A 57,671-nucleotide genomic window follows, 5' to 3' on the forward strand; every position below is an offset into this window, starting at 1 on the left:
GGCCATTAGCCGTCTACCGGTGGCTATTGCCCTGGTGATCCAGTTCAGCACCCCGGCCTGGCTGGTGCTCGGTGAGGCGCTCTGGCGACGTCGCTGGCCGGCCCTGCCAGTATTGGGAGCCTTGCTGCTGGCGGGAAGCGGTCTTGTGCTGGTGACGGGAGCCTGGCAGCAACAATTCTTGCGTTTGGATGGCCTGGGGTTGCTCTACGCGTTATTCTCGATCCTCTCCTTTGCTGCCTACCTGCTGCTGGGGCGACGTGTTGGGCGCGAGCTGTCGGCTCTGAGCGCGACGACCTGGGGGGCAATTGTCGCTGCCCTTTTCTGGCTGCTCGTGCAGCCGCCGTGGCGTATACCGCTCGCTAGCCTGCAGCCGGGTCTGTGGCCGGCATTGGCAGCAGTAGGGGTGCTGGGTATGGCGCTGCCGTTCCTGTGCGAGCTGGCGGCCTTGCGCTATCTGGATGCGGGCCGGGTGGGTATCGCAGCCATGTTAGAGCTTGTAGCTGGCAGTGCCATCGCCTACGTCTGGCTTGGCGAAGCATTGACTCCTGACCAGCTTCTCGGAGGGGTGCTCGTCATACTCGGCGTGGGGCTCCTTCATTACGAAGAGCTGCGTCATCAGGCCAACGGTACCCTTCCGCCAGTGGAGCTGACGCCAACCGGAGTGGAGGAAGGTTCCGGGGGCCAGCCAGGTCGGGGGAAATGCCTGCGCGACCTGGCTGTAGGCCAGGGACAAGAGGGCCAGGAGGAGCCGGGATCAGCGAGATGAGGATGAGGGCCAGAAGAGGCTGGGTGAGCAATCGCCGCCGTGAGGGAGGACTCAGCGAATCGACTTCTCGCGATTCGGGTCCTCGCGCTCCTGACGATAGGTCTCGTAGGCTTCCCGTACCAGGCGGCAAATCTCCTGGGGATCATCCGAGACGCGCAGCAGCTCGGCATCGCCTGGAGAAATCTTGCCTTCGGCCAGCATCGTCTGGTGCAGCCAGTGCAGTAAACCGCCCCAGTAGCGAGAATCGTAGAGGATCACCGGGAAATGGCTGACCTTGCGCGTCTGAATCAGGGTCAGGGCCTCGAACAACTCATCCATAGTGCCGAAGCCGCCCGGAAAGATCACGAAGGCGTTGGAGTATTTCACGAACATGGTCTTGCGAACCATGAAGTAGCGAAAGTCAATTGAGATATCCAGGTAGGGGTTCGAGGCCTGCTCGAAAGGCAGTTCGATGTTGCAGCCGATGGAGAGATTGCCTCCCTCCTGAGCTCCCTTATTGGCGGCCTCCATAATCCCTGGTCCGCCCCCGGTGATGATAGCGAAGCCTGCCTGGGCCAGCAGGCGCGCGGTCTCCACAGCAGCGGCATAGGCGGGATCATTGGGCCGGGTGCGAGCCGAGCCGAAGATGGCCACTGCTGGAGGGATATGGGCCAGCGCGTCGAAGCCATTGACGAACTCGCTCATGATGCGAAAGACGCGCCAGGGGTCGGTGATGGTAAAGTCAAAGTGGAGCGCGCGCTCCAGGGCATGCTCATCGGCCTGGATCTGCTCGCTCGGAGGTGGCTCCGATGGACTCACCAGCGGGCGCGTTGGGCGCGTCAGCAGGCGTTCATCCTCGGTCAGAGGCCGGCGCTTGCTCTGGAACGAGCGGAAGCGCTCTGCCCCCTTGCGACTCCGATGGTTAAACTGGTTGCCTTTCGACGACTGATGCGGCGACGGTGTATGATTATGATTGCGACTCATCGTCCTTCTTCCTCACGAATAGTGCAGTCCCTCTGCTTATTGTTCTGATTATTCGCCAGACTGGCTGCCGGCGGCCAGTGTGGAGGGCGAGCCGAAGGGGCGCCACTTTAAGACAATGGTGGAGAGCGGTGGCAACGTCAACACGATTGACTGCGGGCAGGACTGCCAGGCGATCGGCGCGCTGGGAAGCGGCTGAGGATTGCCGAGGCCGCTGCCACCGTAGCGCAAATCATCGCTATTGAGCACCTCGTAGTACTCGCCGGCCAAGGGAGCCCCGACGCGATAGCCGAAGCGTGGCACCGGCGTGAAGTTACAGATGAAGATGAGCGTTTCTTCTGGGCGCCGACTGCGACGTTGAAAAGAGATCACGCTGTTCTCGCTATCGTGGCAGTCGATCCAGGCGAACCCCTCCGGCTCACAATCCAGCATGCTCAAGGCTGGCTCCTGCAGGAGGAGACGATTCAGGTCGCGAACGAAGTCGCGCAGCTGGGCGTGGTGAGGATCGCTGGGCGGCTCCAGCAGATGCCAGTCGAGGCTCTCACGATAGTTCCACTCGCGCCACTGGCCGAACTCGCCGCCCATAAAGAGCAGTTTCTTGCCCGGATGCCCCCACATGTAGCCTAAGAAGGCACGCAGGTTGGCAAAACGCTGCCAGAGGTCGCCCGGCATCTTGGTCAAGAGCGACCCCTTCATATGGACCACCTCATCGTGAGAGAGCGGCAGCACGAAGTTTTCGGAGAAAGCGTATGTCAGAGAGAACGTGATATTATTGTGATGATAGCGGCGATAGATAGGGTCAAGACGCATATATTCGAGCATATCATGCATCCAGCCCATATTCCACTTCATGCTGAAGCCCAGTCCTCCGACATAGGTGGGGCGCGAAACCAGCGGCCAGGCAGTAGACTCCTCGGCGATAGTCAGAGCACCCAGCTCCTCGGCATAGACCGCCTCATTGAGTTGGCGCAAGAAATCGATGGCCTCCAGGTGCTCACGTCCGCCGTAGCGATTCGGGACCCACTCACCGGGACCGCGCATATAGTCCAGGTAGAGCATTGAGGCCACGGCGTCGACGCGCAACCCATCGATATGGTATTCGCGCAACCAGAAGAGAGCGTTGGCGATCAAGAAATTGCGCACCTCGCTGCGACCGTAGTCGAAGACCAGCGTGCCCCACTCGCGGTGCTCTCCCTTGCGGGGGTCGGCGTACTCATAGAGGTGGGTGCCATCGAAGAGGCTCAGGCCGTGGGCATCCGTGGGGAAGTGAGACGGCACCCAATCGAGAATGACGCCGATGCCCTGCTGATGGAGATAGTCGACAAAGTACTGGAAATCCTCCGGGCTGCCGTAGCGACTGGTGGGAGCGTAGTAGCCAGTCACCTGATAACCCCAGGAGCCATCATATGGATGCTCCGCAATAGGGAGCAGCTCGACATGGGTGAAGCCCAGATCCTTGACGTAGGCGGCCAGGGCGTGAGCCAGCTCACGGTAGGTCAAAAAGCGATCTTCCTCGATGGCCCCGAGGCGATGGCGCTCGGGGACATGGCGCCAGGAGCCTAGATGCACCTCGTAGATCGACAGAGGAGCGGAGAGCTGCTGGCGGGCCGCTCGCTGGAGCAGCCACTCCTCATCGTGCCAGCGGTAGCGACGCAGGTCGGTGACGATGCTGGCAGTAGCAGGGCGCAGCTCAGCGGCAAAGGCGTAAGGATCGGCCTTCTCCAGCACCTGGTGATTCACCCGCGAAACGATCGCGTATTTGTAGAGTGCGCCCACTTGTACGCCGGGAATAAAGCACTCCCAGACGCCCAGCTCACGATGACGGAGCTGCATCGGGTGAGCGGAGCGATTCCAGCCGTTGAAGTCTCCGATGACAGAGACAGACTCGGCGTTGGGGGCCCAGGTAGCGAAGTGTACCCCGCTGATCCCATTGACCACACGTGGGTGGGCGCCCATCTTGTCGTAGAGACGATACTCCCGCCCCTGCCCGAAGAGGTAGAGATCAAATTCACTGAAGAGCGAGGGGACGGACTGACTGTTGGTCGGCTGCTGGGCATGTGCTCCATCCTCAGAGACTGTTGACATGGCCTTCTATTCCATCCAGGCGCGAGATTGGTTCTGCTCCGTTCTGCTTGCTGACTTATCCAGAGCACAGAGAACAATTCTAGCATAACACAGAAGGCAAGAGAGAAACTCCCCCTCCTTCGCTCAGCTTATCACGGAGCAGGCTTGGAAACCCGGACTGCCGAATGCGACGAGCAAGGTCCAGAAGCCAGGGAGACCGACTTGCCTTCCGTGAGATTTGGTGTACAATTTGAGGACATGTGAGTAATGTGGAGTGATGTAGAGTGATGTGAGGTGATGTGAGGGCTGCTGGCATGCGCTAGGGAAGCTTGGCCAGCCAGCTCGTCGCTAGAGTGTGGCCAGTCAGGCTGTAGCCGGGCGAGACCACTGGCAGAAGGAAGGAGCGCGCTCAGAAGCAGCAACCTCTGTGCGGACCGGCGCTTGTGCCACTGCTGCTGCCAGTGCGCGCGAGGCGCGAAACGCGGCGGAGGTGTCCCTCCCAGCCCAGCCGTTCCGGACGGGGAGGGTGCCGTTGGGCGGAGAGGGTAGCGAGTGGCTATCGATGGAGAAGCTTGCCAGTCTCTCCTGGCCAACCGGCTACTCGTCAATCGGGTGAAGCAAGCGGAGGTCGGCGCCGCTCGGCTGTAGAGAAAAGGGTGGACGAGTAAAGGCGTGGCGTGGGCCTGTCTGGGGTGGTCTGGGCGGGAGTAGGCGGAAGCAGAAGAGCGAGTGGTGGTCTGTACCGCCTGGTTGGCGAGCTTGTGACGTGAAGAGGTCGGTGGCTGGTTTTCAGGAGCATGGCATGATCACGAAGGAGGCCAAGTCATGAGCATCGACCTGGCAAAGATGAAGGCATTGCTGGAGGCAAAACGTGACGAGCTGCGGGCGGACATCGCGCAGTTGACTGCTCCTCCGGCCTCAGTGGAGCCGTTGCCCCAGGATAATGAGGACTCGGCAACCGAGATTCAAACCTATCAGCAGGAGCAGTCGATTCTCGAAAATGAGCAGGCCCTGCTAGCGGAGGTCGAGGCGGCGCTGGCCCGCATTGAGGAAGGGACCTACGGGCTGTGTGTAAGTTGCGGACGCCCCATTCCTGAGAAACGTCTGGAGGCCATTCCGTGGGCAGCGCGGGATGTACAGTGCGAATCTCAGCGCCAGGCTGGCCGCGAGAGCTTTGCCGGCTAAGCCCGGCGCGGATTAGCAGCGCAGCAACGCTCCATCCTCTCAGACCGGCAGTCCGGCGGGGATGGCTGGGCAGCCGGGGGATGTCATGACCGGAGGGAGCGGCCCAGGCAGGATGGCTGTAGCCTGCTCGCGGGCCGCTCCTTTTCAAGGGAAAGAAAATCGGTTACAATACAATAGCCCTCGTGAACGCGCATACAAAGAAAAGAAAGGTCGGCGAGAGAGGCGCCGGTCCGATCAGCAGAGGCGGAGGAGGGCAGGGTCTCCTGAACGTCGGAAGACCGACGAACCAGTTGGAACGAGCGAGAGAGAAAGGAAGAACGAGGAGCAGTGAGCGCGCGTCGCGCACGTCTGTATGATCTGCTAGCCCTGCTAGTAATGGTCCTCGTTGTCGCTCTTGACCAGTGGACCAAGGCGCTAGTGGTTCGCTATCTGAGTCCTCCCGACAGTGGGCGCGTGGTCCCGCTGCTGGGTGAATATCTGTCCCTCTATTATACCCGCAATAGTGGAGCGGCCTTCGGCCTCTTTGCCAACAGTGTAGTGCTGGCGGGACTGATTGCCGTGGCAGTAGCGGTTGTCATCACGCTCTATCTACGCGGCTTGAATTCAGGACCACTGAGCTACAAGCTGGTCTTCGGCCTGATCATTGGCGGGGCAGTCGGCAACCTCATCGATCGTGTGCGGCATGGCGGCTACGTGGTTGACTTTATCCTCTTCCGCATTCCCCAGATTGGTTTTCGGTTCGCCGTCTTTAATCTGGCTGATTCGGCCATCACGGTGGGGGTGATCCTGCTTCTCCTGCTGATGGTCACAGGCGCTCTACCGCGGACCTCTGGCTCAGCTGAACAGTCCCCCAGGCGGGGGACGACGGCGGAGATCGAGCGGGCGCCAACGGAGCAGACGGCGACCTCGCCAACGCTACGCCCGGGACAGCCCCCGGCTAATTCTCATCGCTAGAACCATGTCCCTAGACGCTTAACGGGGAGGGAGCATAAGGAAGGAGCATGTCAGCCCCCGAATCCACATTTTATTGCCCTCAGTCAGGACAAGAAGCCGTGTCAGCAGAATCTCGCAATGAAGTGCGCAGATACGAGGTTGGCCCTGCAGAGGCTGGCCAGCGCCTGGATCGTTTTGTACAGCAGCTGCTAGCGCCGCTCTCACGAGCAGCGGTGCAGCGTCTGATCGAAGAGGGAGCAGTGCTCGTCAATGGAGAGCGCGAGAAGGCGGGCTATGCGCTGCGGGCCGGTGATGTGGTCGAGGTCCTCTGGCAGCTGCCCCAGCGCGTGACGGAGGTGGCGCCGCGTGCCCTGCCCCTGGAGATTGTCTACGAAGACGATGATCTGCTGGTGGTCAACAAGGCTGCCGGGATGGTGGTGCATCCTGCCCCTGGCCACGAGGAGGATACGTTGGTCAATGCCTTGCTGGCCTATCGTCCCCAGCTGCGCGAGGTCGGCAGTGGGGAACGCCCTGGCCTGGTACATCGCCTGGATAAGGATACTTCGGGGTTACTTCTGGTGGCCAAGCATCAGCAGGCCCTGACGGCCCTGGCCGATATGATGCAACGACGCCAGATCCACAAGCGCTATCTCGCTCTGGTAGTGGGCCAGGTGCCGCTTGACCAGGGGACGATCGAGGCCCCCATTGGGCGCGACCCACGCAACCGCCAGCTGATGACCGTGACCGCCCACCATAGCCGTGAGGCGCGGACTCATTTCCGGGTCGTGCGTCGTTTCGCCCGGCATACGCTCCTGTCGGTCGAGCCGGAGACGGGCCGTACTCATCAGATTCGCGTGCACCTGAAGGCCATCGGCTACCCCGTGGCAGGCGACCCGGTCTACGGGCCCAGTAATCACCGCCTGCCTGGCCTGACACGCCAGTTTCTGCACGCCGCCCAGCTTGTCCTGCCCCATCCAGTCACGGGGACAACGCTCAAGCTAGAGGCCCCACTTCCCGCTGATCTGCAGGCCGTTCTGGAGCGAGAGGAGTTGCTCTAATCGCAGTTCATTCCGCTTGCCAAGCGGCCTCACCCTCTTCATTTCACCTCCGGGAAAGTTGCTTATAGGCCCCTGGCAAAAACCAGGGGGGGATGCTACACTATCCTCAGCAAAGGGAGCCTGCCCCCCTCGCAGGTGAGGGAAGCAACGGCAGGCCAGGTCAGGCCAGTGAAGTGAGTCCAGCGCTGCTCGTAGAGCGAGCGGCTATCTCATTCTTCACTTTGCCTATGCGTAACGTGTTCGCTTCCAACGGCAGCACCTCGGCGGCAGCTCCTCGTCTGGAGCCGCGAGCCGCGAGCACATGCCTTGCTCTGCACACCAGCTCGATGAGACGCACACAGCGCTAGCTCGTATTCTTGTTCCTCCGGTTCATCGCTTGTAGGAAGCTCTTCTCCTCCCTCTTGACTAGAACATATGTTCTATGTTACCCTGGCAGGAGAAGGAGAGAGGAGACGACAGGCGGAAGCCAACACGAGTGCTCCGACCGCTGTCGCTATTTCTGAAGCACTGCAAAGGACAGTGCGAGCTTGGCTGAGAGACTGACGCTTGACGAGACGAAAGGAGAACCAGGCCATGCCTGTACTTGAAGCGACCGACAGGCTCACTCCGAAGAGTGCCCTGCGTCATCGTCCTCTGCAATCGGAGAGCGGGTCGGAGCGAGCAGCGGGATCGGTGGAGTCAGTAGAGCCGGTGGCGCAGCGGGCCTCGCGTCCACGCCCGACGCTGGCCGACGTGGCTTCCGAAGAGATCGCGGAGTGGAGACGGGTCGAGATAAAGGGAGAAGGCCAGACTGGGCTGAAGCGCCCGCTGAGGGGGGCGGGCCGGACCACAAGCAGATCACGTGCCACCCTGACAGCGGATCGCCCCACGACGGGCACTCCTGGAGGGCAGCGGGGCCAGACCGCAGGCGCTGCGCCAGCGCGAGAGGGAAAGACGGCAGGTGGGCGACCGCCACAGACGCGCCGCTGGTTCCAGGCTCATCCGTTGCTGTATCTTGGGTTGGGCATGCTCTGCATGCTCCTCCTCTGGTGCCTGTTGCTGCCGCTGATCTCGTGGGGACAGACGACCCTGGATGATCTACGCTACGGGCGCCCGCGAACCTTTCAGATCGATGCCTTTGTGGGCCACAATGAAGCGGCGGGTATCCCAAGCCACTTCATTGCGCTCAATTTGAACGGCCACATCGAGATCATTGAGCTGCCAGGAGGCGATCCGGCCCATGCCCGCATCTATAGCGGTCCCCAGCTCTATGACCCAGACGCCAGTCTGGTGCCGGTGACCCTGAGCTTCGCCGATGTCAACGGAGATCACAAGCCGGATATGCTGGTGCACTTTCAGGGGACGCGTCTGGTCTTCATCAACGATGGCAGCGCCTTCCGTCCGCTGCGCCCTGATGAGCGACCCGCTGTGCTCCAATACCTGGAACGCCATCCGAATCTCTAGCCAGGGACGAGCGCCGGCGAACGAAAGAGCGGCTCCCTCCTGGAGTTTGGAGGAGCCGCGTAAGGAATGAGAAGGAAGGGACTACTGTCGCGAGCTGCTGGTGGTGGAGAGCAAGGAGCAGCTCGCGGCAGCCAGTCCCTTCGTCCCTGGGTACGGGCCTGGACGCTGCCTTCGACTTGGCTCTACTCAGCCAGAGGTGCCGCGCTGGCGCAGTGCCAGGCCGGCGCATCATCCTGTCAGCTCAGTTGCAGGCCCTCCCTTTCGGTATGTGCGCTGGTACACTGACCCTGACTAACCGTGGGGCACAGGCTCGTCGGCCCAGGGTCAGTCAATCCAGTCGGCTGCAGCGGAACCGGACTCGCCGACTCGTGAATACACTCCTGACAGCCTCGCGTAGGGGTGGATTAGCTGTCTGGCCAATCAGGCTGATAGCGAGACCCAGAGAGCCAGCGTTTCTCCTGGCGATATTGCAGGGGAGACAAGCTCAGGAGAACCGCGGGAGGGGAGGGAGAGCGCACTAGTGGTGCCGCCGCTCTCCCTGCCGCTCGCTCTCCCCATGCGCTCGTCCTTGCTGCCCCCTGGCCGCCTGGGCCAGGACAGCCCCCACGGAGAAGCCGACTCGTTTGCGCGCGGGAATAGTAATCTGCTGCCCCCCACGGATGGATTTGACTTTGCGCGGAGCAACGGTGCGCAGGCTCCAGGTGCCGAAGCCCATCAGACGGACCTCGTGCCCACGAGCCAGTTCCTCGCGCACGACTTCGGTGAAGGCATCGATCACTTTGCCCGTCTCCTTGAGGCTGAGGCCGGCCCTGGCCGCCGTCTGGTGAATCAGCTCGTCCTTGCCAATGACACTATGGTGCTTTTCAGACGAGACAGTGGTCATATCGGTTATTCCCTCCTTGTGCTAACGAAATGGCGCTGCTGAAGGCCATTGCGCCGCTGGGCGCCCCTTCACAACGCTTCTTGACGCAACACACGTTCCCGGTTTCGGTGAGCGTCTTGGGTCTCTCAGCGACTCACCATGCTGCCGCATTATGTATGGGAATGGTGTTACCATCCATTTCCACTATACAGAGCCTCACCAAATACCGCAGGAGAAAGCTCCTAGCATTCCCCTTGACATGCTAGACAGGGATGGTTAAACTTGTCTACAAGATGTCTAGACAGAATAGAGCCTATTTGCAAATCTGTGCTGCCCTTGAGGAAGAGATCCGCAGCGGACGCCTGCCAACGGGCCAGCGGCTACCGGGTGAGTACGAGCTAGCGCGGCGCTTTGGCGTCAGTCGCATGACCGTGCGGCAAGCGCTGGCGGAGTTAGCGCGCAAACAGCTTATTCAGACGCGGGCTGGCTCAGGCAGCTATATCACCTTTGATCATCGGCCTCTGGACTGGAGTCAGGGCTGGTCGCGAGCACTGATGCGTCAGGGGGCGCAGGTGACGACGCGCGTGCTCTACTTTGGGGCGGTGGTCGAACCCGAGCTGCGGGAGCGCCTGCAGGTAGAGGCGGAGCGTTTCATTGCCCTGGACCGCCTGCGCCTGCTAGAAGGGTGTGAGCCCATCTCGCTAGAGCGCAGCCGTATTCCGCTGACGGCGCAGACGAGTGCCCTCTTGGATATCGATTTCGCCCATGAGTCGCTGATGGAGGCGCTGACGGGGCGTCTAGGGCTAGTACCTGCGACTGGAGAAGAGTGGGTAGAGGTAACGCGCCTGCGCACGGAGGAGGCCCATCTTCTAGGGAAGGCGATTGGGGAGGCGTTCTTGCTGAGCCGGCGAGTAACACGTGATCACGAGGGGCTGGTGATCGAGCATGTTATCAGTTTGCTGGACCCGTCGCATTTCCGCCTCTATATGACCTTTGATCTGAACCAGAACGAGCGACCGCGGAGGTAGCAGCCATGCATGAAGCGCGCCAAGCAGCGCTACGCGACCAGCAAGAGATGATGCGCCGGGCGCAAGGGACCTTGCTGGGGCTGGCAATTGGTGATGCCCTGGGTATGCCAACGCAGATGCTGCCACGCCCGATGGTGGCCCAGCTTTTTCCGGTCCTGGAGGGGTTTGAGGCTGGCCCGCTGCAGAATGCCATCAGCGCTGGACAGCCGGCTGGTCGAGTGACCGATGATACGCAGCAAGCTCTGCTGGTGGCACGCCTGTTGGTGGAGGGCCAGGGCCATGTAGAGGGCGCGCGGTTCGTAGAGGAACTGCTCCGCTGGGCCGAGCAGGCGGAGGCCGATGGAAGTGAACAGCTTGGGCCATCGTCGCGGCGGGCCTTGGAGGCGGTACAGCGAGGAGCAGCTCCCGAGGAGGCCGGGCGGCGGGGCGATACCAATGGGGCGGCCATGCGCATTGCCCCTGTAGGGATCGCGGTGCCGCTAGAACCGGTTGAGCGCTTTCTGAAACGAGTTGAGGAGGCCTGTCGCCCAACTCACTTTACGGGTCTGGCGATCGCCGGGGCGGCGGCGGTGGCGGCGGTCATCAGCGCTGGTCTGGAGGGAGCAAGCTTTGTGGAGGCGGTCAACGAGGCGCGGCGTCTGGCACGTCTGGGGCAGGAACGGGGGGCCTATGTGGCGGGGGCCTCGGTGGCGGAGCGACTGGTCTGGGCTGTGGACCTGGTGAGCCAGTTGGATGAGGAGAGCGCGCAGGATGCGATTGTGGATCTGATCGGAACGGGAGTTGCGACGCAGGAGGCGGTGCCGGCGGCCTTTGCCATTGCCCAGCGCTGGCAGGCTGATCCCTGGCGAGCCTGCCTGATAGCGGCCCGCCTCGGCGGGGACAGCGATACGATCGCGGCTCTGGTGGGGGCTATGCTCGGCGCCTGCTCTGGTCTAGAGGTTTTCCCTGTCGAGGCACGCACCACGGTGGTGCAGGTCAATGCTTTGGACATCGACGGGTTGCTCAGCGAGCTATTGGCTTTGCGGACCCGCTTGCAACAAGAGGAGGTACGCCTGTGAGCGTGCAACAACAGCTACAGCCGGAAGCTGATCGTCCCTGGGCTATCGAGCTGCATGGCATCGAGCCAATTGGGGATGGTGAGCGTCACGGTGCGCCCACTGAACTGTTTTGGGTCTGGTTTGCCGCCAACATTGGGATCTTAGGCATTGTTTACGGCGGTATTTTGACTGCTGCTGGTTTGAATCTCTGGCAGAGTCTGCTGGTCGCCGTGGTTGGCTCTGCCGGATCGTTCGTGCTCGTCGGTGTACTGAGTGTGGCTGGCAAGTGGGGGGGCGCGCCAATGTTGACGCTATCACGTGCCCCCTTCGGGACGCGCGGCAATTTGGGTCCGACGCTCATCAGCTGGGTCAGTCTGGTTGGATGGGAGACGATTACGGTGATTACGGCTGCCTATGCCCTGCTCGGATTGCTGGGTTTGCTGGGACTGCCGGCGACCCCTGTCTGGACACTGGTCAGCCTGGTGGGGGTAGCACTGCTGGTGGTGCTTTTTGGCCTGCTCGGTCATGCGACGCTGGTCTGGATTCAACAGGCGGCAACCTGGATCTTTGGTCTGCTGACACTGGTGGTAGTGCTGTTCTTGCTGACAAAAACGGACTGGGCAAAGGTGCTGGCGGCTCCGCCAGGCCCCTGGGATAGCGGAGTGCTGGCGACGTTGAGCATTGTGATTGCAGGGACAGGGATTGGCTGGGCCAATGCCGGAGCTGACTATACTCGCTATCTGCCGCGTGCGAGCAGCGGTCGGGCTATTGTCGGTTGGACGGTGCTGGGGGCCACGCTCCCGCTGGTGGTGCTGATCATGACAGGGGTTTTTCTGTCGAGCCGCTTGCCCAACCTGACAAGCGCGACCAACCCGATTACGGCAATTGGCCAGGAGCTGCCGCCCTGGATGGCTGCCCCTTATCTGCTGACGGCGGTAGGTGGCTTGATTGCTTCCGCTGATCTGTCGATCTATTCCTCGGGGCTGAATCTGCTGGCGCTCGGCGTGCGGCTGGAGCGCTACAAGACGGTGCTTATTGATGGAGTGCTGATGGTGGCCGGGGCTGCCTATGTAATGCTGGTGGCACAGGATTTCTTCGGACCGTTTGAGAGCTTTTTGCAACTGCTCTCGGATGGCCTGACTGCCTGGGCGGCGGTCTTTGTCGTGGATATGCTCCTGCGTCGCGGCTATGATGCGCGCGGTCTGATAGAGACGGGGCCGGGAAGCCGCTATTATTATCGAGCTGGAGTGAACTGGCGGGCGCTCATAGCCTGGCTGCTTGGCATTGTTATGGGCCTGCTCTTTACGGTCTCACCCTGGTTCACAGGTCCCCTGGCGCGAGGCATCTTCGCCTCTAGCAGCCTTGGTTATCTGTTGGGGTTCGTGGTGAGCGCGCTCGTGTACTGGCTGCTGATCTTGGCTGGTGGAAGGAGGGAAGTGCTGGAAGCCGCCGGCGGGCTGGCCTCGGGGGTGCCGGGGGGAGAGGGATCGGCATGAGCCAGCTGCGATTGCGTCCCCGACGTCTGGTGCTGGTGGGGAGTGTGCTGGTGGATCTGCTGCTCTATGTGGAGCGCCTGCCCGAGCGCGGTGGTGATCTACTGGCAGAGCGTGCGCTGCAGGCGGTAGGAGGAGGCTTTAATGTCCTGATGGGAGCGCTGCGGCTGGGATTGCCAGCGGCCTATGCAGGGCGTATCGGGGATGGGCCGATGGGGTATCGGGTGCGCGCTGAGTTAGCGGCGGCGGGCATTCCGGTGCTGCTACCGCCGGTCGTAGGGAGGGACACGGGCTTTGATATCGGCCTGGTTGAGCCAGATGGCGAACGGACCTTTGTCACTGCCCCGGGTGTGGAGGCGGAGCTGAGCCTCCCTGAGCTGGAGGGGCTGGCCTTGCAAGAGGGAGATGCGGTCTACGTCTCGGGTTACGATCTCTGTTATCCTCTCTCGGGTGCGGCTCTGGAGGCCTGGCTGCCGGGTTTAGCTCCAGGCTGCCTGCTCGTGCTGGACCCGGGGCCGCTGGTGGCAACCATTCCGACGCAGCGACTGGAGCAGGTCTTGCGCCGCGTGGACGTGTTGAGCTTGAACGCGCGCGAGCTGCAGCTGCTGAGTGGCGAGGAGGAGCCGGCCCGTGGAGCTGCACGCCTGTGTTCGCAACTCGCTCCCCAGGGGGTTGTTGTTGCGAGGGTGGGGGCTGAGGGTTGCTGGCTGGTGAGCGCTGGGGGAGTACCGTTGCGAGTTGCGCCCAGGCCGGCGCGAGTGGTGGTAGATACGACAGGGGCGGGCGACGCTCATGTGGCGGCCTTTCTGGCGGCGCTGGCGGGGGGACGGAACCTTGAGGAGGCAGCCTATGAGGCCAATGTGGCTGCCTCGCTGGCGGTGGAGCGCGCCGGGCCGGCCACAACTCCAACGCGGGCCGAGCTGGAGATGGCCCTGGCGGAGGGCAGAAAGGGAGGGGGAGAGTGGGAATAAATTCCCTCTTGCGTGGGTTATCTCTGGGTGGAAACGGGAGAAAGGTAGCCGGTGAGGTGGGCGGCGCTCCCGTGGGAGAGGAAGCGCGCTGGTTCAGGCCGCGCGCTGAGGGGAGCGGCCTCGCCGGCGCTCAGGACAGTTGGTTACACGCCGTTCAGACTGTGATCATTTCTGCAGAAGGGGGTGAGCGCCATGATGGTCATGACGCGCTTCGATCCGCTGCGCGAGATGATCAGCCTGCGCGAAGCGATGAACCGGCTGTTTGAGCAGAGCTTTGTCCGTCCGCTGTGGCGTCTGGATGGTGAGGCACGTCCGCAGCTGCCGCTGGATGTTTACGAGGAGGAGCAGGGATATATCGTCCGGGCGCTGGTTCCTGGGGTCAAGCCCGAGGATATCGGGCTGGAGGTGCAGGACCAGAGCCTGGTGATCCGCGTCAACTATCCGACGGCGGTGGAGGAAGGCCGACAGGTCAATTGGCTGCTGCATGAGATTGGCAGCGGCGCCTGCGAACGGGTGGTGACCTTCGAGCGTCCGATCGACGCTGAGAAGGTCGAGGCACACTACGAGCACGGTGTGCTGACCATCACGGTGCCCGTGGCTGAGGGAAGCCGGCCCAGGCGGATTAGCATCACCGCTGCCGAGGCTGAGCGGCAGCCGGTGACGGCCTGAGATCGGCCTCCTGCTCCTTCGCCCGGAGGCCCCAGTGCTGATCGCAGCCCGCTCTGGGTGAGCCGGCTGCGGTCTTCCTCGCTGTGCCTCCGGCAGGCACCCTGAAGTGCTCCAGGGTCCGCCACCCTCTTCCTCCCTCTTCGGACGCCCTCGCTTCCTGTGTCGCTGCCGGTACAGCTCGGTACTAGCTCACTCCAGGCGCTGCAGAATGAGCGAGAGCAGCCTCGTCGGGTTCCCTTCAAAAAGGACCGGCGAGGCTGTTTTTTTGCGCAATCGGGGGTACCAGGCGGGCAGCTCATCGGCCAGACCGCCGCTGCCGACAAGGACGCCGATAGGTTTGCCTTCGTAAATCAGGTTGGTGAATTCATTGAGGGTGCCCCAGCCGCCGCTGATGATGATGCCGGCGTCGCTGTTGACCGTCGAGATGACGTTACGGTATTTCAGACGAGCGCCCCAGTCCTGTTCTGCTGTAGCCGGGGTCAGGCCGAAAAGATCGTGGTAGCCGGGGGGTACATAGATCAAGCGGCGGTAGATGCCGATGTCGTCCTGGGGGTAGGCGCGGCGATGCTCATCAAGGTTGAGGGCCGGGGTGAAGCCCCAGACCTCGGCCCCGTGCTCGAAAGCGGTTTTGGCCACGGCGTAGGGCATACCGCTGCAGGCACCGGTGATGACGATGCAGCCATGTGCAGCCAGGGCCTGGCCCAGCTCGCGGGCCAGGCTGAGGGCGCGCTCGCTCTCGACGATGTTGGAGCCATAGACACCGATCTTGAAGGCCATGCTTTTCTCCTCCTCTGCTTTGCTGCGAATTGGGCCGCGCTCCCGACCGGGATAGGTGGGGGCAGTGCTTTGCCTGGTCGTTGCTATTGTAGCCTTCTTGCTCTTGCTCTGGTCAAGTCAAGGAAGAAGGCCCTCGTTGGCAATCTCGGAGGCCACGTAGTAGCGCAGTACCATTGCTGGCGAGTTCCAGCCGCCGGCTTGCTGGAGCTGGGCCAGGTTGCGCTGGTGGCTGGCGTGGTAGGTCGCCCAGTAATGGCGACAATCGTGGGGGGAGAGGTGATCGATGCCGAGCTGATCGCCGAGGTCTTTGAGCAGGTACTCAACGAGGCGCGTGCTGATGTGTCGGCCTTTGTAGCCTGGGAAGAGGTAGCGCTCGCCGGCGACGTCGGGTAAGTAGGCGCGTAGGGCCTGCAGACAGTCGGCAGACAGTCGATGCGTCTGCTCCCGGTCGACCTTTTCACGGTAGAAGCGCAGGAGACCGCGGCTGAGCTGGACGTCCTTGACCTGGAGCGCGACCAGCTCGCCGACGCGCAGTCCGAGATCGAGCAACAGGCAGAGGATGACGCGGGCACGCCGTCCCTGGGGTGTGTTGGGATCATGGCAGCGCTTGAGCCAGGCAACCTGCTCCTCGGTCAGGGGGTTCGGTTCGGCTTTTTTGGCGCCGCGCCGCGTGATGGGACGCTGGCGGTCAATGTGGCGCCCTTCCTTATGGCGATAGCCCTGGACACGGCTGATGCGATAGAGTTCTTCCTGACTGAGCACGCCGGCATCAGCAGCCAAACGGCAGTAGCGCTTGAGGGTGGAGAGACGCACGTTCATGGTGTCGATGGCGTAGCCCTGGCGCTCCATCCAGCTGAGAAAAAGCTGGATCAGGCCGGCAGTAACAAAGCGCCAGGTCGAGGCCTCCAGAAAGAGGGCCTGGGTGAGAGTGGCGATGTCTGCTTGCAGGGCGACCCCCGTGGTACGGACACCAGCTTCGAGACAGAAGGTGGCAAAGGCTTTGAGATCCCAGAGCTGGCGAATGCGTGTGTTATGGGCCTGCCGCCGATGGTAGCGAGCAAAGATCTCGTGCTGAGCGTACAGGTCAGCGATGTCCGCGATGCTCCGCAGGAGGTCCAGGTCCTCGCCCGCCATGGTGTCCAGGCCCTTCCTCTCGTCTTCAGGAACACCGGGCTGTTCCTCTCGCTCGCGTACGATCCCTGTCAGCCTGGGCTGCGCCGGGGGGAGCAGGGCCGTACGCTGCTGCCTCGGAAGGCGGGAGGGTGGTTTCTTTTCGCTCATATTGTTTCTCTATTCCACTAAAATATATATTTGCTTTTATATGAAGTATAAAGGTGGAAGAGAAGGTTGTCAAGGGGGGAGAGAGGAGCCAGCGGTCTGTCGAATCTGTCGTATCTTATAGTCTTGGTTCCTCACGCTGGCTGCCCCCTGGCCAGGTTTCTCCCTCCTCTCCCTCGCCAGCACCACCGGCAGCCGCCGCGACTCCGGTGGGGGGCCAGGCCCGGCGCTGGGCCAGATCCAGGGTGGTGAGCCAAGCAGCCCGGTTCGCGTACTCGTGCCCAGGAACAGCTGATCTGCTGAGGAGCACGGCCAGGCTCACCACGATCAGGCCACGATCACACAGGGAAACCCTGCTTCCGTTCCGTGTTAGAGCAACTAGCGTCAGGGATTGTGCGCTCTGGGGCCGGGACAAATTTCGTATTTGCCCGACTAATACGAAATTATAGGAGGCCGCAAAAGAGCTGCCACTTCCGATTGCGGTCCTCCTGTGCCCTTTGTTCTGCCACCCCACACCCCAGCAAGCCCCGGCAGCCCGCTAGACCGCACTATCCGCGCGCAGCCTCCTGTTACAGAATCGGCCAAAGATCACCCAGGATCTGCCTACATCCTCTGCTTGTGGAAACGCTATACTCTCTTGCAGAAAGCCACGGTTCCTGCCCTGACTCACACAGTACAGCAGACCTGGCGCTGCTCTTCTCAGTGAGGAAAACACAATATAGAGATTAGAGGTGAATCGTGCAATATGTCAGATTAGGCAAAACCGGTCTGGAAGTCTCCCGTATCTGTCTTGGCTGCATGAGCTTTGGTGACCCCAGTCGCTGGATGCATCCCTGGGTTCTGGACGAAGAGCAGAGTCGGCAGATCATCAGGAAGGCCCTGGATCTGGGCATCAACTTCTTTGACACCGCCAATGTCTACTCACTGGGAGCCAGCGAAGAGATCCTCGGGCGCGCTCTGAAAGACTTCGTCAAGCGCGATGAGGTTGTCATCGCCACCAAGGTCTTCTTCCGCATGCGCGAAGGACCGAACGGGGCTGGTCTCTCGCGCAAAGCCATTCTCAGCGAGGTTGATCACAGCCTCCGGCGCCTTGGGACCGACTACATCGACCTCTATCAGATCCATCGCTGGGACTACCAGACGCCGATTGAGGAAACAATGGAGGCTCTCAACGATCTGGTCCGGGCCGGCAAAGTTCGCTACCTTGGCGCCTCTGCCATGTACGCCTGGCAGTTCCAGAAAGCGCTCTTCGTTGCTGAGCGGCATGGCTGGACACGCTTTGTCTCCATGCAGAATCACCTCAACCTCATCTATCGCGAAGAAGAGCGCGAGATGCTCCCGCTCTGTCGCGCCGAGGGCATTGGTGTCATTCCCTACAGCCCGCTGGCATCCGGCAGATTGGCGCGTGAGGCCTCGCAGCCGCCGACCAGGCGCGCCGAAACCGACCAGGTGGCCCGGCGCAAATACGACGCCACTGCTGCCGCCGATCAGGGAATCATCGATCGCGTCGGCGAGCTCGCTGGCAAATACGGCGTGTCCCGGGCGCAGATCGCCCTGGCCTGGCTGCTGCAGAAGGAGCCAGTGACTGCCCCCATTGTCGGCGTCACCCGGATCAGCCAGCTGGAAGAAGCCATTGGGGCCCTTGACGTCCATCTGAGCGCTGAAGACATTGCCTATCTCGAAGAGCCATACGTCCCTCACCCAGTCGTCGGCCCCGAGTAAGCCACCAACACAGCTGTGGCCTGTCCGGCCCCCAAGACGATGAGACCGTATGAGAGCCATAGCCAGGGCACCGGAGGAGGCTGCCGCACCGTTTGCCTAACCGGTGGCGGCCTCCTCCCACAGCTCCGCCAGCCAGCGCCGCGCACGCCGCAGCCAACCCGGCCAGGCGCTGGCCCAGGCCAGGCACTCCAACAGCTCCTCGACCTGCTCCTGGCTTTCACTTGTGTTCAGCGCTGCCTCCTCGGCAAAGAAGAGATCCTCCAGCGGGCCGTTGATCGTCAGAATGGGCACCGTCAGCGTCAGGGCCTCCGCCAGGCAGGCCGCTTCCTGCCCCTGGGGAGGCGCGATCGCTCCATAGCCCCGCAAGAATGCCCGTGCTCGCTCCGGCTCCAGTCCTCGCGCCACCAGCGGGGGTGTCTGACCCGTCTCTGGCTGCCAGTCCAACGCACTGAAAGCAAAGAGCGCTGCCGCCACCTCCAGAACGCGCTTCTCCCAGCGCGACGCATAAAAGCCCGAGACTGCACATACTCCCTCAGCATTGAAGCGCAGATGCAGCGCCTGATAATCTCCATGAACGTGCAGCTCGGGCAATCCACGGGCCGCCCCCAGAGTCATCATAGCTGCTGGCAGCGCTGCCTCCCACTGCTCGACCCAGGTTTGTAGGGCACTGGCAATCGCTCCCACCTCGCAGCGCTCGGCACGCTCACGGGCTAGATTGAGCCAGCCCTGGACCAGCCCGCCCGCCTGCAGCTCCGAGGGCCAGCGGTGCTGCGGACCAGGGAAACGAAAAGACGCCTCATGCAGCTGGCCCAGCATTCTCCCTGCGGCCTCAACCCAACGCAGCCCGCGAGTCCCGGCGCTCGCGAAGTCCTCACCACCCAGCCACTGCTGCAGCTCGAAGCACTCCTCCCCCAGTGGCAGACAATAGGACCCCGCCGGCGTCTGGCGTAGCGCCGGCACCGGCAAACCGGCCAGGCGCAAGAAACGCTGAAAACGATAGCAATGTTCATGATCCTCGCCGGCTGGTCCCTCCGGACGCGGGCGCAGCAGATAGCGCTCGCCCTCAACCTCCAGCAGCAGGCCCAATGGCTCAGGGCTGTAGGGGGACATCAACAGCTCCAGGGGCCGCCAGGACGAAGAAAGGCCGAAGCCCTCCATGATTCTTTGGAGATCAGGCCCGCTGATCCCCGGCCATCCCCCGCCCTTACCCCCCACAGAGTCAGAGGAGAAAAACCCCTCCATCAGCACGCCTCACAGTCCAGCAAGCAGAGACAGAGCCCCATTACACTTCTGCAGGCAGATCGGGGCGCACGCCCCATTCATTCCAAGAACCATCATAATTTGTCAGATGAGGATAGCCCAGCAGAGCCAGGCTGAAGAGGACGACCGTCGCCGCCACTCCACCATTACAGTAGGCGATCACTCGCTCCTCCGGGCGCAGCCCGGCGCGTGCAAAGACCGCTGCCAGCTCCTCATTGCTGCGAAACTGGCCCGTCTGTGGATCAACCAGCTCCTCACGCGGGATATTGATGGCCCCCGGAATATGGCCAGGACGGCCAGGACGGCGCACTACCCGCCCGCTATACTGTCCGACATCGCGCGCATCGATCACCTGAATACCCGCCTGTCCCAGTGCAGCCAGTACCTCCTCTGCCGTGGCCCGCAGTTCTGGCTGCACATGCGGAGTAAAGACCGCTGGTGGATACTGTGGCACTTCCGTCGTCACCGGTCGTCTTTCACGCAACCAGCGCGAGAAGCCTCCGTTCAAGACGCGTACCTCTTGATGACCATAGTAGGTCAGCGCCCACCACAGGCGTGTCGCAAACTGCGAGGCCGGGTGCGCGTCATAGGCCACCACCACATGCTCATCGCCAATGCCTAATCGTCCCAGGACCTCGGCAAAGCGTTCCGGCGGAGCTATCTGCGCCTTTACCTCGCTGTCGGGATCAACAATATCGCTCGTCCAGTCAAGGTAGACCGCGCCAGGAATGTGGCTCTGCTCATACTCAGCACGCGCACCTTCATACAGCGCCTCCTGCTCACCTGCTCCACGCTCCACCGTCCGCACATACCCACGCATATCCACAATGCGCAGCTGTGGATCATGCAGGTGCTCCTCCAGCCAGGCCGGCTCGACCAGCAAGCGGTCACGCTGCCCACTCGTCATTGCCGCAAAGCCTCCTTTCTCCCATTACCAGGAGAACAACCGCTCCGCCTCCGGGTTCTCCGTGCTCACAAAGTGCGCCGGTGTCCCCAGCACCTCGAAGCGCCGCACCCCGGTGATACGCATTGATGGCGAAGGCGTCTGTGTCGTCAGGTAGCGCTGAACCGTCAACCCGAGAGGCCGCGCCAGTACCAGGGCCGCCGTGGTCGCCAGCACCACATTATTGAAGGTATTGAAGGGGCGCCGCATGCGTGCCACCGTCATCGCCGACAGGCCGCTCAGCAAGCCTGCCACGGCCAAATTCGTGCCACAGCGCTCGTGGATCGCCAGCTCCGGCTGCGTCGTACGCAGCAAGTGCAGCGCCTCTTCAGCCGCCGGCAGCACCTCCTCGGTTGGTACATTGCCAAAAACCACAAAGCCCAGCGCCGAAGAAACCCCCGAGAAACGCACCTCCGGGAACTTGCGGCTCAGCAGCACAATTGTTGCATGCTCCAGTGCATGATTTTGGCGTACAGCGCTGCCCAGCAGCAGCTGCTGCAGTGCCGCATTGAGCGGATTCAACGAAACCATCGCTCGTTACCCTTTCCGGGCAAGGAACAGACTAGCCTGAACAGTGACGTAATCAGCTAGCCAGACAGTTCTGTCAGCCTTGCCTGCTAGGAACAACAGCTACTCTTGTCCTACTATTTATAAACTATATGAAAGATCAAGCGTTCATCGCCGAACTGGATCAGATCGCCATCGCGCAGCACCGTCTGCTGAATGCGCTCGCCGTTCACCAGGGTACCGTTGGCGCTCTGCAGATCCTCCAGGTACCAGAGGCCATTATCGAACCAGAGTCGAGCGTGGCGGCGCGAGACCGTGCGACCGGCAATAATAAAATCGTTGCCGTTGGTGCGCCCAATCGTCGTCACGTCCTGGTGGAAGCGGAAAGAGCGACCGGCGAGCGGCCCACTCTGCAGCGTCAAGCTGGCCAGCACCACCCGTCCCTGAGCATCAACGTAGTGATCCTTTGCGGCCTTGCGATCGGCCAGCTCATAGCCGCAGGTCGTGCAGAACAGGCGCGTGCTTGGGTTAGGTGTACCGCAGCGGAAGCACGAGAGCGTCACCGTCGGGAAAGGGGTGCTCGAAGGGGGACGGGATAGGAACGCTTCTCCCGGACCCTGACCAGGAGTTGACCCGCTGGTAACGCCAGGGGCTGCGGGCAGTCCATAGGAAGGAGCGGACTGCGCTCTGCCTCCAGGAGAAGCCGGCCATGCCCCTGGCTGCGCCGAGAGCAGCGTAGCCGCAGACCCGCTGCTCTCGGAGAGGGAAGGAGGCATGGCCGACAACCGCCATGCGCGCGGCATGGGTAGACGGGCAGCATTCAGCGCAGCCACCAGGGCCTCCGCCATCTCCTCAATGGACTGGTAGCGATCGGCGGGCGCCTTGGCAGTCATCTTCACAACGACCTGCTCGACCACTGCCGGCACCCCTGCCTGGCGCAGCGGATCGACTGGCAGGGGCTCCTGCAAGTGCTTCAGCGTCACACTGACCGGATTCTCCGCCGTGAAAGGCACCCGTCCTGTCAGGCATTCGAAAAAGACGATCCCCAGGGAGTAGATATCGCTGCGCTGATCGACGGCCTGGCCTGTACTCTGCTCTGGCGACATATACTGTGGCGTCCCGATGCCCACCCCAGCGCGCGTCAGGTGCGTCGTCCCCTCCAGGATTTTGGCAATTCCAAAATCAGAGAGCAGTAGATGCCCATCGCGGCGCAAGAGCATATTGCTCGGCTTCACGTCACGGTGTACAATATTGTGGCTATGAGCACAACGCAATCCCTCCGCTGCCTGCAGCAGAAAGTCGACAGCCTCCACCAGCGAGAGCGAGCGGCCCTTCAGGCGGTCCCGTAAAGTTCCGCCGTCGACATACTCCATGACAATGTAGGTAATCTTATCCTGCTCGCCAAAGTCGTGGATCTGCACAATATGGGGATTCACCAGCTTAGCGACCGAGCGTGCCTCCTGCTCAAAGCGCTTGACAAAGACTGGATCATGAGCGTAGCGTGCCGGAAGCACCTTGACGGCCACATAGCGATCGAGCGAGGGTTGATAGGCTTTGAAGACCGCGGCCATTCCGCCCGCCCCAAGCGGCTCTACAATACGGAATTGACCCAGGGACCGCCCAACGAGGGCCTGGAGATCATCGGCGCGCCCCTTCTGCCGAGCATAGGGATTCTCTGGTGGTTGCATAGCCGGCTCATTTCCTCGATTCCTGCCATCGGTCGAACGACTCCAGAGCGCTCCCTCCCCCTTTTCCCCTCCCCAGCCAGCCAGGCCTGCCCGCTCCTGCCTCGCTTACGCTGACAGAACGCTCGCGAAGCACGGTTCCTCTCCCTCCCCCTGGCAAGGAGGGCGGGCCGGGCGCGGACAGCACAGCTTTGATTATCTCCTAACAGGCCGTCCCTGTCAATCGAAGCAAACACCCTGTCTACGATCCTGAGCTATCTGCAGCCTTCCTCTGTCGGCGACCGTTGACCCGCCATCTACCTCGCCTGTCACGACAGACCGCCTGCCGACTAGCCTTCCAACAACAGCCGCTCTGGATCTTCCAGCAGCTCCTTAACACGGACCAGGAACTGCACCGCCTCGCGGCCATCGACCACGCGATGGTCATAGGAGAGCGCCACATACATCATGGGGCGCACCACCACCTGTCCGTCCACCACAACAGCACGCTCCTGGACCTTGTGCATTCCCAGGATGCCTACCTGGGGGCCGTTGAGAATCGGCGTCGAAAGCAGCGAGCCGAAGACCCCACCATTGGTAATAGTAAAGGTCCCTCCCTGCAGGTCTGTCAGCGTTAGCTCATTATTCCGGGCCCGCCGCGCCAGCTCCGCGATCTCCCGCTCGATTTCCGCAAAGCTCTTGCGGTCGGCATCGCGCACTACGGGCACGACCAGCCCTTCATCTGTGCTGACGGCGATGCCAATGTCGTAGTAGTGCTTGACCAGGAGCTCGCGCCCCTGTAGCTCCGCATTCAGATAAGGGAAAGCCTTGAGTGCTCCCACAACTGCCTTCGTGAAGAAGGACATAAAGCCCAGCGAGATGCCATAGCGCTGCTTGAACTCCTCGCGGTGGCGCGCCCGCACCGCCAGAATAGCGCTCATGTCGACCTCATTAAAGGTGGTCAACATCGCAGCCGTGTGCTGGGCCTCGACCAGGCGCTGGGCAATGGTCAGGCGCCGGCGCGAGAGCCGGATGCGCTCCTCTCGCCGCGGCTCCGAGATCAGCAGCGGTGGCGGCTCCAAGGCTGGCCCTGCCGCTGCTGTGCGCTCGCCTGCTGCGGGTACCGCTGGGGTCGCCGTCGCCGTTGTTCCATCCCCTCGACTCGGAGCAGTAGCCGCGGATTGCGCTGACTGCGGTTGCCCCTGGGGCTGGCCCTGGCCTTGCTGGAGCGCCTGCTGCTGCTCCAGATACTGCAGGACATCGTCCTTAGTCACTCGCCCGTGTGGGCTGCTGCTCCTGACCTGCGAGAGATCAATGTTGTACTCAGCGGCAATGCGACGCGCCAGTGGCGAAGGAGGCCGCTGCCCATCGGCAAGACGCGAACTCGACGCTGCGCTCCCCGGCTGGATTGCTGGCTGCTCCTGCCGGGCCTGAGCCGGTACCTCACGCGAGGTCGGCGCCTCGCCAGCCGCGGACGCTGCGCTCATCCCCTCTCCCACAGCTGCCTCGGCGAGACGAGCCAAAACCTCCCCAACGGCTACATCCTCCCCCTCGCGCTTCAGAATCTCTGCCAGTACACCGTCATGCTCCGCGGTCACCTCAACGCTTACCTTGTCGGTCTCCAGCTCCGCCAGCACTTCGCCCTGACGGACCTGCTCCCCCTCGTGTTTGTACCAGCGCGCCACCGTGGCCTCGACCACCGATTCGCCCAGGGTCGGAACACGAATATCTATCGCCATCTTCTCGTTCTGCCTTTCCTTCCTGCTGCAGTGCTGACTGTTGCTTCTGATGAGTGCCGAACCTTTCTCAGAGGCCGAAGGATGCCAAAGGCGAGCCAGCGCGCTCGAAGAGGGCCAGCGCGCTGGCTTCTCCTGGCCTATTATAGCATCGCCATGCATGGCCTGCCCGTTCGCTCTGGCCCTGGCCTGGCTTGCTCCGCCGCTGCCAGTGCCAACGCTAGCGCCGACGCTTGCCTGCCGGCGTCTCAGCAGCGCGCTTTTCGACCAGCAGGCCACCCTCGCCGAGCAAAGCCCCCTCGATCAATGCACGCTGTTCGGCCTCGTAGCGGTCCATGAAGCCGGTCGCCGGGCTGGCGCTCTCAGGGCGTGCCAACACCCGCAACACTGCCTGTGGTGTGGAAAGCGAGGCGAGCAATCTCTGCAGGCGAGGCGCCATATAACTCCAGGCTCCCATATTGAGCGGCTCCTCCTGGACCCAGACCAGCTCTTGCATGGAAGGATAGCAACTCAACACCTGCAGCAGCTCCTCCTCTGGCAGCGGATAGAGCTGTTCCACACGCACTACCGCTACCTCGCTGGCCCGAGAGCGCTGCTCGCTTGCCAGCAGATCGATGGCCATCTTCCCGCTGCACAGTAACACCCGACGAATGGTCTGCGCCCGTTGCTGCGCCTCAGCGTCGTCGAGCACCGGCTGGAAGCGCCCGCTCGTTAGCTCCTCCAGTCTCGCCGCGGCCAACGGATGGCGCAGCAGACTCTTGGGGGTGAGCACCACAAGTGGCAATGGATGACGCTGGAGACTATGCGCCTGCTGGCGCAGCAGGTGGTAGTATTGGGCCGCTGTTGAGCAATTGGTCACTCGCCAATTATGGCCCGCCGACAGCTGCAGGAAGCGCTCCAGACGTGCGCTCGAATGGTCTGGCCCCTGGCCCTCATAACCGTGCGGCAGCAGCAGCACCACCGACGAGTTCTGACGCCACTTGGCCCGCCCCGCAGCAATGAACTGGTCGATAATGACCTGGGCCACATTAGCGAAGTCGCCGTACTGGGCCTCCCACAGCACCAGCGCCTCCGGCGCATGCACGCTATAGCCATACTCGAAGCCCAGTACCGCTGTCTCAGTGAGCGGGCTATTGTAGATGGCGAAGCTGGCCTGGGCCTGTGAGAGATGCTGCAGCGGCACATAGCGCTCACCTGTATGGCTATCGTGCAGCACAGCATGGCGCTGACTGAAGGTGCCTCGCTCGGAATCCTGCCCGCTGAGGCGGATAGGGATTCCATCGGCCAGGATCGAAGCGAAGGCCAGGGCCTCGGCATGACCCCAATCGATGCTCCCTTGCTCCAGCGCATCGGCGCGGCGCTGGAGCACGCGCGCCAGACGCTGATGCACGGTGAAGCCCTGGGGCCAGCGCAGCAGCTCACGGTTGAACTGGCGCAGCTGCTCCGCGGAAACAGGCGGGGCAGGTTCTAGCTCCACAGCCAGACCGTTCTGTCCATTCCCCCCCAGTTGCTCGAAGCGCTGCGGGTCCTCGTCTACCTCCTGCTTCGCCCGGCGCAGCGTTGCAAAAGCCTCCTCTACCATCTGCTCGCATTCCTGAGACGTTACCAGTCCTTGCTCCTGCAGGTGTCGGGCATACAGCTCGCGCACTGTCGGATGGGCACGGATCAGCTCATAGAGCTGCGGCTGGGTAAAGGCCGGCTCATCGCCCTCGTTATGGCCCCAGCGCCGGTAACCGACCAACTCGATCAGAATATCTTTGTGGAACTCATCGCGATAGGCATGGGCCAGGCGGATGGCGGTCAAGGCCGCCTCGGGGTCATCGGCATTGACATGAATAATGGGGATGCTAAAGCCCTTGGCCAGATCGCTGGCGAAGAGCGTCGATCGGCTCTCCTGGGGTTCCGTCGTAAAGCCTAGTTGATTATTGAGAATGATATGGATCGTACCCCCGACCGAGTAGCCCTGCAGATGCCAGAGATTCAGCGTCTCGGCGACCACGCCCTCGCCCGGGAAAGCGGCGTCGCCGTGGATCAGGATCGGCAGGGTTTCATCCAGCTCCTGACGCGGCGCCCCGGCTCGATCGCGGCGTTCCTGAGCCGCGCGCGTCATGCCCTCCACCACTGGATTCACAAACTCCAGATGGCTGGGATTGGGGGCCAGGATGACCTTAAGAGCCAGCGAGCGCTCACCGCCCAACAGATGCTCTGCGCCAAGGTGATATTTCACATCGCCGCTCCAGCCGAAGCCGAAGGTATCGGTCAACGGCACCCCCTCCTCATGGCGCGTGTGGGCGAACTCCGCCAGAATAGCCTGATAGGACTTCCCCAGGACGTGGGCAAGCACGTTCAGACGCCCACGGTGGGCCATGCCGATGATGACCTCCCGCGTCTCTGACTCCAGCGCGCAGCGGATCAGCTCATCCAGCATCGGCACCAGGACATCGCAGCCCTCGATCGAGAAGCGCTTCTGGCCTGGATAGGTCTGGTGCAGGAAGCGCTCGAAGACCTCAACCTGGGTCAGGCGCTGCAGCAACTGGCGACTGCTCTGGGGGCTGAGGCGGCGCTGGAAGAGCTGCAGCCCCACGGCGTCACGCAGCCAGAGACGCTCCTGGGGACTCTTGACCTGGTCGAACTCGTAGCTGATGGTCCCTGAGTACATGGCGCGCAGGCGCTGCATAGCCTCTAGGGCATTGCGCGCTCCCTCGGCGGCATGTCCGCCAACGACACTGGCCGGCAGTTGGACCAGATCCTCTTCGGTGAGGCCGTGGCTTTCGGGCAATAAGGCCGGATCGCCCTGTGGCGGGCGCCCAAGGGGATCAAGCTGGGCCGCCAGGTGACCACGCTCGCGGATGGCATGGGCCAAAGCCACCGCCGCCACTACTTTCTCTACAGCAAACGGCGCCCCCTCTGCCCTCCCCGGAGCCAGGGCCTCCCCTTCCGCTAGGACCACCGGCCTCCAGCGAGCAAAGATGGCGCGCGTCTTCTCATCTACTGCTGAGGGATCAGTTCGATAACGTTCATACAGATCGAGCACATAGCCTGCATTTGGACCATAAAATGTCTGTAAATTATCCATCGGTTTCCTTTATGCGGCTTGACACAGAGTGATGAATATGGCATACTCAACGCGGTAGCCTCTATCCACCGAGAGCGAACACAAGCACAGTCCAGACAGATGCGAAGAGGGAGCCAGTAGGCCGCTTCCCTGGTGACAGAGAGTCCGGGCAAGGTGAGAGCCGGATGCTAAGGAGCAGGCCGAAGATCACTCCTGAGCAGCTAGCAGAACGCGCAAGCGAGTAGAGCTAGCCGGCGCCTCTCCGTTACCAGAGAGGGCCGCCTGTCTCAACCTCTCGATGATCCCGCCTCCGTGCCGAAGCGCGGCAACGGTCTTCAGTCGAGTCGGGCATTGCGCCTGAGCTGAGAGACGCAAGAGACAAGCAGAACAAGCTCATGCGTGCCACGCTGGCCCGATCAGGCTGAGGGCGGGGGACCGACAAATAGTATATCACATCGAGGGAGACGGCGGCATGGAGCGAGTCGCGGCGAGTGCCAGATGGGCCAGGCCGGCTCGATGAGCAGCCCCGCGCCTGAGCGCGCGCACAGGGACGAGTCGAGCTGGAGCTATCTCTTCCCTTCCCCGGGAGAGGCTCGTGAGGGGCGCCCAGTCGTGACTAATGCGGGTGGTACCACGGGAAGTCCTCTCGTCCTGCGCGGATGAGAGGTTTTTTTTCATACGGAGATCGGAGCTTGCAGGATGAAGACGAAGCTGATCTACCTGGAGAATAGCTATACCTTTGAATGCAGCGCCAAAGTCGTTGCCGCGGAGGGCGATGAGTTGGCCCTCGATGCCACCGTCTTCTATCCCGGCGGCGGAGGCCAGATGGCCGACCGCGGTACGCTCTCCTGGGATCACGGGCGCCAGCAGGCCAGTGTCATTGCCCTGCGCAAGCAGGGAGAGGTGGTCTGGCACCTGCTCGACAGTCCTCCCCCTCCCGTGGGCACCGAGGTAACGGCGCGCATCGACTGGGATTTCCGCTATCGCATGATGCGCACGCATACGGCTCTACACCTGCTCTGCGGTGTGATCTGGCAGGAGTTCCGCGTCCCAGTGACTGGAGGTCAGATGTACCCCGATCGGGCACGCATGGACTTCGCCATGGAGGGCCTGACCAGAGAGCGCCTGGCCTTTATTGAGCAGCGCGTCAATGAGGCCATCGAGGCCGATCTGCCTATCCGGGTCTATAACCTGCCGCGCGAGAAAGCCTTTGCCATCCCCGACCTGATCCGTACGCGCACCAACCTCTTGCCCCCAGACCTGGAGGAAGTGCGGATCGTGGAGATCGTTGGCCTCGATCTCCAGGCCGACGGTGGAACCCATGTCCGCCATACCAGGGAGGTCGGTGGCATTCGCATTGTCCGGGCCGAGAACAAGGGGCGGCTCAATAAGCGCCTGGAAATCCAGCTGGTTGATGAGCTACCAGGCTCCAATCCCAACGCTGCTCTGCCATGAGACCGCCGGGCGGGCGGCCCCCGGTCCGCCTCCCGCTCTCCGCCCTGCTCTCACGAGCAGCTTCACCGATCTGAGTAGGTCATTGTCCGCGTGAGGGCACGCTGCCACCGCGCTGGCTGTCGCCCCACCGGAGAACAGTCAGCCAGCGTTGAGGCTCAGCGATTGGCCAGCCGAGCAGCGGAGCGGGTGATGCACATACATCAGGCAGTGTAGAAACAAGGAAGCAGCAACAAAGCCAGACTTGGCTGAGCCAGGTCCAGCCGATGCCAGATAAGGCAAGGCAATCTGTCAGTGAGCGAGGAGGAAGCTGACGTGTCAGGTGAAGCAAGTGTCTTTCGGCCAGTAATCGCGGCTGACCGTGTCGACTATCCAGCGCTGGAGCACGAGATTCAGCGCTGGTGGGATGAGAACGGCGTGCTCCAGCGCTACGTGCACCGCAACGATCAGAGCGACAAGCAATATTCTTTTCTCGATGGCCCGATGACTGCCAACAACCCGATGGGCGTCCATCATGCCTGGGGCCGTACCTATAAGGATCTCTTCCAGCGTTTCAAGACCATGCAGGGCTACCGGCAGCGCTACCAGAACGGCTTTGACTGCCAGGGCTTGTGGGTGGAGGTCAATGTCGAGCAGGAGCTGGGCCTGAAGAACAAGCGAGAAATCGAACAGTTTGGCATCGCGCGCTTTGTCGAGCTGTGCAAGGAGCGCGTCTTCCGCTTCGCCCGCCGTATCACCGAGCAGTCGATCCGGCTGGGCTATTGGATGGATTGGGGCAACGACTACTACACGCTTTCCGATGAAAATAACTATACGATCTGGCACTTCTTGAAGCGCTGCTACGAGCGTGGCCTGATCTACAAAGGGCACGATGTCATGACCTGGTGCCCTCGCTGCGGTACCGGCATCTCCAATATGGAGACCCTCTCGGAGGACTGGCATGAGGTCAGCCATCTGAGCCTGTATGTGCTCTTCCCGCTGGTCGAGCGCCCGGGGGAGTTCCTGCTGGTCTGGACAACTACCCCCTGGACACTGGCCGCCAACGTGGCCGCTGCGGTCCATCCCGAATTGACCTACGTCAAAGTCGAGCAGGATGGGCAGATCTTCTATCTGGCGGAGGAGCGTCTGAATCTGCTGCGGGAGCTGCGCGGACGCGATAAGGGTGAGTATCGTATTCTGGAACGTCTCAAGGGCGAGCAGCTGGTGGGCTGGAGCTACCGCGGTCCTTTCGATGAGCTGCCCGCCGCTCAGGGCGTGAGCCATCGCGTTATCCCCTGGAAGGAGGTCAGCGCCAGCGAGGGAACGGGCATCGTCCATATCGCTCCAGGCTGTGGTCGTGAGGACTTCGCCCTCTCGAAGGAGTTCGATCTGGCGGTTCTGGCCCCAGTCGATGAATTTGGGGTCTATGTCGAGGGCTACGATTGGCTCACCGGCCAGTCGGTCTCGGAAGTGGCACGGCCTGTCGCCGAGAATCTGGCCCAGAAGGGTCTCCTCTATCGCTCGCAGAACTATCGCCACCGCTATCCGGTCTGCTGGCGCTGCAAGACCGAGCTGATCTTCCGCCTGGTCGACGAGTGGTATATCTCGATGGAGCAGCTGCGCTACGAGATCATGGAGGTCGCTCGCCAGGTCACCTGGATTCCGGCCTTTGGCCTGGAGCGCGAGCTGGACTGGCTGCGCAACATGGACGACTGGATGATCTCGAAAAAGCGCTATTGGGGGCTGGCGCTGCCGATCTATGAGTGCCAGCAGTGTGGTACTTTCGAGGTCATTGGCAGTAAGGAGGAGCTGCGCGAGCGCGCTGTCGAGGGCTGGGAGGAGTTCGAAGGCCATTCTCCGCATCGTCCCTGGATCGATGCCGTCAAGATCCGTTGCCGGCAATGCGGGGCCCTGGTCTCGCGCATCAAGGACGTGGGCAATCCCTGGCTGGATGCCGGCATCGTGCCTTTCTCAACGCTGGACTACCGCCACAATCGCGACTACTGGCGCCAGTGGTTCCCGGCAGACTTCGTGACGGAGTCCTTCCCGGGCCAGTTCAAGAACTGGTTCTATGCTCTCCTGGTGATGAGCACGGTTCTGGAGAGGACGACGCCCTTTAAAACCTTGCTCGGGTACGCGACTGTCCTCGATGAGGATGGCGAGATTATGCACAAGTCGAAGGGCAACGCTATCGACTTCGACGATGCCGCCGAGCGCGTGGGCGCCGATACGATGCGCTGGCTCTATACCAGTCAGGACCCCGAGCAGAACCTGCGCTTCCCGCGTATCCCTAGTCAGGAAGACGTCGAACGAGCCGCCCGCGAGGGCGTTCCGGTGCGCCTGAGCGAGAAGTGGATGCTGGTGCGTCGCGCCCTCGATAAGGTCTGGAACATCTACTGGTTCTTTGTGACCTATGCCAATATCGACAGCTTCGATCCGACGCGCTATCAGCTGGCTGTGGAGCGGCGCAGCAATCTGGATCGCTGGATTCTCTCGGAGCTGCAGCAGACGATTCTGGAGGTAACCGCCAGCCTGGAACGCTACGATAGCGCCCATGCCACGGAGTCTCTCCAAAACTTCATCGAGCATCTGTCGAACTGGTATCTACGCCGCAGCCGTGAGCGCATCTGGAAGTCGGAGCTCGATGACGATAAACTCGGCGCCTATCTGACGCTCTACGAGTGCCTGACAACATTGGTGACGCTGCTGGCTCCTTTTGTGCCGTTCTTCTCAGAGAGCCTCTATCAGAACCTGGTGCGCAGCGTTCAACAGGAGGCTCCTCTCAGTGTGCATCTGTGCGATTGGCCCCAGGCCCGCCAGGAGCTGATCGATGAGGCCCTGACACAGGATACGCACCTGGTGATGCGCGTGGTTGGCCTGGGGCGCGCTGCCCGCGAGAAGGCGCAGATCCGCGTGCGCCAGCCGCTCAATACGCTCTATGTGCGTCTGCCATCGCAGGCCGATCAGGAGGCGGTGCTGCGTCTGAAGGATCAGGTGCTGGAAGAGCTGAATATCAAGCGCCTGGAGTTGCTCAGCGACGATAGCGAGATGCTGGCCTATACCCTGCGTGCCCAGGCTCGGGTCCTGGGACCGAAGTATGGACCGCTGGTGCAGAAGATTCTGGCGATGTTGAAGAGTCTGGATGCGCACGCTGCCAGCGAAGCCGCCCGCCAGCTGCGTGAGCAGGGCGTCTTGACGCTGACGGTCGAGGGCCGCGAGATTACCTTGACGCCAGAGGAGGTGGAGGTCATCGCTACTGCCCGCCCCGGCTACGTCACCGCTGAGGAGCGTGGCGCGGTGGTGGTCCTGGAGACGACGATTACGCCCGAATTGCGCGAGGAGGGGCTGATCCGCGATCTGACGCACTATATCCAGGACATGCGCAAGCGGGCCAATCTGAAGATCGAGGACCATATCCAGCTGACCCTCTGCGCCGATGAGGAGCTGGCGGCAATGGTCCAGCGCCATGCCGCTGAGCTGCAGGAGGAGACGCTCGCCGATAGTTTGCACGTTGAGACAACGCCACTCGCTGAGCCACTGCCTGGCGAACTCTATCGAGAGACGCTTTCCCCTACCTCGCCGCGCAAGCTGGAGGGCTACACGGTCCAGGTGATCATCGCGGCCTCGCCATCCTCCGCTGTCAGGCACTAGCTCGGCTGCTCCTCCTGAACAGCTGGCTGCTTGCTGGCCTGGTAGGCTCGCTGAGCTACTGAGCCTGCCGGGCCAGGATCGCTCACAGCACGAGTCGGTATAGCCTGATCGGTTCAGCTCAGTACCAGACCGCTTCCTCAACCGTTCCTAAGCAACGGTGAGCCAAGCTCAACTGTGAAATATTGATATGGTCTGGGAACATTGCGATGGGTACGCTGCGATCTGCGTGGAAAGAGGCGGCTTGGGTCTTTGGACTCAGCCGTCTCTTGCTTCTCTTGATCACCTATGTGGGGGGAGTCCTGATCCGCCCCAAAAATATGGCCTCGATCCCTTGTGCGAACAGCGGGCTGCGCTTCTGCCTGCTCGGCTGGTACCACTGGGACGCTGATGCCTTCGGGCGCATTGCTCACGTGGGCTATCGCTCCGTGGCCGATGTGGCCTTTTTCCCGCTCTGGCCCTGGCTGATCCGCCTCGGCGCCGCTGCGCTGGGAGACCATTTCCCGCTGTCGTTCTTACTGTCGGAACTCCTGCTTTCGAATCTCTTCTTCTTCGTGTCCCTCATTCTGCTCTATGTTCTGGTCCGAGAGAGTCTGGATTTCGATCCGGTCCAGGCCCGCAAGACGCTCTGGTACCTGACCTTCTACGCCTATGCGATCTTTTTCTTCGCCGGCTACAGCGAATCTCTCTTCCTGCTGCTCACCCTGGCGATCTTCCTTCTGCTGCAGGGTAAGGCGCTGTGGCGCTGGTGGCTGGCGGGCCTGCTGGGGGGCGTTGCTGCTCTAACCCGCTCGACGGCGATCGTCTTGCTGGTACCCTTCTTGTTCTTCTATGTGGAACACTTCTGGCTCGCTCTCCCACTGTCGGCAGGCGCGGGCGAGACTACGGTGCCTCAGCCGTGGCGTCTCTGGCTGCGACGTTTGCTGGCCGCTCTGCCAGCCCTCGTCATTCCAGCGGCTCTGGCGGCCTACATGCTCTATCTTGGAGTGCGCTTCGGCGACCCGTTCATCTACAGCCGTATGGAGCGCACGGTCTGGGGGCGACAGTTTGAACTGCCCTGGGAGGCCTTCGGGCCAGCTCTGGGGGCCTTACTGACTGGTCCCTTGCATACTGAGATGGCGGTGCGCAATCTCATGGATCTGCTCTTTACCCTGTTCCCGCTGGGAGTGCTGGTGGTCGGCTGGCGCCAGCTCCCTATGGCGTACCGTTTCTTCTCGTTAGGATTGGTGCTTTTTGCTCTCTGCTTCCCGCTGAACAGCGGGGAGACGCTGGCTTCGCAGCCACGCTATATGATGATGGCCTTCCCGCTCTTCCTGGTGCTGGTGCGCTGGAGCAAGCGCTTTCCCAGCTGCGACCTGATCTACGGGGGCTTCTGCGCCCCTCTGTTTGCGTTGAATGCCCTGCTCTTTACCTTGCATTATTGGGTTGCCTGAGTCGACTCCTTCAGTGGATGGAAGCCCAGCGGCTTCTCCGTCTTGGCCACTGCTGGCAAGGTTGCCTTTGCTAGCCTGGCAAAGAGAGAGGTGAGGTGCTATAGTTAACAATACCCCTGTTCTCTTGCCAGCTTCCCGGCCTGCCCAAGGGGGGAGGACAGGAGTGGGTTCCAGCGACGGGCAGGTTGCTGGAGACGGAGAAGGGAGGCTTGAGGCAAGAGCGAGCGGCGCAAGCGCGGAAGGAGCAGATAGAGCGTGGCAGAAGAGCTGGTCCGTGATCCGTTACTGGGTGAGCAGCGGCTCAGCGAGCCTGTGCTACTGGCGGTGCTTGGCTCAGCGGCGTTGCAGCGTTTGAAAGGGGTCCATCAGGCTGGGGCCTCTTATCTGGTGCGCGAGGGGCGTGATACAACGCGCTATGAGCACTCCGTGGGGGTGATGCTGCTGATTCGCCTCCTCGGGGGCAGCCTGGAAGAGCAGCTGGCTGGCCTGTTACATGACGTCTCTCATACCGCCTTCTCCCATGTCGCAGACTATTTGTTTGCCTGCTACGATGAGGACTATCATGAGCAACACCTGCGCCAGGTGATCGAGCGTTCGGATCTCCCCGCGCTTCTGCATTCCTCCGGGCTGGACCTGAAGCGGATTCTCGCTTTTGAGCGCTGGCCGCTTTTGGAGCAACCAGCACCTGAGCTGTGCGCCGATCGGGTGGATTATACGCTGCGCGATCTGTGGCATGCGGGCTATCTGACGCAGGTTGACGTGAAGCGCTTTCTGCAGACACTCCGCGTGCGGGAGGGGCGCATGGTCGTGGCTGGGCGCGAGGCGGCCATCTGGTTTGTACGCCAGTATGTGCGTCTGGTGACGGAGCTGTTTATGCATCCGTTGGAGATGTTTGCCGACTATCAACTGGCACGGGCCTTGCGCCTGGCTTTGAATGAGGGCCTGCTGCGCGAGGAGGATCTGTTCACCGAGGATGCAGACCTGTTAGCCCGGCTCCGTCAGATGGCTCACCCGGAGATCGCACGCTGCCTGAGCTTGCTGCGGCCTGGTCTGGAGGTGATGGAGGTCTCGGCAGACCAGCTTTTCGATGTCTATGCTCGTGTGAAGCCGCGTATGGTTGATCCGCTGGTGCTGTTGGAGGATGGCAGTCTGGTCCGCTGCTCGGCGCTCGATGGGGAGCTGGCGGCACTACAGCAGGCTGTGTTGCACAAGGCCCAACGAGGTAGTTATCTGCGCCTGCGCGGCTAAGCCGATGTCTGATCCTCAGCCGCTTTTGCTCGCCTTCCCCCATCAAGCGCTGAGTAGCCTGGCGCTGAGCCGTCTCGGCTTAGGAGACCAGACCTTTGCGGCGCATTTGCTCCAGGTCGTCGCGCGCTGGCTCCAGAGGGCTGAGACCAGCCAGAGCACAGGCCCGTCCGATGAGAGCAAAGCCGAGCCGCAGGCCCTCGACGAGACGGGGAGGCTCGGCGGTCGCCAGCGCACTCAAGCAGGCTTGCTGCTGCTCAACGGCCTGCTCCTCGCCAACGGCCTGCTGGTAGCCTGCCAGCAGGGCCTGATGAGGCAGGAACTCCTCGTACGGCAATCGGTGGGTAGTAGCCAGCAGCAGCAGCCAGTAGCCGACCTGACTGCCCTCCAGGATGGTATCGGCCTGCAGATCCCGATGACGATGCGTTCCCTGGAGCACGCCCATCAGCTCCTGCAGCTCATCGGCCAGCCGCCCGAGGAGGTAGGTTGGACTGTGCTCCTGAAGCAGGCGCGAGGTGTGTGACTGCTCGCTCAGATCGTGGTCGCGCAGATACTGGTAAGCCGTGTAGAGCTGGCGCAGCAGCGTCTCCAGTTGCCTGCTTACGGCTTCGTCTGCCCCGGCCTTCCCTCCTCTACTCACCTCCTCCGGCGAGGCTTCCTGTTGGCTCTGCTGCAGGTCCGTCACCGGCTGCCTCTGCGGGGTAGAATGACCATAGACTGCCACCGGATCGAAGACCCGGCTCGCAACCACCTCGTAGCGATCGTCAGGAAGCAGACGGCGGTAGTAGCAGCTGCGATAGCCTTCATGGCAGGCTGCCCCACCCTCTTGGACGACGCGGATGAGCAGGCTATTCTCTTCGCAATTGACAAAGATGGCGCGCACCTGCTGCCTGTGCCCAGAGTGCTCGCCCTTGCGCCAGATCTTCTGGCGTGAGCGGCTATAGAAGTGGGTGTAGCCGGTTTCGCGCGTCAGGCGCAGAGCCTCCTCATTCATGAAGGCCACCATCAGCACCTCATTGCTCTCATCATCCTGGATGACCGCTGGCATCAATCCCTGGCGGTCAAACCTGAGCGTCATTGCGCTTCTCCTCCTCTGCCTGCTTCATCCCAGCGCACAGCCACCCCGCGCTCGCGCAGGTAGCGCTTGGCATCGGCGATGCGGTACTGGCCAAAGTGAAAAATCGAAGCAGCGAGCACGGCATCGGCGCCCCCACTGATCAGCCCCTCATAGAGATGCTCAAGCGTTCCAACGCCGCCCGAAGCGATCACTGGTACGTTGACGGCCTGCGTGATGCGGGCTGTCAGGGTGAGATCATACCCCTGCTGCGTCCCATCGCGGTCCATGCTGGTCAGCAGGATCTCGCCCGCGCCCAGCTCGACGCCACGGCGGGCCCAATCGATAGCATCGAGGCCCGTTGGTGTACGGCCTCCATGAATGTAGACCTCGTAACCACTGGGCATGGCTGGATTGCTGCGGGCATCGATAGCGAGCACAATGCATTGGGAACCAAACTGTTCGGCTCCCTCGCGCAGCAGCTCGGGCTGCTGTACTGCCGCGGTATTCAGCGAGGTCTTATCAGCCCCCGCCCCCAGGGTGGCGCGAATGTCCTCCACGCTGCGGATGCCTCCGCCGACTGTCACCGGAATAAAGACCTGCTCAGCTGTTCGGGCGACCACATCGAGCATGGTCTTGCGTTGCTCATAGGAGGCCGTGATGTCGAGAAAGACCAGCTCATCTGCTCCCTCGGCGTTGTAGAAAGCCGCCAGCTCGACCGGGTCGCCGGCGTCGCGCAGGTTGAGGAAGTTCACCCCCTTTACGACGCGCCCCGCGGCTACATCCAGGCAGGGAATGATGCGTTTCGTTAACATCGCTATCCCTTCCTTATATACTCAGCTCCACTCGGTGTGATCAGGCCCCGGACTCCGTCATCGGCTCGCAAGACGCGGCGCAGGCCAGGGCCGCCGTCAGGTCCACATCTCCCGTATAGAGGGCCTTCCCGATAATGACCCCCTCGACTCCCAGGCGAGCCAACGAGCGGATATCTTCCAATGAGCGCACTCCCCCGGAGGCGATCAAAGCCCGCGCGGGCCGGGCCTGTCTCACCACCTGCTGCATAGCCTGCAGCGCCTCCAGATTCGGCCCGCCCAGCGTTCCATCGCGTGCGATATCGGTGTAGATAAAGCGGGCCACACCCAGCGCGCACAACTGGGCGGCCAGCTCCACGGCGGCAATGCGCTCCGTTTGCTGCCAGCCGGCCACCGCCACCAGGCCAGCTCGGGCATCCAATCCCACAGCGATACGCTCGCCCCAGCGCTGCAGCGCCTCAGCCAGCAAAGCAGGCTGCCGTACGGCGCTGGTCCCCAGCACCACGCGCTCAATACCAAGAGAGAGCACGTGCTCGATGCTGGTCAGATCGCGCAGGCCGCCGCCCAGCTCAATCTGTAGCGTGGTAGCGGCCCGAATCCGCTCGACAGTAGCCAGATTAACCGGCTGGCCCTGGGCCGCACCGTCCAGATCAACCAGATGCAGCCAGCGCGCCCCGGCCTCCTGCCAGCGCTGGGCCACCGCCACTGGGTCGTGGCTATAGACCGTAGTCTGGCGGTAATCACCCTGGTAGAGACGGACGCAGCGCCCCTCGCGCAAATCAATGGCGGGCAAGACGATCATGGAACACGCTCCCCCACCCAGCGTACGAAGTTCGCCAGCAGGCGTAGCCCCATCGCTCCACTCTTCTCGGGATGGAACTGCGTTCCCCACAGGTGGTCACTGACAATGACGCTGCAATAGGGCGTGCCATAGTCGGTGACGGCAGCCACGCCAGAGGGATCACGCGGCTCAACATAATAAGAGTGAGCGAAGTAGAAGAAGGCCCCGGCAGGTATGCCTTTAAATAGAGGCAGGTCCGGGCGGAGGGGCTGGACCTGGTTCCAACCCATGTGTGGGATCTTCGGCCCCTGGGGAATACGCCGGACCTCACCGGCGAAGAGGCCTAAGCCCTCAACCTCGCCTTCCGCATGGTGTTCGGCCAGCAGTTGCATCCCGAGGCAGATGCCCAGGAACGGTCGCCCGCGGGCCGTAGCCTCCCGAATAGCTTCATCGAGGCCGGTGGCCTTCAAACGCTGCATAGCGGCCCCGCCGGAGCCAACCCCTGGCAGCACCACTGCCCGCGCGCGTGCCACTGTGGCCGGATCTGCAGTCACCGTGGCCTGCGCGCCGACATGCTCCAGGGCCTTCTGAATACTGCGGAGATTGCCAGCCCCGTAGTCAATAATAGCGATCATAGTCGTCGCTCTTCCTCTTCTCTCTCCTCAAACTGTCCAGACGCTCTGCTCAAGATCTCACACGGCGCTCTCTTCTTCAACCGCCGTCTACCAGGAGCTCATGCCAGGGCAGCAGGCCGAGATTGCCCAGTGTCACCGCCTGTGTCAGCCCCAGCCAGCAGACCGTTGCTGGGATGCGCCCGCGATCCAGGAGATTGATAGTCAGCAGCGGGCAGCAGAGCAGGGCCAGAGCCAGCCGGCGCTCCCAGTCGGCGGGCAAGGCCCCCTCATCCCTGAGCCAGGTGAGTAGGGGACGCAGCAAAGTGCGGAGCTTCGTTGTCAGAATCGCCTGACGGATGGGCGCTGGCTGATAGGTATGCGTGACCTCAAGCCGCTCGCCATCCCTGCCACGGCGCAGGGCTACGCTCAGCGTCAGGGCCTGAGCCGTCTCCCGAGGAAAGTACATCCAGCTGGCGAAAACATTGTGGTAGAGCGGCTTGACCACATCCAGCAGCGCTGCATGCCGACCCGCAAAAGCCGGATCAAAGTAGAGATAGTCGCGTTCGTCCTCCAGGAAGACATTGCCGAAGTGGGCATCTCCGTGCCCGATGACTGTCAGCGCCGCCTGTCGCGGGTGGAGTCGGTTCTGGGCTTCCTCCAGCAGCTCCCCCAGCGTGCGCGAGAGCGCTTCCCCATTGACCACCCAGCGGCACCTGAGCAGATCCTCAAAGCGAATTTCTTCCTGATCAGAGCCGCCAGATCCTGGCAGCGGGATGGCCTGACCACGGTAGAAGCTGCTGAGACGCCCGCCGGTCAGTCGATGCCAGAAGAGCTGATGAACCGGCGCGGTGGCATGCTCATCCGCGCTGCTGAGACGCCCAGTGGCGCGGTAAATCTCCAGCAGGCGCTCACAGGCGCGGCGTTCGGCGGCCACCAGGGTCTGTGCTGGGACTGGGGAGGGTGCCCCCGTCTCGACAGCGCGCATCAAATCGAACATCACCGGCCAGCGCACCAGTGGATAAATGACCATCTGGCGCCCCTCCTGGCGGACCACACGCAGAGGCAGCACCATGTTGTAGCCTGCCTCGTGCAGCAGCTCGGCATGGTAATACTCGGAGAGCGCACTTTGCTCCTCCACATGTGTCTTGAAAAAGTAGCGCTCGCCGTCCTGCTCGTAGGTACCGTTAAACGAATTCAGCGAGACAGGGCGCGGCGTCAGTGTCACCTGCCCGGTCAGCAGATCGAGCTGACGGGCGAACCACAGGCGCAGCAGACGCTCCGCCTTGTCGCGAGCCTCAAACTGCAGATGCTGGATCGTCTCCAGTCGCTCCACCTTGGCCAGCAGCGCAGGCAGCTGACGCACATCCTCAATCACAAAATCTGGCTCACAGGCCAGCAGGCGCCGCCGCGCCTCCTCACTGCGTGCTCCGCTGAGCGTCGCCACGGTCAAGGCGCCAGCGGCACGCCCGCCAAGCATATCCCCTGACGAATCGCCAACCACGATGAATGGAGGCTTGCTGCGCGCCAGCTCCTCGGCAGTGGGGCCGCGATGATCAAGGGCATAGAGAAACTGGAAGGGGTGGGGTTTGCTCAGCAAGGTGGTATCGCCCTGGCGCCGCAGCCCGGCCTCTGCCATCTCGACTGCATCATAGGTACAGATGTGTTCAGCCTCGAAGCACGAAAGCAGATCATAGGCTTGCAGCGGCAGCGCGGCCTCCTGATAGACTCGACCCGTAGCCAGACCCAGCTCATAGCCCGACCTCCGCAGGCTATCCAACGTCTCCCTGAGTGCCTCGGGAGGCAGCAATGGGCGCTCGAAATGGATACAGCCCGGTTTGCCCGTCTGAGCAGGAGGGTGGCCATAGGTACGGCTGTAGAGCGCCTCCCCAAGGTACCATTCCTGGAAAAGCGAGCGGCAGAAATCCCAAAAAGGGCTGAGGCGCGAAAATACTCCTTCGATGGGCAGACCCAACCTGGCGCTCGCGTAGGCATCGTAGCGATTGAGCAGATCCAGCCCCATGACGCCGGCGAAGAGCGTCTCAGCGAAGGGGGGTCCACTGGCCGTCAGGAGCACCGGCTCCTGGTCGGAAGCAGCGCGCCGGGCGGTCAGCGCCTGGCGCAGGCGGGCCAGCCAGACCTCTTCCCAGGGCTGCAGTGGCAGGAGCGGCTCGCGGTCGGCAGGAGACAGCTGCCCCAGCAGGGCAATCAGACGCCAGCAGACTGCCGCATAGCAGGTGTCCCAGTTCGAGTTGATCGCCAGGGCCTTGTAGAGAAGAATCTCCTCCTCCGGCAGCGTGGCCCGGCTCAGGCGACGACTCTCCTCGGGGTCGGTCACCGGCGCGTAGTCGCCCTGACCTGTCACATTCCAGTAGCGGGGGCTGTAGAGTAGCTCATGCAAGGTCAGACCCGCCGCGTCCCAGTAGGCCTCTTCGCTGGTAATGACTCCATCTAAATCAAAGACAATCAGCGTCTTCACCGTCGTCGCGCCATCCTCTCGCTCAACTGCCGCAGGCTGGCCGGTTCCTGGCCGAAACGGTACGCCAGCGGCGTCACGTCGATCTGCTCGGCCCCCACGCTGCGCAGAGCGGTGATGATCTCCAGCAAGTCCGCCACGGCCTCACCCATGCGAATCACCCCCGAGACGCGGCAGCGCTGGGCCTGTGGATCGTCCGTCGACTCCGAGCTGCCAATATGGTACTCGAATCCTGGGACTAACCGCTTGAGGTGCATGCTCAACAATGAACTGACCTCTTCACCACTTCCCGGCACATAGGCCGTCAGCAGAACGCGGTTGCGCGCCTGCAGGCGGGCGGTGATCAGTTCCAAAAGCAGGCGGGCGACCTTGAGAGCCTGGGGATGCTCGGCCAGCAGGCGCACGTTGCCGATCAGACACGCCTGGGAGCGCAGTACAATACCGTCTTCAAGCAGTTTCAGATGGTTTTCACGCAAGGTCGTGCCCGTTTCCGTCAGGTCGACGATCAAATCGGCGACCCCCGTCAGGGGTGCGGCCTCCAAGGCCCCGTGTGGCATCACGATCCGGCAGTGAGAAATGCCGTAGCGGCGTAGAAAGCGCCGCGTCAAAGCCGGGTACTTGGTGGCGATGCGTAGCCCCCGGCCCTTCTGGGCCTGATAGTAGCCCGCCAGATGCCAGAGATCAGCGCACGTATTGACATCGATCCAGGTCTCGGGCACCGCCACCACCAGTCGGCAGGAGCCGTAACCGAGATCACGCTCCAACACCATCAGATCGTCATCGCTCTCCTCATTTTCCTCCGCCTCTTCATCGGTCCCGCGGTACTCGGCGAAGAGGTCGTAGCCCGTGATCCCGAGAATGGCGTCCCCATCGTGCACCAGGGCTGGGATGTCTGCGGCACGCTGAAAGACCACCTCCAGCTCCGGTAGGCTGCTGATGCGCGCCAGATACTGACGCGGATTGCTGCGCTGGACCTTGAGACCACACTCGGCGAGAAAGGTTAGCGTGGCCGCCTCCAGCGTTCCCTTCCCAGGCAAGGCCAGGCGCAGCTGGGGCAATTCTGGGGCCGGAGCCATTCGCGACGCGCTCATGCTCGATCCCCTCCTTCCCGTAGGGCCACGGCCAGGTCACGGTAAGTAACCAGGCGTTCCTTCCCCGAGAGCAGATCATGCAGCCTGATCGTGTTGGCCTGGCGTTCCTCCTCACCGACGATCAGAGCCAGCCGGAAGCCGCGCTGGGAAGCCTGGCGCAGAGCATTACTGACTCCACGGGCGTTCACATCTAGCTCTGCGATGATGCCGCCCTCGCTGCGGGCCAGGCGCGCCACATGGCAGGCATAGGCCAGATCATGCTTGCCAACCGGGATCACCAGTGCCTGCGTCCGCCCAGGCTGATGCCACTGGCTGGCAGGCATCGAAGAGATGAGTCGCTCCAGGCCAAAGGCGAAACCGCACGCGCGCACTCCGCGCGTCCCCCCGACTGCCTCGACGAGATGGTCATAGCGTCCTCCGCCGCACAACTGCAGGTCGAGGCCCTCCTCATCGCTGGCATGGATCTCGAAGAGCAAGCCCGTATAGTAACTCACCCCGCGCCCCAGGGCCAGATTGAGCGTAATCTGCCGGCGGTCAACCCCTGTCACCTCCATCAGCGTGGTCACCAATTGCTCTAGCTCCTCCAGCGGGTCGTCATCAAGCTGATAGCTTTGGAGCAATTGGCGCAGCTCCTGAAAAACTTCGGGCGGTGGGCCGGCCAGCGCCCGCAGCCGGCGCAGAAACTCCAGCGCGCTAAAGACCAGCGCCCGCTGCTCACTGCGCCCAATCTTCCAGAGAAAGCGCTCGACAATCTCACGGCGGCTGTCCTCGTCGCCGAATGGCAGGCTGAAGCTGTTCAGGAGTGCTGCCACCAGCTGGTTCGAACCATCGGAGCTGGCCAGGCGCCGCCCTCGAGCGGCCTCAGCTGCCGGCAGCGAGGGAGTGAGCGACCGCTCGGGATAGAGCGCCTCCAGACGGGCCTGTGCCGCCTGCTCTCCCTCTGGGGAACGACTGATCTGCTCCATCAGGCTCAGGAGCAGACGTGCTGTCTGAACATCCAGATGCAGGCGCTCGATAAAGCCGCTGGCGACCCCGACATGGCCCAGCTCAAGACGGTAACGGGTGATGCCCAGTTCATGCAAAATATCGCAAGCCAGCTGCACGATTTCGCCATCGGCGCGCAGCGGTTGGCCGCCAAAGAGCTCGACCCCCAGCTGCGTGTGCTGCCGGTAGCGTCCCCGTCCCGGCGCCTCGTAGCGGAAGACTGGTCCGACGTACTGAAAGCGCAACGGCAGCGGGGACTGCTGATAATGTTCTAAATAGAGACGGCAGATTGAGGCGGTATATTCCGGTCTTAGACACAATTCGCGTTGGTGGAGCTGGAAGGCATAGAGGTTCTGCCAGGCCTCTTGACCGAAGCTCGCCTGGAAGAGGTCGCTGCGCTCCAGCGCCGGCGTATCCACCGGATCGTAGCCGGCCTTCTCCAACAGAGCGCGCACGCGATCCACCACCTGCGACTGCCGACGGTAGGCCTCGGGCAGCACATCATGCATCCCGCGCAGGCGCTCGATACGCTTCTTCATAGCAACTCTCATTCCCCCACTAGAGTCATGCCCGGTCCCCCGTAACCAGTCTGCCAGGCGGACCGCTGCAGGCCCGGGGTGCGCCGCGCCAGGGAGAGCACAAGCAAGGCGCCACTTTCATACGTCCTTCCCTGGACCTGCGGCCCGGATGCGCGCCTGGGCAGATAGATGGGTGCGCCATTTCTCCTCTCTCCTGGTACTCGTCCGGCGCACCCATTCGAAGCTCCGCTCCGATAGGCCAGGGCAGGAAAGCACCGGTCGCGCTAGGCCGATGGCTGGCGTGTTCCTCGCACAATCATCGTTCCCGCCCCTTGATCGGTGAACAGCTCACGCAGCAGCACATGAGGCTCGCGGCCATCGACGATATGCACGCGGGGCACAGAGCGCAGGGCGTCCAGGCATGCTGCGACCTTGGGGATCATGCCGCCCTGGATCACGCCCTCGTCGATCAAACGCAGCGCCTCCTCTTCTGTCAGCTCCGAGATGAGGCTGCCATCGGGGCGACAGATTCCCACCACGTTACTCAAGAAAATCAGCTTCTCGGCATTGAGGGCGCCCGCCAGGTGGGCCGCTACAACATCCGCGTTGATATTGAGGCAGGTGCCGTCAGGCCCCTGACCAAGGGGCGCAATAATTGGAATATACCCCTGCTCGACCAGCACCTGCACCAGTGTGGGATCAACCTCCTCGACCTCGCCGACAAAGCCCAGACGTTCATCCGCGATCCGCGCGCGTACCAGACCAGCATCGGTCCCACACAGGCCAATGGCTTTACCGCCCATCTGCGAAGCCATCAGGACCAGCCCCTGATTGACTTGCCCCAACAGCACCATGCGCACCACTTCCAGCGTCTGGGCATCGGTCACCCGCAGACCATTTTCGAAGCGGGTGGGGATCTGCAAGCGCTTGAGCCACTCATTAATATAGGGGCCGCCACCATGCACCAGGACCGGCCTGGCGCCGAGGGCGCTGAGCCAGATAATATCCTGTAAGACCACCTGCTGGTGCTCCAGCGTGCTCCCCCCCAATTTTATCACAAGGATTTTCCCCTTGAGGTAATCGATATATGGAAGCGCCTCGCGTAAAACCTCGGCGATGAGATGATGATCACTAATGATATCTCCATCAGGTGTCCTAGAAAACGCAATAGCCATCTCTCTGCTAACTCCTCGTCAGACCGTCGTCAAACACATTTCAGCCGGCGCCGGCAGGACTGTAACGTTGTTGCCCTTTCTTTCAACGCGGGTGGGTTGCTTCCTGCGCTTGCCCAGTCAGATCAGGTGCTGGCCTTCTGCCGCCTGAGTCAGCGGTGGACCGGGGAGCGAAGGAGCGTTCCACTCGCATATAAGCGTGTCAAGGATAGATTGCTCCCCCCTGCAGGCCACAGCGCTCATCGAAGCCAAACATGCAGTTGGCATTTTGCAGTGCCTGCCCGGAGGCACCCTTGACCAGATTGTCGAGGCAGGAGAGCACCAGCAGCCGCCCGCTGCGCTCATCCACTGTGGCATACAGCAGGCAATGGTTACTGCCATAGGTCCACTTCGTATGTGGCGGTTGATCAACAACGTGAACAAACGGCTCGCCAGCATAATAGTCACGGTAGAGCGCCTGGACCTGGGAGCTGGTTGGCAGGCGGCCAGAGCCATCGGGCTGCAGCTCCGCATAGCAGGTAGCCAGGATGCCACGCGTCATAGGTGTCAAGTGGGGGACAAAGGTCAGGCGCAGGCCCGACTCATAGGTCTGGCCGGCGGCGCGGGCCGCCGTTTCTAGCTCTTGCACAATCTCGGGCCAGTGGCGGTGCCCCCCGAGGCTATAGGCGCTCAAATCCTCATTGGCCTCGGCATAGTGGGTATCCAGGCGCAGGCCGCGCCCGGCCCCGCTTACTCCTGACTTCGCATCGACGATCAGGTCCCGGCTGACGAGGCCCGCCGACAGAGCTGGCAGCAGGGCCAGAATGATCGCCGTCGCATAGCAGCCAGGGTTAGCCACCAGCGCCGTTGTGCGGATACGCTCGCGATAGCGCTCACACAATCCATAGACGGCCTGCTCCAACAAGGCAGGAGCCGGATGCGTATGCTTGTACCACTCCTGATAGAGGGAAGGATTGCGCAGGCGGAAATCAGCGGAGAGGTCCACCACCCGCGTGCCGCGCTGGAGCAGAGCCTGGACCGCCTCGGCGGCAGCGGCGTGGGGGAGACAGACAAAAGCCAGCTCTGTTGCCTCTGGCTCCTCCATAATCTCCAACTCGGCCAGGTGGCGTGCCTCCTCCTGGCAGGCGCCACCGGCCAATGCGTACAACTGGGGAAAGACCTGACCCAGGCGCTGGCCAGCAGCGCTGCGCCCTGTCACCGAAGTGACGCGAAAGTGAGGGTGATTGGCCAGCAGCCTCAGCAGCTCCAGACCGGTATAGCTGGTAACATTGAGAATCGAAACGCTCACCATTGACAACACGCTCCTGAACTCCTGGGCTGTAGCGAGGAACGAGGGCTGCATACGCGCTGGCCGACTGGCCTGACGGTGGCCGCCATCTCGACATGGCGGCGCAACTGCCCGCCAGCCCTCCGAGAAGCCAGCCGGTCAGAGAAACCAAATAAAAACGCCCTCGTCCCTGACCACCATGCATCGAAGGGACGAGAGCCGACAGAAACGCTCCCGCGGTACCACCCTGCTTGTCACCACCTGCAGCGCAGCCTCGGCCTGGCAGCGCAGTGGTCTGCAGCTCCGCTCTACTCAGGCGACAGCAGAGCGCTCATCCACCGTCTTGCTCGCTGTCTGGTTCTACCCACCCCCAACGTCCCGCCTGTTGTTGCCGCCTGCTGAGCCGATCCAACGTAGCCAGCTCGCTTCCCCCAGGCCCTCCGTCAGTCGACCACGCCACCAACGGGCCAGCGCTGCAGTCTGCTCATGCCAGCACCCGAGATTCCTCACCTCATCGTGACGAACTGTGCTGTGACCACTCTTGCTGGTTATACTGCTGCGTGGGGACCACCCACCTGGCCTACTTGCCCACAGCCGACCGTCTCTCTCTTGCGGCGAGCAAGAGAAAACGCGGCAACCTGGACTTTCTTCGGCCAGCCGCTCACGAACGGGTTCTGAGCCGACGGGTCCCTGCCGAACTCTCACCGCTCTTCGGCTCGCTGTTGGTCGTCGGACTCATACTGGTTTCGCTCAACGCGGGACAGACTTGTATGCACTTGTTATTGTTCTAAAGGATAGCAGCAGTGGCTTGCGTTGTCAACCACTGGATGAAAGAGCTGCGGTTTTCCTTCCTTTCCTGCCCTTTTCTACTGAGCCGACAATCGGGTATATTACTGGGGGTGTGCTGCCTGGCGGCAGCGGCGAGCGGCCAAAAGCACCCGCCGTGGCCGGCCACCCACCCATCTCCATTATGAGCACTGACTGACAGATGAGGATGAGGAACGAAGCGTATGTTCGCAGCACGAGAGGCACATCGGGAGAAGATGCTTGTCGCGCTCTCCTCGGTGGGGGCGGCGGTTGGGCTGACCGCCCTCAAGCTCGTAGCTGGTTTGCTCAGCGGCAGCCTGGGAATCCTGGCTGAGGCGGCCCACTCCGGCCTGGACCTGGCGGCGGCTCTGATGACCTTCCTGGCGGTCCGGGTCGCTGACCGGCCCGCCGATGCCACCCATAATTATGGCCATGCCAAGATCGAGAACCTCTCAGCGCTCTTCGAGGCCATCCTGCTGCTGGCTACTGCTCTCTGGATCATCTATGAAGCCCTGCGCCGCCTGATTCTAGGGGAAGGCCATGTCGAGGCAAGCATCCTGGCGCTCCTGGTAATGACCATCTCGATTGCTGTCGACATTACTCGCTCGCGTGCCCTGCTGCGCGTGGCACGTCGTCTAGGCAGCCAGGCCCTGGAGGCCGATGCCCTCCACTTCAGCACCGATATCTGGAGTTCTGCCATTGTCATTGCGGGCCTGCTGGTCCTGCGCCTGGCCGAGCTCTGGCATCTGCCATCCTGGGTCAAGCAAGCTGACGCCATTGCCGCGCTTGGGGTCTCGCTGATCGTGATCTACGTAGCGCTGCGCCTGACGCGCGAGACGGTTGACGCCTTGCTCGATCGTGCCCCCGAGAAGCTGCTGCAGCACCTGGAGGCAGCCATCCGGCAAGTTGAGGGAGTCAGAGAGCTGCGGCGGATACGCGTGCGCCGCGCTGGCAATAAGATCTTCGCCGATGTGGTGGTGGCCGCCCCACGCTCTTTCACGTTCGAGGAGACGCATGCTCTCAGCGAGCGCGTCGAGCAGGCCGCTATCGCTGGGGTACATGCTCACGCTCCCCAGGCGGAGGCTGATGTGGTCGTTCATCTGGAGCCGGTGGCCAGCGCCGAGGAGACAGTGCGGGAGCAGATCCACTATCTGGCCCAACAGCAGGGGATTCGGGCCCACGATATTCGCGTGCGCGAGGTAGGGGGCAAGCTGGAGGCAGACTTTGACATCGAAGTGGAGGCCGATATGGACCTGGCCAGCGCGCATGCGGCGGCCACGCGTCTTGAAGAGGCGGTCTTGCGTGGCAATGCCCAGTTGCAGCGTGTCACCACGCACCTGGAAGCGCCAACCGCGACGATCGAGCGACGCCAGGATGTAACAAGCGACTATCCTGAGATGGTCCAGCACATTCGCCAGCTTGCCGATGCCGTGGCCGGCCCAGGGAGCGCTCACGACATTCACCTCTACCGCTCCTGCCGGGCAGAGGAGCGAGCCACCGGGGCTGAGCCTTGCAAGGGGCGGCGACAAGGCGAAAGGCTGGCAAGCGCAAACGGGCGCGAGGATGAGCTGGATCTTGTCCTCCATATCACCTGTGCCCCCGAGATACCGCTGAGCCAGGCCCATCTCAAAGCCGAGGAGGTGCAGCGCGCCCTGCGTCAAGAGTATCCCCGCCTCGGCTCGGTCGCTATCCATACGGAGCCGCCGGAGTGATCGCCGGATCCCCTCTTCCTTCCAGGCCAGACCGCCACGCCGCCTCACTACGCTCCGTCTGACTGCGAGCGGGGAACGGAACGGTGGCCGGCCACCGTCTGTGGCAGGTCCCTCTCAAGCAAGCGGAAGAGATCAGCGCTGTTTGCTGGCCCGCAAGGCGTCGACCCGCTGGAGGAGTTCCTCCAGAGAGAGCGCGCTCAAAGTCTCCAGTTGCAAATCGGGCGTGGCTTCATCGGAGAAGGGAGCATGGCGGGTGAGCACACTGGGGATGGCCACACAGAAGATGCCCGCCCGCCGTGCCGCACGCACCCCATTGGGCGAATCCTCCAAAGCGATGGCCTCCTCAGCCCTGACTCCCAGGCAGCTCAAGACCGCCAGATAGACCGCCGGGTCAGGTTTGGTCACCTGGACATCGTCGCCACAGCAGATACACTGGAAGCGTGAGTGGAGGCCGAGACGTTCTAGATGGCCCACAACCCAGCGCCGCGATGAGGAGGAGGCCACTCCCAGACGCAGACCAAGCCGCTGAGCCGTCTCCAGGTAGTCCAGCACCCCCTCGGCTACGGGCTGCCCTTCTAGGAGCTGGCGGCAGCGCTCTCGCCGGCTTAGCCGCAGCGACTCGCGCTCCTCCAGAGAGAAAGAACGCCCCAGGCGACGCTCTAGCTCGCGTAGGGGATCAAAGGGGTTGGAAGTGGGACCAATGCCGATGTAGGGGAGCCAGGCTTCCAGTTCGAAGCGCTGGCCGTAGCGCTCGTAAATCTCCTGCCAGGCCAAAAACTCCGGCACCTCTGTTTCGAGAATGAGACCATCGAAGTCGAAAATCAGGGCAGTAATCATGTCCTCCTTGGCCGGGCAGCGCTCCCGAGTCAGGCGTGGTCACGAGCAGGCGTGAAGCCGCCCTCCGCAGGAGCGTTGCCCAATCACAGGCAAAAATAGGCCGCGCCGACCTGCTGCACCCCTGAGCCGGGGCCGGATCGCGCAGGGTCGGGTGAGGCTGATAGCTCTGCCTTAAGCATACCACATCAAGCGGGCAGTCTGTCTGCCCTGGCTCTGACGCTGTCTGCTTCAGACGTCCACGCTCCTCGCTCTTCAGACCAGGTCCAGGGGCGAGCTTTCTTCGCTAGGCTACAAACTGGTTGCTATAGGCGGCACTGACATCGGGCACAGCCGGAATCAGCTTCAGGGCGGCCATAAAGGTGGCCGTGGCCTGCCAGGTGGCAGGATCATTGTAGCCAAGGTGGCCAGTGCCACGCCAGATAGGGATCGTCGCTTGCAGCACGTCCCTGGCCCTGGCAAGGTCCATGCCGGGCACATAGCTCTTGCTCAGCTGCAGGGCCTCCTCGGGATTGGCAATGACCTCGCGCAGCCCCCGCAGCGTTGCCTGCACGAAGGCCCGCACCATTTGTGGCTGCTGACGCAAGGTGGTCTGCAAGGTCACGATGCCGTTCGAAACCAGCGGCTGGTAGTCCGAGACCTCAAAGGTGCGCACGGGAAAGCCCTGACGGCGCAGCTGCAGTGGCTCATTATTCGAATAGCCCATCACAGCGTCGACCTTATGGCCAAGCAAGGCGGCAACCTGAGTGAAGCCAATGGACTGCAGGTGAATGTCGTTGACGCTCAGGTGCTCGTGGTAGAGTAGCGCCAGCAGCCCGACATAGGTCGCGCCATAGGGGCCAGGCACCCCGACGCTGTGGCCTTTTAGGTCAGCCAGCGTGCGGATCGGCGAGTCTGCCGGCACGATCAGACAGACCGGATAGCGCTGGAAGATGGTGGCCACGTTGACGGCTGGCACTCCCTTGCTGCGAGCCGTCAGCTCCTCATCGCCGCTGGCGAAGACAAAGGTGTTGCGTCCCGCCACCATCGACCCGACAAGATCGGTGACGATTCCATGATTGAAGGTCACGTTCAGCCCTGCCTGGCTGTAGTAGCCTTTGGCTTGGGCGACGTAGAAGGGCGCGAACTGAATATCCGGGATGTAGCCCAGACCGATGGTGACATCCGTCAGCGTCTTTTCCCCATTGGATGCGGACGAGCCTTGCCCTGCCGACTGGCCACAGGCACCGAGCAAGAGGAAAAATACAAGCAGGCAACTAACAAACACAAAATGCGTGATCTTCCGCATAAGGCACAAAATCCCCCATACATACAACACAACAGAGCTTGCTTGTCGTGGGTGAGCGACTGACTGGGCATAGGAGCGGCACGCTGGCTGGCCAGCGGCGCCGAGCAGTGTGGTAGGGAGGCCGAAGCGGGACCTTTAATAGACGGCTTCGGCCAGTTTGCTCAGCAGCCAGGCAAGACCGTAGTAGACTGCCGCCAGCGCGGCGAGCAACGCCAGTGTTGCGAACATAAACGGTGTATCATATTGATGCTGTCCTTGCAAGATGAGGCCCCCTAGCCCCTGATTGCCGCCGGCGACAAACTCGCCCACCAGGGCGCCGGTGATCGAGAGCGTCAGCCCAGTGCGCACCGCTGCCAGGATGGCTGGCAGCGCCAGGGGAAACTCGATTGCGGTCAGCAATGACCAGCCGGCGGCCCCGTCAACGCGCGCCGCATCCACAATGGAGCGATCGATGGTGCGCACACCCAGTGCTGTGGTGATCACCATTGGAAAGAGCACTACCAGCATACACAGAATGACCGTCGGAAGCAAGGTATAGCCCAGCCAGAGCACGAGGAAAGGGGCGATGACGATAGCCGGGATGGCCTGTCCGGCAGCCAGGTAGGGCTGGATGGTAGCGGCGATCAGGCGTGATTTGGCCAGGCCATAGCCCAGCGGCAGCCCGATGAGGACCGCCAGTAGGAAACCCAGGAGACTTTCTTCAATGGTGGCCAGGGCGTTGGCCTCGAAGAGGCCGGAGCTGAAGCCGTCCAGCAGGCGCTGCCAGACGTCGGCAGGGGACGGTAAGAAGAGTGGATTGATATGCCCGTAGGCACTGCCGAAGTACCACAGGCCCAGCAGCACGATTGCCACCAACAGGGGGGGTACCAGGGCCAGGGCTGTAGCCTGTCGACGGCGGGCCTTCTGGACGTTGGTGGCCTGCGTGCTCATGAGACCTGTCTGCTCCGCGGCCTCTCTCTGCAGGCCCTGGCGAGGCAGATCGAGAGAGAGCTGCTTTCTGGCTGAGGTAGAAGTGTCGATACCCATCATGGCCCTCGGTGATCCGTTCTCGTGACAGCGCCGCAGCTGCTCCCGCGGCGGACCGCAGTACACACGGACCTGCACGGTCACGTCCAGGGAAACAACAGTCACACTGTCAGTTCAACCGACCCGGGGAGCATGTGAGGGAGACGCAGGAAAGCGCTGACGGAGAGCGTGACCAGTCTGACCGGTCGGCTGCGCTGCTCCAGTCGCCTGCTGCTGGTAGCAAGCGGAGGATCAACTCGTCCGTTTCGCGAGATACCAAGCCTTCTCCCATCCGGACTGTTACCGTCGGCTTCGGCCTCTCACCGAATCCATCGCTGGCGCCGGTCACCGGTAGCCTGTTGGCCATCAGGGTGGTTCGTCCTGACGGCCAGTCTGGCCACTCTCAACGACGCGCAGCGAGTCGCGGGCTCGGCAGCTCACACGCGGCTGTGGCATAGTAGGGAACACGCAGGTGTGTTAGCCTGCTGGCGTGTAGCCGCCATACCGCCGGTCGGGAATTGCACCCTGCCCCGAAGGTCTTGTTTTCGTCTTTGTCGATATTATGACACAGAGCGCAGGAGCGGTGCAAGAGGGCGTGTGTGGATGGCCAGCAAGCCGTCACGTCAGCGCGACCCGCCTGGAGCGGGAGCCGTCCTCTTCTTGGCCACTCCCAGACGAGTGCCTGCGCTGCTGGGCTTAGCCTTGGGCGCCGGTCTGTGCCGCCTTCGCCCCACTTTCTTCGAGCAGCACGAGCAGCAGGCCCCCCATCAGCCCCAGATTCTTGAAAAACTGCGTCTGCTGAGCCTGATGGGTCTGGGGATCACGCTCCTGCCAGAACGGGTGGCCGACGATGGTCGTAGGGACCAACGAGGCGAGCAGGACGGCGGCGGCCAGACGCGGAAACCAACCCAGAGCGAGGGCACTGCCAGCAACCACCATCGTGGCGCCGTTGAGCACGACGGCACGCTCTGGCTGAGGAACGCCAAAGCGTGCGACCCGCGCCGGGCGGCCTCCGGGATTAAGAAAGGCGTCTGCTCCCCCTTTGATGAAGATCACTGCCAACAGTGAACGTGCCAGTGCTCGGATCATAGGTGTATTTCATCTCCTCTCTCTCGCGCTAGCGTGCGCAGTGGGTGTATGCATGCAGCAAGGGCCAGGGGCTGTCAAGCCCGCTCGCCCCGCTCTCTTCTTTCATTGTAGTCCGTTGGCTCACGGCGCTGCCAGTCCAGGCCCTGGACTGGTAGCGGACGGCTCATTTGCAGAAGGAGCGAGTTGCGAAATATAATACTCACCCAGGAGGATGTATGGGCGCGGAACTACGGATCATCCCCGTCACAGGTATTGGCGACATCACCCCAGGGAGTGACCTGGGGGTTCTCATCTCTGCGGCCCTGCAGGCCCAGGGGGTGACGCTGGCCAATGGCGATATCCTGGTGGTCACCCAAAAGATTGTCTCGAAAGCTGAAGGGCGACTGGTCCAGCTGGAGGAGGTGACCCCCTCAGCTTTCGCTCTGACAATCGCGCGTGAGACTGGCAAGGACCCCCGCCATGTGGAGGTGATTCTGCAGGAGACGCGGCGGCTGGTGCGCATGGATCGCGGTGTACTCATCTGTGAGACGCACCACGGCTTTGTCTGTGCCAATGCCGGTGTGGATGAGTCCAATCTCTCTGGCCAGCACCAGGTGAGCCTCTTGCCGCGCGATCCCGACCATTCGGCGCGGACGCTGCGGGAACGTCTGTTGGCCCTGGCGGCTTCGGCGGCCTCTCACCGGTCGTCAGAAGGCGAGCCGCTGGAGGAGCTGGCGGTCATCATCTCCGACACCTGGGGGCGGCCTTGGCGCAATGGCCAGGTGAACATGGCTATCGGTGTGGCCGGGCTGGAGCCGATCAGAGACTATCGCGGCGAGCCTGATGCCTATGGCCGCGAGCTGCGCGTCAGCGCCATTGCTGTCGCCGATGAGCTCGCAGCGGCTGCTGAGCTGGTGATGGGGAAGAGTGCTGGCGTGCCTGTCGCGCTGATCCGCGGCTACACCTATATCCCCACGGAGGGTGGGGTTGGACCGCTGCTGCGCGATGCGGCCAGCGATCTGTTTCGTTAGCCTTCTGCCAGACCTGACCAGGCGACCATTAGGAGATAGATCTCCAGCGTGCCTTGTTTCCTGCCCTTCGTGGCGATCAAGCTGGCCGGGATAGGCGGAGCCTCCATCGCTGACTCGCGCTGGCTCCGCCGCCGGGTCCGCCGGGTCGTCTTGCTGACAAACAGAGAAGGTAGAGCGAACGAGCCGTGACAACTGCTTGTGAACGAGCTGTGACCGTCTCCCAGCGTGCCGGCGACCTGCTGACGCTCTTGCGGAGCCGACGCAGTGTGCGCGCCCTCCAGGAGCGCCCGGTTCCCGAGGCTCTGCTGGAGCAGATCTTAGAGGCTGCTCGCTGGGCCCCCTCGCCGCATGGCCGCCAGCCCTGGCGCTTCGTTGTCTTCAGCGGACGGGAGCGCAAAGAGCGGCTGATTGAGCGAATGAGTGCAGCCTGGGAGGCCCAGCTACGGCTAGATCAGCAGCCGGAGGAGGTCATCGCTGTACGGCTGGAGAAATCGCGCCAACGTATCCGACAGGCTCCGGTGCTGATTCTTCCTTGCCTGTATCTGGAGGACCTGGATCGCTATCCTGATGCCGAGCGCCAGGAGAGTGAGCGCATCATGGCGATTCAGAGTCTGGGCGCTGCCGTACAGAATATGCTCTTGATGGCCTACGAGTTGGGCCTTGATACAGGCTGGATGTGTGCCCCCCTCTTCTGCCCCGCCGTCGTCTGTGAGGCGCTCGATCTGGATCGGCGCCTGCAGCCCCAGGCGCTCATCACTCTGGGCTATGCTGCTGCCGACCCCAAACGACGGCCTCGTTTGCCCCTGGAGACTCTCGTGATTCGTCTCGATAGTCAGAGCGACGGCGAGCAGCCAGGACAGTGAGAGCGGTGGGAACGGCAGGCATAAGCAGGCAGCCAGTGATGCAACGGCATTTTGAGGCAGCCAGAGCAAGAGAAGAGAAGGGAGTAGCGAGAGAGCCATGATTGTTGTGCTCGCCGGTGGCGTTGGGGGAGCGCGCTTTCTACAGGGCGTCGTCCAGGTGGTTCCGCCTGCGGAGGTCACCGCCATCGTCAACACGGGCGATGATCGCCAGTTCTATGGACTGCATGTCTCGCCCGATATCGATATTGTGATCTATACGCTGGCCGGCGTCGTGGACGAGCGCCACGGCTGGGGCATTCGCGACGACACCTATCATGTCATGCAGCAGCTCACCCGCTATGGCCACGAAGACTGGTTTCTGCTTGGAGATCGCGATCTGGCGACGCATATCCATCGCAGCCTGCGCCTGCGCCAGGGACGCACGCCCAGCGAGGTGACCGATGAGCTGCGCCGCCTCTTTGGGCTGACGCTGCGTATTCTGCCCATGAGCGATGACCCAGTGGCGACGCATATTCAGACCCCCGTCGGCCTGCTCCATTTTCAAGAGTACATGGTCAAGCGACGCTGTATGGATGAGGTGCAGGGCGTCGTTTTTGTCGGCCTCGAGCAAGCCAGACCAGCCCCAGGCGTGCTTGAGGCGCTGCGCCAGGCCGAGGCGGTGCTGCTTGCCCCAAGCAACCCTATTGTGAGCATCGGCAGCATTCTGGCCCTGCCCGGCGTGCGCGAAACGCTGCAGGAGACCTCCGCCACCGTGGCCGCCATCAGTCCCATCGTCGGCGGCGCTCCTCTCAAAGGGCCGGCGGATAAGCTCATGCGCGGCCTCGGATGCGAGGTCTCCGCCTTGGGTGTGGCCCGCTGCTACGCCGACTTTCTGGATGTCATGGTCATCGACCAGCAAGACGCAGCCCTGGCTCCGGCCATAGAGGCCCTTGGCCCGCGTGTGCTGGTCACTGACACCATCATGCGCGATAACGAGGCCAAGATTCATCTGGCGCGCGAGGTGCTGCACAGCTGTGCACGTGCCGTCTAGTCCGGGAACAAACGGTTCGGGAGTGGCGACTACCGTGGTGGCTCAACAGGAAGAAGAGCAAGGGAGAGAACAGGTGGCGGCCTTTTCATCTCGCTGCAGCGCGCTCATCCCTGTGAAAGGGTTGGCGGCGGCGAAGAGCCGGCTGGCGGGCTACTTACCACCTGCCCAGCGTGCCCAGCTGGTGCTGACCATGCTCCACCACGTTGTGGCCACACTGCAGGCCAGCGGCCAGCTCTCCAGAATTGTGATCGTGAGCGCCGACGAGCGCGTGCGCGCCTGTGCTGTCAGCTGGGGAGCAGAGGGATGGCCCGAGGAGCAACCAGGGCACAACGCAGCGCTGGAGGCCGCGGCCCGGCGCCTGCGGACCGAAGGGGTGGCGACGCTACTCACCATTTCCGCCGATCTCCCGCTGCTCAAGAGCGAGGAGGTCGCAGCGCTGCTGGCGCAAGGCCGGCGCTATCCGGTAGTGCTGGCGCCAGCCCACGACGGTCAGGGCACGAATGCCCTGCTGCTGCGACCTCCCTTAGTGCTGCCCTATCTGTTCGGGGAAGAGAGCTTCCGACGCTACTGCGAGGCTTCCCAGCGTCGCCACCTCGCCTATAGCCGCTATGAGAGTCCGGGGCTGGCTCTCGACATCGATACTCCGGAGGACCTTCAGCGCTCGGGTCTGGTCGAGCGCTGGCTGACCGCCAGGTCCTCCTCGCATTGTCTCAGGGAGATGACACCATGCCAGTCGTTGGATATTCCGCAGCCTTAGAGCAATTCCATCCTAGCGACCTCCTGCGTTGGTGCCGGGAGGCCGAGGAAGCTGGCTTCGGTGGCGTCATGGCCGCTGATCACTTCCATCCCTGGACGCCGACCCAGGGGCAGAGTCCCTTTGTCTGGTCCTGGATGGGCGCCCTCGGGCTGGCCACGCAGAAGCTGACCTTCGGCCCAGGCGTCACCTGCGCCTCCTATCGCTACCATCCGGCCATCATTGCCCAGGCCGCAGCGACCCTGGCAGCCATGTACCCCGGGCGCTTCTGGCTGGGAATCGGCACCGGCGAAGCGCTGAACGAGCACGTCGTCGGTGGTGAGTGGCCCGAGGCGCCGATCCGTCTGGAGCGCATGATCGAGTCAATCGAGATCATCAAACTGCTCTTCAGCGGCAAAAAGGTCCGCTACAGCGGTAAGCACCTGCGCATGGAGAGTGCTCGCCTCTACACGCGCCCGGAGACGCCACCGCCAATCCTGGTAGCGGCCTCCGGTCCTAAAGCGGCAGAGACTGCTGGACGCCTGGGCGATGGCCTGATCACGCCGGCTGCGCCGCCTGAAAAGCTCAAAATGCTGTTGGAGCGCTTTGAGAAGGGAGCGCGCGAGGCCGGCAAGGACCCGAGCACGATGCCGCGCCTGCTCCAGCTGCACGTCTCCTGGGCACCGACCCACGAAGAGGCCGTCAACAACGCCCTTAAGGAGTGGCCCAACGGGGGCATCAAGGCCCCGAAGCAAGATATTCGCTCGCCGGAGGACTTTGAAGCCTTTGCCCAGCTGGTGCGCCCCGAGGACTTCCAGGGCCGCGTCTTGATCTCGCCTGACCTGGAAGAGCACCGACGTCATATCCAGAGCTTCTTTGATCTCGGCTTCGACGAGGTCCATGTCCATAACGTAGGACGGGACCAGAGCAGTTTTATCCGAGCCTACGGCGAAGCCGTTATTCCAGCTCTACGCCAGCCGGCAACAACCTCGCGGCAGGCTCCTACCTCCTGAGAAGGTGGGTTGCCTCTACTGACTCAGCCAGCGAACGGGTGAACACCTACCTGACAAGCCCCCAATTCCTGGCCACGGTCGGAATTGGCCGCCAGGGGCTGGGGGCTTGCGCGACCAGCATCTGTCAGCACAATAGGATGAAGGAGGCAGACAATCGATGGCTGCGCTCTCAGAGCGCGCACGCGCCTTTCTACAAGAGAAGCCGCGCTTTGGCGTCCTTGGTACAGTGAACGCCGACGGCTCCCCTCACCTGACCACCATGTGGTTTCTGCTCGATGGAGACGAGATCCTTATGAATACGAAGGTGGGACGGGTGAAGGAGCGAAACATGCGCCGAGACCCGCGGGTCTCCC

At 62.4% G+C, this 57,671-nt stretch carries 46 protein-coding genes and 1 riboswitch (2 of these 47 cut by a window edge); of the genes, 22 read left to right on the plus strand and 24 right to left on the minus strand.

Features of this window, described 5'->3' with window-relative positions:
* Nucleotides 1-766, plus strand: the 3' portion of a protein-coding gene (locus KTAU_RS10200) for an EamA family transporter (RefSeq protein ID WP_170293202.1). Its footprint begins 287 nt before the window's first position; 766 of the gene's 1,053 nt are visible here — the last part of the coding sequence; its start codon lies beyond the left edge, outside the window; the stop codon is at nucleotides 764-766.
* Nucleotides 767-817: 51 nt separating this feature from the next.
* Here the strand turns inward: KTAU_RS10200 and KTAU_RS10205 are convergent, their stop codons facing one another.
* Nucleotides 818-1,729, minus strand: a complete 912-nt coding sequence (locus KTAU_RS10205; RefSeq protein WP_151728298.1) for an LOG family protein — start codon at nucleotides 1,727-1,729, stop codon at nucleotides 818-820.
* A gap of 48 nt (nucleotides 1,730-1,777) precedes the next feature.
* Entirely contained in the window at nucleotides 1,778-3,811 is a 2,034-nt protein-coding gene (gene glgB, locus KTAU_RS10210; RefSeq protein ID WP_151728299.1) for a 1,4-alpha-glucan branching protein GlgB, read from the minus strand.
* Between the two features lie 804 nt (nucleotides 3,812-4,615).
* Here glgB and KTAU_RS10215 point away from each other — a divergent pair.
* The 4 genes from KTAU_RS10215 (at nucleotide 4,616) to KTAU_RS10230 (ending at nucleotide 8,409) form a co-directional block, all read left to right on the plus strand.
* Nucleotides 4,616-4,975, plus strand: coding sequence for a TraR/DksA family transcriptional regulator (locus KTAU_RS10215; RefSeq protein WP_151728300.1), 360 nt, complete (start codon nucleotides 4,616-4,618; stop codon nucleotides 4,973-4,975).
* A gap of 327 nt (nucleotides 4,976-5,302) precedes the next feature.
* Entirely contained in the window at nucleotides 5,303-5,929 is a 627-nt protein-coding gene (gene lspA, locus KTAU_RS10220; protein ID WP_151728301.1) for a signal peptidase II, read from the plus strand.
* Between the two features lie 47 nt (nucleotides 5,930-5,976).
* A complete protein-coding gene (locus tag KTAU_RS10225) occupies nucleotides 5,977-6,966 on the plus strand; it encodes an RluA family pseudouridine synthase (RefSeq protein ID WP_151728302.1) in 990 nt (329 codons plus the stop codon).
* A 573-nt stretch (nucleotides 6,967-7,539) separates the two neighbouring features.
* Nucleotides 7,540-8,409, plus strand: a complete 870-nt coding sequence (locus tag KTAU_RS10230; RefSeq protein ID WP_151728303.1) for a hypothetical protein — start codon at nucleotides 7,540-7,542, stop codon at nucleotides 8,407-8,409.
* A 517-nt stretch (nucleotides 8,410-8,926) separates the two neighbouring features.
* Here the strand turns inward: KTAU_RS10230 and KTAU_RS10235 are convergent.
* Complete coding sequence (locus tag KTAU_RS10235) at nucleotides 8,927-9,292, minus strand: HU family DNA-binding protein (protein WP_052889087.1); 366 nt, start codon at nucleotides 9,290-9,292, stop codon at nucleotides 8,927-8,929.
* A gap of 272 nt (nucleotides 9,293-9,564) precedes the next feature.
* Between KTAU_RS10235 and KTAU_RS10240 the strand changes: the two genes are divergently transcribed.
* The 5 genes from KTAU_RS10240 to KTAU_RS10260 all read left to right on the plus strand — a co-directional run bounded on the left by KTAU_RS10240 (nucleotide 9,565) and on the right by KTAU_RS10260 (nucleotide 14,469).
* Nucleotides 9,565-10,299: a GntR family transcriptional regulator gene (locus KTAU_RS10240; protein WP_170293203.1), complete on the plus strand. Its 735-nt coding sequence runs from the start codon at nucleotides 9,565-9,567 to the stop codon at nucleotides 10,297-10,299.
* A gap of 5 nt (nucleotides 10,300-10,304) precedes the next feature.
* Nucleotides 10,305-11,357: an ADP-ribosylglycohydrolase family protein gene (locus KTAU_RS10245; protein ID WP_228026394.1), complete on the plus strand. Its 1,053-nt coding sequence runs from the start codon at nucleotides 10,305-10,307 to the stop codon at nucleotides 11,355-11,357.
* On the plus strand, nucleotides 11,354-12,832 hold the full coding sequence (locus tag KTAU_RS10250; RefSeq protein WP_228026395.1) for a purine-cytosine permease family protein: 1,479 nt from the start codon (nucleotides 11,354-11,356) through the stop codon (nucleotides 12,830-12,832). The genes KTAU_RS10245 and KTAU_RS10250 overlap by 4 nt, the downstream gene beginning before the upstream one ends.
* Nucleotides 12,829-13,800: a PfkB family carbohydrate kinase gene (locus KTAU_RS10255; RefSeq protein ID WP_151728305.1), complete on the plus strand. Its 972-nt coding sequence runs from the start codon at nucleotides 12,829-12,831 to the stop codon at nucleotides 13,798-13,800. The genes KTAU_RS10250 and KTAU_RS10255 overlap by 4 nt, the downstream gene beginning before the upstream one ends.
* Before the next feature lie 192 nt (nucleotides 13,801-13,992).
* Nucleotides 13,993-14,469, plus strand: a complete 477-nt coding sequence (locus KTAU_RS10260) for an Hsp20/alpha crystallin family protein (protein ID WP_151728306.1) — start codon at nucleotides 13,993-13,995, stop codon at nucleotides 14,467-14,469.
* 189 nt (nucleotides 14,470-14,658) lie between these two features.
* Here KTAU_RS10260 and KTAU_RS10265 read toward each other — a convergent pair whose 3' ends face one another.
* Nucleotides 14,659-15,246 (minus strand): SLOG cluster 4 domain-containing protein, encoded by a 588-nt coding sequence (locus KTAU_RS10265; protein WP_151728307.1) that lies wholly within the window; start codon nucleotides 15,244-15,246, stop codon nucleotides 14,659-14,661.
* A 117-nt stretch (nucleotides 15,247-15,363) separates the two neighbouring features.
* A complete protein-coding gene (locus tag KTAU_RS10270) occupies nucleotides 15,364-16,527 on the minus strand; it encodes a tyrosine-type recombinase/integrase (protein ID WP_151728308.1) in 1,164 nt (387 codons plus the stop codon).
* A 735-nt stretch (nucleotides 16,528-17,262) separates the two neighbouring features.
* Here KTAU_RS10270 and KTAU_RS10275 point away from each other — a divergent pair.
* The gene (locus tag KTAU_RS10275) at nucleotides 17,263-18,246 is read left to right on the plus strand and encodes an aldo/keto reductase (RefSeq protein ID WP_151728309.1); all 984 of its coding nucleotides are present in this window, start codon (nucleotides 17,263-17,265) and stop codon (nucleotides 18,244-18,246) included.
* A 96-nt stretch (nucleotides 18,247-18,342) separates the two neighbouring features.
* On the opposite strand, the gene KTAU_RS10280 is transcribed toward KTAU_RS10275, so the two are convergent.
* From KTAU_RS10280 to KTAU_RS10305, 6 genes are all read right to left on the minus strand, one after another.
* On the minus strand, nucleotides 18,343-19,356 hold the full coding sequence (locus KTAU_RS10280) for a phosphotransferase (protein ID WP_228026396.1): 1,014 nt from the start codon (nucleotides 19,354-19,356) through the stop codon (nucleotides 18,343-18,345).
* Nucleotides 19,357-19,528: 172 nt separating this feature from the next.
* Nucleotides 19,529-20,413 carry a sulfurtransferase gene (locus KTAU_RS10285; protein WP_151728311.1) on the minus strand — a complete coding sequence of 295 codons (885 nt, stop codon included), beginning with the start codon at nucleotides 20,411-20,413 and terminating at the stop codon, nucleotides 19,529-19,531.
* Between the two features lie 24 nt (nucleotides 20,414-20,437).
* Nucleotides 20,438-20,980, minus strand: coding sequence for a DUF6391 domain-containing protein (locus KTAU_RS10290; RefSeq protein WP_151728312.1), 543 nt, complete (start codon nucleotides 20,978-20,980; stop codon nucleotides 20,438-20,440).
* Between the two features lie 113 nt (nucleotides 20,981-21,093).
* On the minus strand, nucleotides 21,094-22,644 hold the full coding sequence (locus tag KTAU_RS10295) for an FHA domain-containing serine/threonine-protein kinase (protein ID WP_151728313.1): 1,551 nt from the start codon (nucleotides 22,642-22,644) through the stop codon (nucleotides 21,094-21,096).
* Nucleotides 22,645-22,970: 326 nt separating this feature from the next.
* The gene (gene odhB / locus KTAU_RS10300) at nucleotides 22,971-24,359 is read right to left on the minus strand and encodes a 2-oxoglutarate dehydrogenase complex dihydrolipoyllysine-residue succinyltransferase (RefSeq protein WP_151728314.1); all 1,389 of its coding nucleotides are present in this window, start codon (nucleotides 24,357-24,359) and stop codon (nucleotides 22,971-22,973) included.
* A 217-nt stretch (nucleotides 24,360-24,576) separates the two neighbouring features.
* Nucleotides 24,577-27,432, minus strand: coding sequence for a 2-oxoglutarate dehydrogenase E1 component (locus KTAU_RS10305; protein WP_151728315.1), 2,856 nt, complete (start codon nucleotides 27,430-27,432; stop codon nucleotides 24,577-24,579).
* Between the two features lie 678 nt (nucleotides 27,433-28,110).
* Between KTAU_RS10305 and KTAU_RS10310 the strand changes: the two genes are divergently transcribed.
* The 4 genes from KTAU_RS10310 to KTAU_RS10325 all read left to right on the plus strand — a co-directional run bounded on the left by KTAU_RS10310 (nucleotide 28,111) and on the right by KTAU_RS10325 (nucleotide 35,171).
* Nucleotides 28,111-28,866, plus strand: coding sequence for an alanyl-tRNA editing protein (locus KTAU_RS10310; RefSeq protein ID WP_151728316.1), 756 nt, complete (start codon nucleotides 28,111-28,113; stop codon nucleotides 28,864-28,866).
* Nucleotides 28,867-29,178: 312 nt separating this feature from the next.
* Complete coding sequence (gene ileS, locus KTAU_RS10315; protein ID WP_151728317.1) at nucleotides 29,179-32,493, plus strand: isoleucine--tRNA ligase; 3,315 nt, start codon at nucleotides 29,179-29,181, stop codon at nucleotides 32,491-32,493.
* Nucleotides 32,494-32,699: 206 nt separating this feature from the next.
* Complete coding sequence (locus KTAU_RS10320; protein WP_151728318.1) at nucleotides 32,700-33,923, plus strand: mannosyltransferase family protein; 1,224 nt, start codon at nucleotides 32,700-32,702, stop codon at nucleotides 33,921-33,923.
* 255 nt (nucleotides 33,924-34,178) lie between these two features.
* Entirely contained in the window at nucleotides 34,179-35,171 is a 993-nt protein-coding gene (locus KTAU_RS10325) for an HD domain-containing protein (protein WP_151728319.1), read from the plus strand.
* A gap of 79 nt (nucleotides 35,172-35,250) precedes the next feature.
* Here KTAU_RS10325 and hisI read toward each other — a convergent pair whose 3' ends face one another.
* From hisI to argC, 9 genes are all read right to left on the minus strand, one after another.
* Nucleotides 35,251-36,246, minus strand: coding sequence for a phosphoribosyl-AMP cyclohydrolase (hisI, locus tag KTAU_RS10330; RefSeq protein WP_151728320.1), 996 nt, complete (start codon nucleotides 36,244-36,246; stop codon nucleotides 35,251-35,253).
* A complete protein-coding gene (gene hisF / locus KTAU_RS10335) occupies nucleotides 36,243-37,037 on the minus strand; it encodes an imidazole glycerol phosphate synthase subunit HisF (RefSeq protein ID WP_151728321.1) in 795 nt (264 codons plus the stop codon). Before hisF ends, hisI begins: the two co-directional genes overlap by 4 nt.
* Before the next feature lie 40 nt (nucleotides 37,038-37,077).
* Nucleotides 37,078-37,836 carry a 1-(5-phosphoribosyl)-5-[(5-phosphoribosylamino)methylideneamino]imidazole-4-carboxamide isomerase gene (gene hisA / locus KTAU_RS10340; RefSeq protein WP_151728322.1) on the minus strand — a complete coding sequence of 253 codons (759 nt, stop codon included), beginning with the start codon at nucleotides 37,834-37,836 and terminating at the stop codon, nucleotides 37,078-37,080.
* Nucleotides 37,833-38,450, minus strand: coding sequence for an imidazole glycerol phosphate synthase subunit HisH (hisH, locus tag KTAU_RS10345; RefSeq protein WP_151728323.1), 618 nt, complete (start codon nucleotides 38,448-38,450; stop codon nucleotides 37,833-37,835). Before hisH ends, hisA begins: the two co-directional genes overlap by 4 nt.
* 76 nt (nucleotides 38,451-38,526) lie before the next feature.
* On the minus strand, nucleotides 38,527-40,905 hold the full coding sequence (locus KTAU_RS10350; RefSeq protein ID WP_151728324.1) for an HAD family hydrolase: 2,379 nt from the start codon (nucleotides 40,903-40,905) through the stop codon (nucleotides 38,527-38,529).
* Nucleotides 40,902-41,993 carry an ATP phosphoribosyltransferase gene (hisG, locus tag KTAU_RS10355; protein ID WP_151728325.1) on the minus strand — a complete coding sequence of 364 codons (1,092 nt, stop codon included), beginning with the start codon at nucleotides 41,991-41,993 and terminating at the stop codon, nucleotides 40,902-40,904. The genes KTAU_RS10350 and hisG overlap by 4 nt, the downstream gene beginning before the upstream one ends.
* Nucleotides 41,990-43,516 carry a histidine--tRNA ligase gene (locus KTAU_RS10360; protein WP_170293205.1) on the minus strand — a complete coding sequence of 509 codons (1,527 nt, stop codon included), beginning with the start codon at nucleotides 43,514-43,516 and terminating at the stop codon, nucleotides 41,990-41,992. The genes hisG and KTAU_RS10360 overlap by 4 nt, the downstream gene beginning before the upstream one ends.
* Before the next feature lie 263 nt (nucleotides 43,517-43,779).
* Nucleotides 43,780-44,670: an acetylglutamate kinase gene (gene argB / locus KTAU_RS10365; protein ID WP_112426523.1), complete on the minus strand. Its 891-nt coding sequence runs from the start codon at nucleotides 44,668-44,670 to the stop codon at nucleotides 43,780-43,782.
* Nucleotides 44,671-44,869: 199 nt separating this feature from the next.
* Complete coding sequence (gene argC, locus KTAU_RS10370) at nucleotides 44,870-45,958, minus strand: N-acetyl-gamma-glutamyl-phosphate reductase (protein WP_151728327.1); 1,089 nt, start codon at nucleotides 45,956-45,958, stop codon at nucleotides 44,870-44,872.
* A gap of 986 nt (nucleotides 45,959-46,944) precedes the next feature.
* On the opposite strand from argC, the gene KTAU_RS10375 reads away from it, so the two are divergent.
* The gene (locus tag KTAU_RS10375; RefSeq protein ID WP_151728328.1) at nucleotides 46,945-48,453 is read left to right on the plus strand and encodes a cation diffusion facilitator family transporter; all 1,509 of its coding nucleotides are present in this window, start codon (nucleotides 46,945-46,947) and stop codon (nucleotides 48,451-48,453) included.
* A 132-nt stretch (nucleotides 48,454-48,585) separates the two neighbouring features.
* Here KTAU_RS10375 and KTAU_RS10380 read toward each other — a convergent pair whose 3' ends face one another.
* The 4 genes from KTAU_RS10380 to KTAU_RS10395 form a co-directional block, all read right to left on the minus strand.
* Nucleotides 48,586-49,290: an HAD family hydrolase gene (locus KTAU_RS10380; protein ID WP_151728329.1), complete on the minus strand. Its 705-nt coding sequence runs from the start codon at nucleotides 49,288-49,290 to the stop codon at nucleotides 48,586-48,588.
* Between the two features lie 283 nt (nucleotides 49,291-49,573).
* Nucleotides 49,574-50,575 (minus strand): ABC transporter substrate-binding protein, encoded by a 1,002-nt coding sequence (locus tag KTAU_RS10385; protein ID WP_151728330.1) that lies wholly within the window; start codon nucleotides 50,573-50,575, stop codon nucleotides 49,574-49,576.
* Nucleotides 50,576-50,710: 135 nt separating this feature from the next.
* Nucleotides 50,711-51,505, minus strand: a complete 795-nt coding sequence (locus tag KTAU_RS10390) for an ABC transporter permease (protein WP_170293206.1) — start codon at nucleotides 51,503-51,505, stop codon at nucleotides 50,711-50,713.
* A gap of 351 nt (nucleotides 51,506-51,856) precedes the next feature.
* A riboswitch (FMN riboswitch) is annotated at nucleotides 51,857-52,122 on the minus strand.
* A gap of 154 nt (nucleotides 52,123-52,276) precedes the next feature.
* A complete protein-coding gene (locus tag KTAU_RS10395; RefSeq protein ID WP_069801222.1) occupies nucleotides 52,277-52,669 on the minus strand; it encodes a DoxX family protein in 393 nt (130 codons plus the stop codon).
* A 215-nt stretch (nucleotides 52,670-52,884) separates the two neighbouring features.
* On the opposite strand from KTAU_RS10395, the gene cofE reads away from it, so the two are divergent.
* The 6 genes from cofE to KTAU_RS10425 all read left to right on the plus strand — a co-directional run.
* Complete coding sequence (cofE, locus tag KTAU_RS10400) at nucleotides 52,885-53,679, plus strand: coenzyme F420-0:L-glutamate ligase (protein ID WP_151728332.1); 795 nt, start codon at nucleotides 52,885-52,887, stop codon at nucleotides 53,677-53,679.
* A 185-nt stretch (nucleotides 53,680-53,864) separates the two neighbouring features.
* A complete protein-coding gene (locus KTAU_RS10405) occupies nucleotides 53,865-54,542 on the plus strand; it encodes a nitroreductase family protein (RefSeq protein WP_228026397.1) in 678 nt (225 codons plus the stop codon).
* A 97-nt stretch (nucleotides 54,543-54,639) separates the two neighbouring features.
* Nucleotides 54,640-55,572, plus strand: a complete 933-nt coding sequence (cofD, locus tag KTAU_RS10410) for a 2-phospho-L-lactate transferase (RefSeq protein WP_151728333.1) — start codon at nucleotides 54,640-54,642, stop codon at nucleotides 55,570-55,572.
* A complete protein-coding gene (gene cofC, locus KTAU_RS10415) occupies nucleotides 55,556-56,329 on the plus strand; it encodes a 2-phospho-L-lactate guanylyltransferase (protein WP_228026398.1) in 774 nt (257 codons plus the stop codon). Before cofD ends, cofC begins: the two co-directional genes overlap by 17 nt.
* Entirely contained in the window at nucleotides 56,299-57,318 is a 1,020-nt protein-coding gene (locus KTAU_RS10420) for a TIGR03557 family F420-dependent LLM class oxidoreductase (protein WP_151728334.1), read from the plus strand. The genes cofC and KTAU_RS10420 overlap by 31 nt, the downstream gene beginning before the upstream one ends.
* A 157-nt stretch (nucleotides 57,319-57,475) precedes the next feature.
* Nucleotides 57,476-57,671 carry the 5' end (the start) of a PPOX class F420-dependent oxidoreductase gene (locus KTAU_RS10425; RefSeq protein ID WP_151728335.1) on the plus strand. 206 nt of this gene lie beyond the right edge of the window, so the window shows 196 of its 402 coding nt (coding positions 1-196); the start codon lies at nucleotides 57,476-57,478; the stop codon falls past the right edge of the window.

It is taken from the genome of Thermogemmatispora aurantia (assembly GCF_008974285.1).
GTDB lineage: Bacteria > Chloroflexota > Ktedonobacteria > Ktedonobacterales > Ktedonobacteraceae > Thermogemmatispora > Thermogemmatispora aurantia.

What these genes read in the sequence shown, in the direction of transcription:
- KTAU_RS10205 (WP_151728298.1), bottom strand. Translation starts at nt 1,729, where the DNA reads ATGAGTCGCAATCATAATCATACACCGTCGCCGCATCAGTCGTCGAAA.
- glgB (WP_151728299.1), bottom strand. Translation starts at nt 3,811, where the DNA reads ATGTCAACAGTCTCTGAGGATGGAGCACATGCCCAGCAGCCGACCAAC.
- KTAU_RS10215 (WP_151728300.1), top strand. Translation starts at nt 4,616, where the DNA reads ATGAGCATCGACCTGGCAAAGATGAAGGCATTGCTGGAGGCAAAACGT.
- KTAU_RS10225 (WP_151728302.1), top strand. Translation starts at nt 5,977, where the DNA reads ATGTCAGCCCCCGAATCCACATTTTATTGCCCTCAGTCAGGACAAGAA.
- KTAU_RS10230 (WP_151728303.1), top strand. Translation starts at nt 7,540, where the DNA reads ATGCCTGTACTTGAAGCGACCGACAGGCTCACTCCGAAGAGTGCCCTG.
- KTAU_RS10235 (WP_052889087.1), bottom strand. Translation starts at nt 9,292, where the DNA reads ATGACCACTGTCTCGTCTGAAAAGCACCATAGTGTCATTGGCAAGGAC.
- KTAU_RS10240 (WP_170293203.1), top strand. Translation starts at nt 9,565, where the DNA reads ATGTCTAGACAGAATAGAGCCTATTTGCAAATCTGTGCTGCCCTTGAG.
- KTAU_RS10245 (WP_228026394.1), top strand. Translation starts at nt 10,305, where the DNA reads ATGCATGAAGCGCGCCAAGCAGCGCTACGCGACCAGCAAGAGATGATG.
- KTAU_RS10255 (WP_151728305.1), top strand. Translation starts at nt 12,829, where the DNA reads ATGAGCCAGCTGCGATTGCGTCCCCGACGTCTGGTGCTGGTGGGGAGT.
- KTAU_RS10260 (WP_151728306.1), top strand. Translation starts at nt 13,993, where the DNA reads ATGATGGTCATGACGCGCTTCGATCCGCTGCGCGAGATGATCAGCCTG.
- KTAU_RS10265 (WP_151728307.1), bottom strand. Translation starts at nt 15,246, where the DNA reads ATGGCCTTCAAGATCGGTGTCTATGGCTCCAACATCGTCGAGAGCGAG.
- KTAU_RS10270 (WP_151728308.1), bottom strand. Translation starts at nt 16,527, where the DNA reads ATGAGCGAAAAGAAACCACCCTCCCGCCTTCCGAGGCAGCAGCGTACG.
- KTAU_RS10280 (WP_228026396.1), bottom strand. Translation starts at nt 19,356, where the DNA reads ATGTCCCCCTACAGCCCTGAGCCATTGGGCCTGCTGCTGGAGGTTGAG.
- KTAU_RS10285 (WP_151728311.1), bottom strand. Translation starts at nt 20,413, where the DNA reads ATGACGAGTGGGCAGCGTGACCGCTTGCTGGTCGAGCCGGCCTGGCTG.
- KTAU_RS10290 (WP_151728312.1), bottom strand. Translation starts at nt 20,980, where the DNA reads ATGGTTTCGTTGAATCCGCTCAATGCGGCACTGCAGCAGCTGCTGCTG.
- KTAU_RS10295 (WP_151728313.1), bottom strand. Translation starts at nt 22,644, where the DNA reads ATGCAACCACCAGAGAATCCCTATGCTCGGCAGAAGGGGCGCGCCGAT.
- odhB (WP_151728314.1), bottom strand. Translation starts at nt 24,359, where the DNA reads ATGGCGATAGATATTCGTGTTCCGACCCTGGGCGAATCGGTGGTCGAG.
- KTAU_RS10305 (WP_151728315.1), bottom strand. Translation starts at nt 27,432, where the DNA reads ATGGATAATTTACAGACATTTTATGGTCCAAATGCAGGCTATGTGCTC.
- KTAU_RS10310 (WP_151728316.1), top strand. Translation starts at nt 28,111, where the DNA reads ATGAAGACGAAGCTGATCTACCTGGAGAATAGCTATACCTTTGAATGC.
- KTAU_RS10320 (WP_151728318.1), top strand. Translation starts at nt 32,700, where the DNA reads ATGGGTACGCTGCGATCTGCGTGGAAAGAGGCGGCTTGGGTCTTTGGA.
- hisI (WP_151728320.1), bottom strand. Translation starts at nt 36,246, where the DNA reads ATGACGCTCAGGTTTGACCGCCAGGGATTGATGCCAGCGGTCATCCAG.
- hisF (WP_151728321.1), bottom strand. Translation starts at nt 37,037, where the DNA reads ATGTTAACGAAACGCATCATTCCCTGCCTGGATGTAGCCGCGGGGCGC.
- hisA (WP_151728322.1), bottom strand. Translation starts at nt 37,836, where the DNA reads ATGATCGTCTTGCCCGCCATTGATTTGCGCGAGGGGCGCTGCGTCCGT.
- hisH (WP_151728323.1), bottom strand. Translation starts at nt 38,450, where the DNA reads ATGATCGCTATTATTGACTACGGGGCTGGCAATCTCCGCAGTATTCAG.
- hisG (WP_151728325.1), bottom strand. Translation starts at nt 41,993, where the DNA reads ATGAGCGCGTCGCGAATGGCTCCGGCCCCAGAATTGCCCCAGCTGCGC.
- KTAU_RS10360 (WP_170293205.1), bottom strand. Translation starts at nt 43,516, where the DNA reads ATGAAGAAGCGTATCGAGCGCCTGCGCGGGATGCATGATGTGCTGCCC.
- argB (WP_112426523.1), bottom strand. Translation starts at nt 44,670, where the DNA reads ATGGCTATTGCGTTTTCTAGGACACCTGATGGAGATATCATTAGTGAT.
- argC (WP_151728327.1), bottom strand. Translation starts at nt 45,958, where the DNA reads ATGGTGAGCGTTTCGATTCTCAATGTTACCAGCTATACCGGTCTGGAG.
- KTAU_RS10375 (WP_151728328.1), top strand. Translation starts at nt 46,945, where the DNA reads ATGTTCGCAGCACGAGAGGCACATCGGGAGAAGATGCTTGTCGCGCTC.
- KTAU_RS10380 (WP_151728329.1), bottom strand. Translation starts at nt 49,290, where the DNA reads ATGATTACTGCCCTGATTTTCGACTTCGATGGTCTCATTCTCGAAACA.
- KTAU_RS10385 (WP_151728330.1), bottom strand. Translation starts at nt 50,575, where the DNA reads ATGCGGAAGATCACGCATTTTGTGTTTGTTAGTTGCCTGCTTGTATTT.
- KTAU_RS10390 (WP_170293206.1), bottom strand. Translation starts at nt 51,505, where the DNA reads ATGAGCACGCAGGCCACCAACGTCCAGAAGGCCCGCCGTCGACAGGCT.
- KTAU_RS10395 (WP_069801222.1), bottom strand. Translation starts at nt 52,669, where the DNA reads ATGATCCGAGCACTGGCACGTTCACTGTTGGCAGTGATCTTCATCAAA.
- cofE (WP_151728332.1), top strand. Translation starts at nt 52,885, where the DNA reads ATGGGCGCGGAACTACGGATCATCCCCGTCACAGGTATTGGCGACATC.
- cofD (WP_151728333.1), top strand. Translation starts at nt 54,640, where the DNA reads ATGATTGTTGTGCTCGCCGGTGGCGTTGGGGGAGCGCGCTTTCTACAG.
- KTAU_RS10420 (WP_151728334.1), top strand. Translation starts at nt 56,299, where the DNA reads ATGCCAGTCGTTGGATATTCCGCAGCCTTAGAGCAATTCCATCCTAGC.